This window comes from Pectobacterium artocarpous, assembly GCF_046159765.1.
GTDB lineage: Bacteria > Pseudomonadota > Gammaproteobacteria > Enterobacterales > Enterobacteriaceae > Pectobacterium.
This window is the reverse complement of record NZ_JBJXVK010000033.1, coordinates 1-40,442: the sequence shown is the minus strand read 5'-3', so window position 1 is coordinate 40,442 and position 40,442 is coordinate 1. Positions and strand designations below refer to the sequence as shown.

The window sequence follows — 40,442 nt, the reverse complement described above, 5'->3', positions numbered from 1 at the left end:
CATAAAACTCTATGCCTGTCTTGTTTTCTGGGGATTCCTCAGCCTTACGGGCCGTCGCTGGAGCAACGTCAAAAATTTTTTCCCGGAAATTTTTTGATGCCGGGTTATCCCTTCCCGTCACTTTCTGGCAGTTAGCGCCCGCGCTGTGAGGAAAGGTGTTGTGCCAGAGTAGGTAGTAAACCATTGTTGAGCACTTCGGCCACGTTAAAGCGCATGTACGACAGGTCTGTTAGGGAAAACATGTTGCCTGGGGCCACGAGATGCCCTTGTTGTAGCATCTTCTGGGCTATATCGAACGCATTGACACCTTTCCCCAGATTGGCCCATAAATAGAAGCCCGCGTCGGGCTCATAGTCAAGATGCAAATCCAGCGCCTGTAATGCCTCGGCGGCAAGGGGGCGCAGACCGGTGAGGCGCGTGCGAATCTGTTCGCAGTGGTGACGATAGTTGCCCTGGGTCAGCAAGCGATATACCGTGCGTTCCACTAGGCTGTTGCTAGCGATACAGTGCAGCGAGCGGTTCATCGTCAGCCATTCGATATGCGCCGTATTGGCGGCCAAGTAGCCGACGCGCAGGCCGGGTGCGAGCGTTTTGGAAAAACTGCCGACATAGATGACGCGACGCAATTGATCCAGAGGCGAGAGGCGTGTGGGCACGGTAGTCAGCCCCTGTGGCAGCAGATCGCCATAGGTGTCGTCCTCGACGATCGTCAGGTCGAACTCTTCCGCTAGTTGCAGCAGTTGAAAGGCGATGGGCGGGGCCAGGTGGTTACTGGTTGGGTTATGTAGCACGGAGCTACAGAAGAAAAAACGCGGGTGATACGTCTCGCACAGGGAGCGCAGTTCCTCCAGATCCGGCCCGTCGGCGCGACGCGGCACACAGCGTGTCTCCAGACCGTTCGCCATCAAGCGCTGAATCAGCAAAGGTTGACAAGGCTGCTCTACCAGTACGCATTCGCCGGGCGCGTTCAGGTAGACCTGGATAATAAGGTTCAGAGCATCGGCGGCACCGCTGGTCAGCATAATGTTCGCCGGTTCGACGTAGATTCCCATGTCATGCAACTTCAACTGTAGCTGGTTGCGCAACGGCAGGTAGCCTTGAGGATCGCCAGTCTGGCCCAGTGCGCGCTGATTGCCGCGCGCCACGGTGCGCAGTTCCCCGGCGATGCTGGTTTCGTCCATCCACATTTCCGGCAGATAGCCGATGCCGCTGTAGCTTTTTAGTGCCGGTGCTGGCCTTAACAACGCCAGGCGAAAACGCATACAGGCCAGTTTCTCATCCGTGTTGAGCCTTCCGGGATGTACATCGATCTTTTCCGGTGGCTGACGTGCCGTGCGGGAGCGGACGTAAAAGCCGGAGCCGCGCCGCGATTCCAGCAAACCGTGGGCCACCAACTTGTCATAGGCGCGGGCTGCGGTATCGCGGCTGATACCGCAATCTTCCGCCAATTGGCGCACCGAGGGCATGCGCATCCCTTTGGCGATATGCTGGTATTTGATGGCGTTGGCTACCAGCGTAAAGATCTGATCCACCAGGGAAAGCGAACCATCTGACGCCGCGATGGCAGAGAGTTCCGCTTTATCGATAGTGAAAGGGCGGGTGCCGCGTACAAGCGGATTTTTCATACCTCAGACGCTCCTCATAAGCCGGTATCTCAAGCCATAATAATCGCTTAACTGTCATGATCAAGTGGTCGTGACAAAAAAAATATATGATAAAACTGTATTGATACCTCATGCCATAATGAAACTTCATGATGGCTTTTTTTATCCATGGATATAAGAATAACTTATTCAATAAACTCATTTTAAATTCACCAAAACAGATAAACTGTCATGAAGTAACGATCATGCCAGAAGCTGCTTTTTGTGCTAATTGTACCGATGACTGTCGAATGGGATTTGGTAACCTGCTTGTCATGTTTCCCCATAAGTCAAGGTGCTAATTATGTTACTCCATCAACATTTCCGTCTGAGCGCCGTGCTGCTCGCCGTTTCCGCCGCGTTGTCGGCAACCGACGCATCCGCGCAAACCTCTGCGGCGCAACAGCAGACTATGACAGCCCGTTCATATCATCTCAACTCGGCATCGCTGGCCGATACCTTGCAGGCTATTAGCCGGATCAGCGGCTATCGCATTGAGTTCGTTCCGGAAGCGGTGACAGGTCTCAGGGCCGGCGAGGTGAATGGTGAACTGACCGTGTCCCAGGCTGTCACCCGAGCGCTGGCGGGTACCGGTATGTCTGTCAGTGACGTGGGGAACGGCATCTTGCTGGTATCTCAGACGACAACGTTGGACAGCATTACCGTGGTGGCGCAGCGCGATCAGGCGGAAGAGAGTTTCAAGGCAGATCGCTCCGATACGGCGACGCGCAGCGGAACAAGCCTGATGGAAACGCCGGGATCGGTGACTGTCGTCACCAGTAAGGTTCTGGAATCGCAGCAGGTTCAGTCGATACAGGATGCGCTGGCCAACGTGAGTGGGGTCTCTTTCGATGAATCCCCGCAGGGCAAACCTTCACTGTCCATCCGTGGTTTTTCTGATACGTCGTCTATGGTGAATGGCGTCAGCGATTCATCCGCCTCATTGACCAATGTGTTCAACGTCGAACGTATCGAGGTACTGAAGGGGCCGCAGGCAATCCTATCAGGAGCTAACTCTCTGGGTGGCAGCGTCAACGTTGTTACTAAAAAGCCGCAGGCCGACGCTCTGCGTTCGGTGCAAGTGCAATATGGCACTCATAACGATGTGAGCGTGGCCGGCGATGTCACTGGTGCCCTGACTGAAGACCAACGGCTCAGCTATCGTCTGATCGCCTCCAAAGCGGACGCTCAGAAAAGTGATGCGGGCTACAACGGTCGCGAGGATGTCTCTCTGATGCCGCAGTTGCGCTGGAAGGACGAGAACACCGACCTGATTGTCGGCTATTCCTATGGCAAACAGCACGATCCGCTGCAAAAATATACCTATGCTCGTAACGGCGTCATTCAGCCGGTGCCTGAGATGCGACTGGGAAACAAAAAGGATGGTTTCGATAGCGAGCAGCGACGCGCCTTTTATCAGTTAGAACAGTATATTACACCTAACGTGACTTTGATCAGTCGATTACAATACGCGCGCACGGACTTCGATCTACATGTATACAACTCCAGTGGTCTGAGCCATACCACCGACAGCGGTGAAAGCTGGTTCTTCCCCAACCGTTCGCAGTATGAGACGACGGAAACCAGCGGCGACCATTACCTGCGTTTCGAAGGGGATACTGGACCGGTATCGCACAAGCTCTCGGTTGGTATCAACCATACTAAATACAGTTCGAAGACCCAGGAATTTCAAAACCTGGACGGTAGCGCTACCCAGCAGATTTCGATATATCCTCCTAACTATTTCCCGTTCCCGGAAGTCAATGCGGTCACGCAGGATGTGTTCGGAACAACGGACACCACATCGGAACAACTGGGCACATTTGCACAGAATCTGCTGACCTATGGCGACTGGAACCTGCTCCTCAACCTGCGCCGCAGCCGCTATACCACGACCAGCAGTTCCACCTATGATTTTGGCGGCATGATTGAAACATTCGCGGAAGGGAAGAAAAAAGAGTGGGTCACGACGCCGGGGATCGGCCTGATTTATAACGTCACCCCTGAGACATCGGTGTATGCCAGCTATGCCGAGGGGTTCACCCCGCAGTTCGATCGTCGTTGCGGCGGTGGTTCGTTGGAACCGCAAAGTTCGCGCAACCGCGAACTTGGTGCCAAGTTCGATTTGCTGGACAGCCGTCTGTCACTGACGACCGCCGCGTTTGAACTGCAGCAATCCAATGTCCTGGAGTATGACAATCTCGGAGACTGCTACAATACGCTTGCTGGTCAGATGACGCGTGGTCTGGAGTTTGATCTGCAAGGAGAACTGACACTCGGCTGGAGAGCGGTCATTAACTATACCTACAGCCGACTCAAAGACGAAAGCAACCCAGATCGCATCTTCACCGGGACCCCCAAGCACAAGCTAAGCCTCTGGACCACCTATGAGATACAGCGCGAGGCGCTGCGCGGGTTGGGATTTGGTTTGGGCATCTCCGCCTTTAGCCATGCCAATGGCGACAGAAGGTCGGCCTATGCATTTACCACTCCCGGCGCAGCGCAGGTAGATATGAGCGTCTTCTATAATAGGAATGCGTGGAGCACCACGCTGGGCGTGAAGAACGTCTTTGATAAAGATATCTACGAGGCAGCAACCAGTAACTTTGTTCGCGTCAGGGACGGTCGCACACTCTTGCTGACAACCAAATACAGCTTCTAAGGGATACTGGGATCTTTCATGTCGTTAATATCAAGCAAAGCGCGCAATCGTAGCGCACATTCGGGTGACCCTGATCAGGGCCGCCCTACTATTTTACAGCTAGCCGCGCCGTTCTGGGTATCGGAAGAGCGTTATAAGGCGCTGTTCAAGCTGGTGATCATTCTTTGCATTATGTTCAGCATGACGTATTGCATGATTTGGGCCAACCGGCTGGCTGGCGAAGTTATCGATGCGTTGGTGAACCGTCAGTGGGAACTGGTGTTGAAAACGCTACTGATCAGCACTGTCGTAGGGTTGAGCGTCAGTATTCTCACTATTTTGAACGCGGTGTTCAACAATCTGCTGGATTTGCAGTGGCGTACCTGGCTGACGCATCGTTTCATGCAACGCTGGACCGACAATCATGCCTACTACGATATTGAACGCGAGGGGACGTTAAGTAACGCGGATCAACGCATTGCCGAAGATGTGAAACTGTTCACCAATCAGACACTGAGTCTGACTCTGGGCTTCATCTCTGCCGGTGTGATGGCGATTGGTTACGGTCATCTGCTGTGGTCGCTGTCGGGCAGTCTGGAATTCGAAGTGGCGGGCTGGCAGATTGTGATACCAGGCTACATGTTCTTTCTTGCTTTTATTTATATCGGTGTGCAATTTCTGCTGATGCACTGGGTAGGCAAGAAAATGGTGTCGCTCAACAACGAGAGACAAACCGTAGAAGCCGACTATCGCTACGCAGCTATGCAACTGCGCGAAAACGCGGAGCAGATTGCCCTTTATGGTGGTGGTCAGCGTGAACGTCGGCGGTTGGCCGATCGTTTTCAACAGGTCTACGTTAATACTGTGGCAATCGTTAAACGCACGGCGAAGGTGATGCTAATGCAGGATGGTTACGGGCGTATATTCGAACCGGTGCCGACCATCGCCGCGTTACCGCGTTATTTTTCCGGCGAACTGACCATGGGCGGACTCACTCAGGTGACGGGCGCCTTCAACATGTTCAGTGGGGCGCTGTCTATTGCGACTCAATCTTATCTCGGCATCACCAGTTGGCTAGCCATCGCCAACCGACTGCGCGATCTTTCCGCGTCGTTGGAACAATCCCGACACCGCGTCAGTGGAATTAGCATTAGCCAAAATGAACGCTCTGAACTGACTGTTTCCGCGCTACGGCTCTATACGCCCCGGCATGAGCCATTGACCGATATCCCGCCGCAACGTTTTTCACTGGGTGAACGCTGGCTGATTACCGGACCATCGGGAACGGGAAAAAGTACGTTTCTGCGTGCGCTGGCCGGGTTATGGCCCTATGGCGACGGCGCTATTCGGCGTCCGGCCGATCGCTCCGTGCTGTTCCTTCCGCAACGCAGCTACATTCCCGATGGCGATCTCAAGTCAGCCTTGACCTACCCTGGCGAAGCGGAGCAGTTCAATGACGCAGACTGCCGAGAGGTGTTGCGGAAGGTGGGGCTGGAGCAACTGTCTCTAAGCGATTGTGAGCACTGGCGGCAAAAATTATCCGGAGGTGAACAACAGCGTCTGGCGATAGCGCGCGCCCTGCTACACCAACCGCACTTCCTGTTCCTGGACGAAGCGACAAGTGCCCTTGACGAGGCGTTCGAACGCCAGCTTTACGCCATTCTGCTGGATTCTCTGCCGCACAGCGCGGTGATCAGCGTAGCCCATCGCAGCCAACTGCGACAGTATCACGATCATGTGCTGGAGTTATGTCCGTGCTCTCCTGCCGCGACGTTGAACATTTCGCCAGCTATTCCGGCCGAACGTCACGATGAGCCAATGGGAAACGCTGCTATGCCCGTAGCCGATAGCTAATCAAGGTATAAGGTGCGTTGTAATCTAGACTCTGTAGGGGTATCAGATCTTTTTCAGGACTTTTGTTGTTTTAACAGGCCAGTAACCAGCCGATGTTATTCGTACCTGGAAGTCTCAGCGTGCTCTGATTTTAACGTGCTGGTCTTCCAGACTTAGGTTATCGGGATACTTTCGCTGTAGTGGGATCCATTTGGACAAAAGTGTGGTTTGCCACATGTCGTATCCGTAGGTTATCCGCCCGACATGCTTCTCTCGATGTTTTGTTTTTATCGCTTCATGCTTTCCCCTCTTTCCCTTCTCTATCATGCACGGGAGGGCAGTATTACCTGAAATAATATCCTGCCGAATAGCTGTTATTTTTTAACCTGAAAATGACGATTAAAAGACCATTTCACTACCTTTTTCGACAGTTTTTGTTATGAAATAGCGCATTAAATATATGCTTGGTTAATCATGCTTTTACTGTATTTTTTTATAGTATAAAAATCTAAAAATTTTAATTAAAAAGTAAATAATTGCTAAATTATCTAGTATTTATTTCTTAGATAGAAAATAATTACCTGAGTTATGTAGATATTTATTCTGTAAAAAGTAAAAATGTAGTGTAAATGGTTTTACTAAATTAAAATTAATGGGGTATTTACATTAATTATTTTTATTAGCTAATTAATCATTTCGTTTTTAACGAAATTAAAAGGCATAAAATATATTCCTTTTCCGTTAATTGAAGATCGAAGTAATATCGTTTTTTCCTATATCTATTCTTACTTAATTCTTTTAATTTATTGTTTTTATTGGTTTTCTTCTTTAGTGGTTCGCTTTAGTTGCTCTGCTATATAAGCGTTGACCATACGTTTAAGTTGTGTGTATGATCCAAACTCAAAATATAAATGTATTTCATTCCTTCTTGGTGTGACTCTTTTACACTGATATAAATCGTAAATTTACGGTTTTATTACGATTTTATTATGGTTTTTTAATTCGTTTTTAATTTATTTCATCTCGCTGGTCGAAAAACAAATGCGTTATTTGTTTGCCGAATCACTGCCGTTCTTATGGACTACGGCGGGCTTTTGGTAGGAATCGACTTTACTTCTCCGGGCCCGAGTGCCCTTACGTTGGTATAGACACATGGCAAAAGGAACTGATGGTGCATCTGTCGCACCAAAGGAACGTATTAATATCAAATATGTTCCGGCCACTGGTGGTCAGCAGGCGGAAATAGAATTGCCCTTGACGCTGATGATCGTGGGAAATATGAAAGGGCGCACAGAGGAAACACCGATCGAAGAGCGTCAGACTGTCTCGATCGATAAGAACAACTTTACCTCGGTGATGAAAGAAGCAAATCTGGAATTGAATTTCAGTGTGCCAAACCGCCTTGAAGAAGAAAGTCAGGACGACCTGCCAGTGAAACTGAGCATCGGCGGTCTGAATGATTTCTCCCCTGACCGCATTGCTCAACAGGTGCCTGAATTACTTAAGTTGCTTGATTTACGTGAAGCGCTGGTCGCGCTGAAAGGCCCCCTTGGCAATATTCCCTCATTCCGTAATCGTTTGCAGGATCTGTTGTCCAGCGATGAAGCCAGAGAGCAGCTTTTGAAAGAGCTTGATCTGGTAAAACCCGCCGAATAATTGACGAAATAGGGAAATAAATATGTCAATAATTGAAGAACAGGTTCAGGCAGGCGCTGCCAGCGCTTCTGGATCCCTGCTTGATGACATCATGGCTCAAGCGCGTATCAGCCCGGTTGATGAAGGCTACAGCGTGGCTAAACAGGGTATTGCCGCGCTGGTCGCGAACATTCTTGATAGCGGTAATGCAGCAGAACCCGTGAACAAAGCGCTGGTCGATAGCATGATCGTCGAACTGGACAAAAAACTCAGCAAGCAGATTGACGTTATTCTGCATGCGAAAGAATTGCAGGAACTGGAATCTTCCTGGCGTTCGATGAAACTGCTGGTTGATCGCACCGATTTCCGTGAAAACATCAAACTGTTGGTGTTGCATGCGACGAAAGAAGAGCTATTGGACGATTTCGAATTCGCGCCTGAAATCTCACAGTCTGGCTTCTATAAGCACGTCTATTCCAGCGGTTACGGTCAGTTTGGCGGCCAGCCTATTGGTGGCGTGATTGGTGACTATGCGCTGACGCAAAGCTCACCAGACATCAAATTGATGCAGTATGTCAGCGCCGTTGGCGCGATGGCGCACGCGCCGTTCATTTCTTCCGTTGCGCCGACCTTCTTTGGCGTAGATAGTTTCACCGATTTACCTTCCATCAAAGATCTGAAATCCGTTTTCGAAGGCCCGGCCTACACGAAATGGCGTTCGCTGCGTGAATCTGAAGATGGTCGCTATCTGGGGCTGACGGCACCGCGCTTCCTGGCTCGCCTGCCTTATGACCCGGTAGAAAACCCGATTAAAGGCTTCAACTACAAGGAAGATATCAGCACCGATCACGAACACTATCTGTGGGGCAATACCGCCTACCTGATGGGAACGGCGCTGACGGACAGCTTCGCGAAATACCGCTGGTGTCCGAACATCATCGGTCCGCAGAGCGGCGGTGCGATTACCGACCTGCCGGTGCATGTGTATGAAGCCATGGGCCAACTTCAGGCCAAGATTCCGACGGAAGTGCTGATCACCGATCGTCGCGAATATGAAATGGCGGAAGAAGGCTTTATCACGCTGACGATGCGTAAAGACAGCGACAATGCGGCTTTCTTCTCGGCTAACTCAGTGCAGAAGCCGAAGGTGTTCCCGAATACCAAAGAAGGCAAAGAAGCGGAAACCAACTACAAGCTGGGTACGCAACTGCCGTACATGTTCATCATCAACCGTCTGGCGCACTACATCAAAGTGCTACAGCGTGAACAGATTGGCTCATGGAAAGAGCGTCAGGATCTTGAGCGTGAGTTGAATACCTGGATTAAACAGTACATCGCCGATCAGGAAAACCCGCCGGCAGATGTTCGTAGCCGTCGTCCTCTGCGTGCTGCACAAATCAAAGTGCTGGATGTAGAAGGAGAACCAGGTTGGTATCAGGTCACTATGTCTGTTCGTCCGCACTTCAAGTACATGGGGGCGAACTTTGAGCTGTCGCTGGTAGGGCGTTTGGATAAGGAATAAGACTGATGCCGTCTCTTTCTGCCTGGGAAAGGGGAAGCGCGGCAAGTCTGTTTGATCGTATCCGTGGGGAGGAGCGTCGCTCCTCCCCTGAAACGGAAGTTGAAGCACTGATCGAGTCCGTTAAGCGTCAACTGGACAATGTGCTCAACACCCGGCCCGGAAATTGTCGCAGCGCACCTGAGCTTGGCGTAATTGATTTTAATGACGCAACGCAGGGTGGGGCGGACATTCGGGGGAAAATCCGGGAGGCGATCCGACAGTGTATCTGTCGCTTTGAACCTCGAATTGTTCATGTGGATGTCAACACATCGGATTATTTATCGAATCCGATGGAGATGTCGTTTCAGGTTACCGCCCGGGTCAGATTGGAAGATCTGGAGCAGGTTGCCTCTTTCAATATCCATATGGATAGCCACCGCCATTACAGAATGATCTGATTATGTCACTGGAACATTTTTTCAGGGATGAGCTGACCTACTTGCGTCTGCAAGGGCGTGAATTCGCCAAGGCGCACCCTGAGCTTACCCGATTTTTGTCAGAACAAACCACGGATCCAGACGTCGAGCGTCTGCTGGAAGGGTTCGCCTTTTTGACAGGGAGCCTGCGGGCGAAGATCGAGGATGAATTTCCGGAACTGACACACGGTCTGCTGGGCATGCTGTGGCCTAATTACCTACGCCCTGTACCGAGCATGACGATTATGCAGTTTTCGGTACTTCCCGGCGCGATTGCCCAACCCGCGTTTGTTGAGCGCGGCTGTGAACTTGATAGTCTGCCGATTGATGATGTGGTTTGCCATTTTCAGACCTGTCACGATGCCTGGATTTATCCGGCGGATATCCGCGAGATCAAGGTACAGAGCGGCAACGATCTTTCCACCATTACGCTGGACGTTGGGCTGCATGGCCCGCTATCGCTAAGCGACCTGCAACTCGACAAACTGCGCTTTTATCTGGGCGGTGATACTTATACGGCCTACGAGCTCTATTTCTGGATTGCCAGTCAGCTGTCGCACATCGAGCTGGAAATCGATGGTCAGCGCTTCCGTCAGGAAGCCAGCGTGCTGAAGACGGTCGGCTTCGAGCGGGAAGATGCGCTATTGCCGTATCCCGGTAATGTCTATTCGGGCTACCGCATCTTGCAGGAATACTTCTGTTTTCCCGAAAGTTTTCTCTTTTTCCAGCTCGCGGGGGCGGTATGGCCGGATCTCCCGCTGACGGTAACGGAATTCCGTCTGCATTTTTGCTTTGACCGCCCACTGCCGGCGGAGCTGAAGATCCGCCCTGATTCGTTCATGCTCAACTGCGTGCCGGCAATCAATCTCTTCCAGCATGATAGCGAACCGATCAACCTCAGCGGGCGCCAGACGGATTACCCGCTGAAAGCCAGCTACCGTAACGCGGATAGCTTTGAAATTTTCTCCGTGGATAAGGTTGAAGGCTGGGTTGAAGGGAATTCAGGCCGTGCTCGGGGGATTCCACGCACCTATCAGCCTTTTGAGAGCTTTCAGCACCAAATAGAGCGCGCCAAAGGACGGCTGGCGCTCTATTACCGCATTCGGGTAAGAGAGGCGGTGAATGGCAACGGCTTTGACCACATGCTCTCTTTTGTCCGTGGCGATGAGCAGGAAGTGATTGATTTGGATGAGTCGATCTCGGTGACCCTGACCTGTACCAACCGATCGCGTGCGGCACAGCTACCCGTTGGATCGATCTGCGTGCCGACGGGGAATTCGCCGTCTTTCGCGACGTTTCGCAATCTGGTGCGGCCGACGCGACCCCTGCGGCCTGCAATGGATGGCAGCCTGCACTGGACGCTGATCTCCAACTTGTCCCTGAACTATGTGTCGCTGCTGCGGCGTGATGCGCTGGTACAGATTCTACGTACCTACGATTTCCCTGCGCTGCACGATAAGCAGGCAGAGCAAGCCTCGCGTAAGCGTCTGGCGGGTATCGAATCCATCGAAACTACCCCTATCGACCGTCTGGTTCAAGGGATGCCGGTGCGCGGCTTGAAATCCATCCTGTCAGTACGGCAATCCGCGTTTTCCAGTGAAGGAGAACTCTATCTGTTTAGTACGGTGCTGGCGCACTTCTTCTCGCTATACGCCAGCGTCAACGCCTTCCATCTGTTGGAAGTCGTCAACATCGATAACAAGGAGCGCTACCGATGGCCGGTACAGATAGGTCAACACTCCATGATGTGACGTTCCGTCAGGATGTCTCACGCTTTAATTTTTTCCAACTGGTGGAATTGCTTAACCAACTGGAAGGCGTGGATCTGGAACAAGAGCTGGATTTTCGCCCTGAACAGGAGCGCCTGCGCTTTCGCTCTACGGCCTCCATCGGGTTTCACCCCGGCGATATCTTACAGGTGGAATGTGATGACGAGGGCCGGCAGGAGCTGGAGGTCGCGTTTCTGGGCCTGCACGGCAGCCAGTCCCCGATGCCCGGTTATTACCTTGAAGAGCTGGCTTGGGAATACGCGCAGGGTGAGCAGAAGCTGGGCGTGTTTCTCGACTTCTTTCATCACCGCTTACTGACGCTGCTGCACCGCGCATGGCGCAAATACCGCTATCACGTCCGCTTCCAGAACGAGGGGGAGGATGGATTCTCTCGCCTGATGTTTGCGCTCGTGGGGTTAGGGAATGACGCCGTACGCGACAGCCTGCCGGTTAACCGCGCCAAGATGCTGTCCTACGCCGGGGTGCTTGCGAGCCCTAGTCGTTCGCCGGAAGTCGTTGCTGGGTTAGTCATTCACTGTTTTGACCTGGACGACGTGGCCGTTCTGGCCTGGCAGCACCGCCGCGTTCCTATTCATGAAGGGCAGCAGAACCGGTTGGGAAAAGCCAACATGATGTTGGGCGGTGATTTTGTTATCGGCGACAAAGTGAATGACTGTGCTGGCAAGTTTTTGCTCAAGGTCGGCAACCTCAGCTTTAGCTGCTTCCTCAGTTTTCTGCCCAACGGCGAACATTTTCAGCCGCTGGTGCGTTTTGTCTCTTTCATTCTTCGCGATCAGTTGGCCTGGGATCTGCGTCTTGGCTTCGCGGAAGGCGAAGCCAAGGGGTTAAGTCTGGGCAGTGAGCAAAGCAGCCGGTTGGGATGGAGCAGCTTTCTCGGGCAGCCGCCCGCGGATCCCTATGTGACGATTTGTGTGCAGGAGTAAATGTGAACGTAATCCACCCACTCACGTTGGTTGTGCTCAACAGTGAACAGCTCGATATCAATTCCCAGGTGCAGCACCAGTTTGATCACCGTGGCGGCACGCTGGGGGCGTCGGAAAAAGATCAGTGGCAACTGCGGGATCGGCTGGGCTCCGTGGTGCCGGAGCATGCACGGATCGACATGATCGATGGTTATTTCAGCCTGTGCGATCTGAGCGGTCAGTCTTTTATTAACGGATCGCTGTCGCCGATTGGGCGCGATCGCAAAGTCATTTTGTCGCACGGCGACGAACTGGTCATTGGGCCTTTTCGGCTGGGCGTGTACATCGGCGATCCCGCCACGGAACAGGACATCGATCAGGTCTTAGGACAGCGCACGGACGATGTACTAGGCGGCTGGCTAAGTGAAGATAAAAAAAGGCGCGCCACGGATCTCGCCGATCCGTCAGTCGCGTTGAACGACCCGCTGTGGGCGCTACAGAAAGAACAGAACCAGCCTTTATTGCCATCAGACAGTGAGACGGTCGGAGAATCGCTCACGACCTCTCTTTCTTCCTTTTCTTCTGCTGAGGACACCATGGATCAGAAATTTGTGGAATTACCGACCATCAACACACCGTATGCGGGTGACGGGCTGGAGGGCTACAGTGATGGCACCTCACTGGCACCATTGATGCGCGGGCTGGGGATGTCGCTTCAGCCGGGTGATGATGCGCGGCTGCGTGAAATGCTGGAAGAGATGGGGAAAAGCCTGCGCGCGATGGTGGAAGGTTTGCTGGCATTGCAGACGGAACAGGCTGCACTGGCGGATACCCATTTACGCCCGATTGAAGATAACCCATTGCGCTTGGGGCTGGGCTATGCGGATACGCTGTCGGTGCTGTTTGCCGAAGGCAAAAGCCCGGTGCACCTGTCTGCGCCTGCCGCGGTGGAAGAAGTGCTGAACAATGTTCGGGTACACCACATCGCGAATCAGCAGGCGATTGCTGTGGCGCTGGAAAATATTCTTCAGGCTTTCTCGCCTGCCGCGCTGCTCAACCGCTTTGAGCACTATCGTCGCAGTGGCGAACAACTGGCGGCGGATGATGGCTGGGCATGGCAGATGTATCAGCACTACTACCGTGAATTAACCTCACCGCGCCAACAGGGCTTCCAGAAACTGTTCCATCAGGTGTATGCGCAGGCGTATGACCGCGCCGTGCGTCAGCAGCAGGAGCAAAAATAATGCTGCGAGCACTGTGTTTATGTTCCCTGATGTTCCTGCTGTCGGGGTGTACCACGCTGGGCAAGATGGCGCAGGTGGCGGCGAACCCAGACATTCAGGTCGGCAGCAACAGCCATCAGCCTTCTACCGTGGGATTCAGCCTGCTGGCGGAACCGGACGTTAACCCGAACGACAGCGGTGAAGCGGCACCTATCGAGTTCCAACTGGTTTTGCTGGCGGAGGATTCGCGTCTGCTCGCCACCGATTATGACCAAGTTACGACAGACATCGAAAAGGCGCTCGCCAAGAACTACATCGACCATCAGGACTACACACTGCTGCCGGGACAATTCAAATACTTGCCGCCCGAAGCGTTGGACGAAAAGGTGCATTACCTCGGCGTGATAGCACGCTATGCGGACCCAGAAAGCTCGGAATGGCGCAAAGTCATCAAGCTAAAAAATACCGGACAAACGTATCAGATCCTCGTGCACCTGCGCCGGGATGAAGTCGAAATCAAAAAAGACCAAGAAGAAGAATAATTATGTCGAGTCGCAATCGCATTATCTGGCGGGAAGGTCTGTTCATTAAACCGCAGCATTTTCAACAGCAGCAAAGACACACCGATTACGCACTGCATGCGCGTCTCAGCGCCCTCAGTGATTATTTCTATGGTTTGCAGTCGCTGGCGATTAATGAGGAATATCTCAATTTTGGCCGCATTGCGTTGGTGAACGCCAGCGGTGTGATGCCTGATGGCACCGTTTTTAACATTCCGGGTGATGACGCGTTGCCACTTCCGCTGGAGATCACCGATGTGGCGCTGGCAAACCAGAAAGTGTATTTGGCCTTGCCGCTGGCGGTGAACGGCGTTAGCGAAGTGGGGCAGCCGGGGCAGGGGATCGCCAGCCGTCTACAATCACACCGGCATGATGTGCGCGATCTGCACAGCGACGGCGGCGATATCGTTTCTCTGGAAGTTGGTAAGGTCAGCCTGCGCCTGATGCTCGATCGCGACGATCGCAGCGCCTATGCCTCGCTGGCGATTGCCAACATTCTGGATAAACGTCCTGATGGCGGGCTGATTCTGGATCCTAGCTTCATGCCATGCAGTATCAGCGTCACCGCGATTCCTGCCTTAAAACGCTTTTTGGGCGAATCTGCTGGGCTGGTGGCGGAACGTGCGCGCAGTCTGGCACAGCGTATTGCCGCACCGGGACAGCAGGGGGTAGCGGACGTAGCCGAATTCATGATGCTGCAACTGCTTAACCGCGCTCAGCCCAAATTGTCGCATTTGGCGCGCCTGGGCACGCTACACCCTGAACGTCTGCACGAAACCTTGGTTGAACTGTGCGGTGAGCTGATGACGTTTACCGATGAATCACGGTTGCCGCCGGAATTTCCCGCCTATCGCCACGAACATCAGCAGGCCAGTTTTGAGCCGCTGATGATGGCGCTGCGTCAGGCTCTGAGCACCGTACTGTCGCCGCGTGCCGTCTCCATCCAACTGAAGAAACAGCCGTATGGCGTGATGGTGGCGATGGTTGGCGATGCGGAATTGATGACCAGCGCCGAGTTTGTGCTGGCGGTGCGGGCGCGCATGCCGCAGGAACATCTGCGCAAGCAACTGCTGCAACAAACGAAGATCGCCTCCAGCGAGAAAATTCGTGAGCTGATCAGCCTGCAACTGCCGGGTATCCCGCTGCTGCCGCTGCCGGTGGCGCCGCGCCAACTGCCTTATCACGCGGGTTACAGCTATTTCCAACTGGATCGACAAAGCCCCGCCTGGCAAATGCTGGTGTCGGGCAATACGTTGGCATTCCACATCGCTGGCGAATTCCCGGAACTGGATATGCAGCTTTGGGCCATCCGTGGCCAGTAGTAAGGAGAGGAAGAGATGAGCATCGAGGTTATTAAAAACGATCAACTGGGCGATCTGCTTTTTGACCATGCCCGGCAACTGGATATGGACTCCGACTACTGGTTCCGCCTGCGTGGGCAAAGTATTAATCCGATGATTGATGCGGTCACGCCGCTGTTGGGCATGGTGGAGCGGGTACGCCAGCTCTCTGCCTATGAGGGCGTAGAAGATCTCTATCAGCGTGTGGTGTCTGAGATTCAGGCTATCGAGCAGGAACTGCATTCTCATGGCTATGAAAACGGCGTGATTTTGTCGTTCCGCTACATCCTTTGCACTTTCATTGATGAAGCCGTCATGGGACGAGAATGGGGCGGCCAAAGTATGTGGTCGGCACATTCTCTACTGACCCGCTTTCACAATGAAACGTGGGGCGGCGAAAAGGTGTTTGTCCTGCTGGAGAAGCTACTGGACGATCCCACCCGCTATCGCGACATTCTGGAATTTATCTATCTCTGTCTCTGTCTCGGTTTTGAAGGACGCTATCGGGTGATGACGCAGGGACGTGAGGAACTCAACCGCGTCGTGAGTAAGCTACACGACACCCTGCGCCCTGAGCCAGCAAACTCGCCAACAGTCTTCCACCTGAATCTGGGGCAGCAAGCCTCGCGCTACCACCTGCGCAGACAGGTGTCGCTGCGCACGTTGTTTATCGGCGTGTGTGTGGTCTTGGTGGCCGCCTTCGGCCTGTACCGTTACCAGCTAACTCATCAAACCCAGGACGTACTGCGTCAGCTGGGAGAATTATTACAATAACAGGAGCTACACCGTGATTCGAATTGAACTGCCGACACTGGTTGAACGACTCAACCCCGTGTGCCGTCATATGCTGGAAGAAGCGGCGGCACTCTGTATTCAGCATCAGGGGGCGGAAATCCGCATTGAGCACCTGTTGATGAAAATGTTGGAAACGCCGCTGTGTGATGTCCGTCAGATCCTCAAGCGTGCGGGCGTGGATGCGGATGAGCTGTCTTCGCTGCTGCTACCGTCTTCCATGGATAAAGAATTTGATGCGGGCTACCCGTCATTCTCCCCTCTGCTGGTTGAGTGGCTACAGGATAGCTGGCTGCTGGCGTCGGCGGAGTTTCAACATACGCGTTTGCGCAGCGGTATCCTGCTGCTGGTTTTGCTGCTGACGCCAAATCGCTATGTGGCAGGCGCGATATCCCGTCCGTTGGCGCAAATTAACCGTGAACTGTTACGCCAGCAGTTTGAGGAATGGGTGAAGGATTCGGTTGAAACGGAAGTCGCGGTGCAATCCGCCACGGCTGAACAGGCTGCTGCGGCGAACACGCAACTCTCTCGCTATACCCAAAACGTGACGGAATCTGCCCGCCAGGGGCAACTGGACCCGGTGCTGTGCCGCGATCATGAAATCGACCTGATGATCGACATTCTGTCCCGCCGTCGTAAAAACAACCCGATTGTGGTCGGGGAAGCGGGCGTCGGTAAAAGTGCGCTGATCGAAGGGCTGGCACTGCGCATCGTGGCGGGCGCGGTACCGGAAAGATTACGGGATGTGGAACTGCTCACGCTCGATCTGGGAGCGATGCAGGCCGGTGCCTCGGTGAAAGGGGAATTTGAGAAACGCTTCAAAGGCGTGATGCAGGAAGTGAAAGATTCCCCGCGCCCGATCATTCTGTTTATTGATGAAGCGCATACGCTCATCGGGGCGGGCAATCAGGCGGGTGGGTTGGACGTTTCCAACCTGCTCAAGCCTGCACTGGCGCGCGGTGAGCTGCGTACCATCGCGGCCACGACCTGGAGCGAATACAAAAAATACGTCGAGAAAGATGCGGCGCTCTCTCGCCGTTTCCAACTCGTTAAAGTCGGGGAGCCGAACGCGGAAGAAGCCACGGTTATCCTGCGCGGGTTGCGTGGTATCTATGAAAAAGCGCATGGCGTGCTGATCGATGAAGAGGCGCTTCAGGCGGCGGCACAACTGTCGGCGCGTTACATCTCCGGTCGTCAACTCCCTGATAAGGCGATCGATGTGCTGGATACGGCCAGCGCGCGCGTCGCGATTAACCTGACGACGCCTCCACGCGCGGTCAGCCAGTTACAAACCCGTCTGCACCAGCAAGAAATGGAAATCACCCAGCTTGAGCGTCAGGCGCGTATCGGTCTGGGGAATACGGAAGAACGCTTAGCCGAACTGCGTGATGCCCGCGAAACTGGCGCAACGCAATTGGCGCAGTTGGAAGCCGATTGGCAGCAGCAGAAAACCCAGGTTCAGCGTGTGATTGAACTGCGTACGGCGCTGCTGGATGACGAGCAGGTTGTCGACTTTGATGCGGAATCGGCGGCGGCGGAACTGGCCGCCTGTGAACAGGCGCTGGAAGCGCTGCAACAGTCCTCGGTGCTGGTCTCCCCTCACGTGGATAAAACGCAGATTGCCGCAGTCATTGCCGAGTGGACAGGCGTGCCGTTGAACCGCATCTCGCAGGGTGAGATGGATGTTGTCACGCGTCTGCCTGAATATTTGAGCGAGACGATTAAAGGGCAGCAGTTAGCGATTTCTCATCTGCATAAACACCTGCTGACTGCTCGTGCGGATCTACGTCGTCCGGGGCGTCCGCTGGGGGCGTTCCTGCTGGTAGGGCCGAGTGGCGTGGGTAAAACGGAAACTGTGGTCCAGATTGCCGACCTGATGTTTGGCGGGCGTAACTATCTGACCACCATCAATATGTCCGAGTATCAGGAAAAACATACGGTTTCACGCCTGATCGGTTCTCCGCCGGGCTACGTCGGGTTTGGTGAAGGCGGCGTATTGACCGAAGCCATCCGTCAGAAACCGTATTCCGTGGTGCTGCTGGATGAAGTGGAGAAGGCGCATCCGGACGTCCTGAATCTGTTCTATCAGGCGTTTGATAAAGGCGAACTCGCCGATGGCGAAGGTCGGGTGATTGACTGTCGTAATGTGGTGTTCTTCCTGACCTCCAACCTCGGGTTCCAGACGATCGTGAATTACGCTGAGCAGCAGGATGTGCTGCTGGACGCGCTCTATCCCGAACTGGCGGCTTTCTTCAAACCTGCGCTGTTAGCGCGTATGGAAGTCATTCCTTACCTGCCGCTGGCGCATGACACCCTGGTGGAGATCGTACAGGGCAAACTGTCGCGTCTGGTGTCTTTGCTGCAACAGCGCTTTGGTGCTGATGTCATCATTGAGGATGAAGTACCGGAAGAAATCCTTCGTTTGGCCAACCGCAGCGAAAACGGGGCACGTATGCTCGAATCGGTGATTGATGGCGCCTTGCTGCCACTGGTTTCGCTCCAGCTTCTGCAACGCTTGTCTGCGGGGGAACCCGTCAGTCGTATTCATTTCCGCGTCGACGCCGGTCAGTTCCAAACTGAGGTGGAGGGCTGAGTATGCAACATGCCCTCGAACTGGCGCTTGCACTCACCCGACAGCATGACGAGGTCGGTCTGTGCGATTGGCTGCTGGAGACCATACAGACAGCCTGGCAGCCTCAAGGGATGCTGCTGGGGATGGTCGATGTCAGCGGCAGGCAACTGACCTGTCAGGGGCAAGTGCATGACACACCGGTGGCGCTGAGTCTGGGGGTGGATGACTTTAGCCACCCACTGGCTTATGCGCTGCATAAGAATCAGGCGCGCACCTGGGATTCCCTCTATGGCGGCGCACGCATTGAGCACCGTGAGTTTCAGCAAATGCTGATCTCCGTCGGGACGACGTGCGGGCTGCACGCACTGCCGCTGCTGTCGGACAGCGGCAAGCCGCTGGCGGTACTGGCGGTGCTGGATACGCCGACGCGCCTGCAAACGCTGCATCAGCAGGGGGAATGCGCACAGCTGGCTCGGGTGTTCTGTCGCCAGCTTATCCTGCTGCGTGAACTGGCGCATACCCGGCGGGAACAGGTCGCGCTGCGAAATTCACTTCGTCAGATTAAAGACGAAGGGCTGAGCCGTCGTGAACAGGAAAAGCAAGTGGAAGCCACGCTGGTGGGGCAGGCTGCCGTGATTAAAGCGTTGCACCAGCAGATTTATCAGGCGGCAAAACACCGGCTTTCGGTACTGATTCAAGGGGAAACGGGCTCAGGAAAAGAGGTGGTGGCGCGTCTGCTGCATCAATGCTCTGAACGTGCCGACAAACCTTTTATCGCTATCAACTGTGCGGCGATCCCGGAAAATCTGATTGAAAGCGAACTGTTTGGTTATCAGAAAGGGGCGTTCTCTGGCGCACAGAGCAACAAGATTGGGCTGGTAGAGCAGGCTAACGGCGGAACCCTGTTTTTGGATGAGGTTGGTGATATGCCGCAGTCCATGCAGGCCAAGCTGTTAAGGGTACTGGAGACGCACAGCTTTCGTCCTCTGGGCGCAGAGAAAGAAGTGCATTCCGATTTTCGTCTGATTGCTGCGACGCATCAGCCGCTGGAACAGCAGGTGTCTGACGGCGTGTTTCGGCAGGATCTCTATCATCGTCTTTGCCAGTGTTTGTTGCAGGTCGCACCACTGCGCGAGCGGCCGGACGATATTCGCTTGCTGTGCGAGCACTTCATTCGTCAATTCGCCGACAAACAGCAAAAACACGTGGGGCCGTTGAACCGGGATTTCCTGCGCCAACTGGTGGCATATGACTTTCCCGGTAATGTGCGGGAACTGCGTAACCTGCTGGAAGTTGCCTGTGCGCATACGCCAGACGGCGACGCGCTATCTCTGGCATCGCTACCGCCCGAACTGCGCGAGCGGCTGACGAGCAGTATAGCTGAGGAACAGGATCGCTATCAGGACATCCACGATTTGCGTATTGCCACACAGCGGTATGAAGCGGCGGTCATTGAGGCACGCCTGCGCCAGTTTCAGGGTAACCGCCTGCTGGTGGCTGATAGCCTCAATATCCCTAAACGCACTCTCGACCATAAATGCCAGAAGCTGGAGGTAAATTGATGTTTCTGACGATGGCTCCCCTACTGTTGGCGACTGCCACGGCCCCTGATCCTGCCTGGCAATCGCTATGGGAACAGTGCCGCAATGAAACGGCTTCAGAGCTCCGGCTCGCCTGCTATGACGCGCTGGGACGGGAGGCTGAACGCAGCGGCACGCTGTCCCCGCAGGGGGATAACGCGGCGACAGACGGAACCTTCCAACTGGGCCGCGAAGCGGACAGCGGTGATATGACGCTCACCCGTGTGCTGGCTGATGGCAATACGCTGGTGATTAGCTGCGCCAGCAATATTACCCACTTACGTTTAACCCTCAGCAAGGCCTGGGCCGGAGACTCCGTCACGTCGCAGCTTGATGGTGTCACGGTGTCTGATAGTTGGTTTATTCGAAACCGCGGGCTGCTGCTGGAGTCAGGACGCGGCCTGCCAGCGATTGATGCATTAAAACGCTGGATTGGACACCGCGAACTGGTGCTGAACGGCGCAGACGGTCATGCGCTGCGTATCGAACTCGCCGGGTTGGGTGAAGCACTCGCGCCACTGCGTCAGCTGTGTCATTGGTAAAGGAGGCGTTCATGCATGCACATCCGTGGTGTAAACGCCTGCAAACCTCATTGCCGGATGAAATGCTGCGCGCGGCGGTCTTAGCTGACGATCCACTTTGGGAAAAAGTTGAAACGGAGTTAGTCAAGCTGGGCTCACTGGCGCATAACCAAGTCGATCTCACGGTGGTAGCGGGTTATTGCCTGACCTTGCTGGAAAGCAAAACCAAAGACATGCGGGTTCTGGTACAGCTATTGCGCTGCTTACAGCACCCGGCTAAAGCGACGCCGTTTTCCACGGCGCTGATGCTGCTGGACAGTTGGCTGGAGAGCTACTGGGTTATCGCCTGGCCTGCCAGTCCGGTTCAGAAACAGAAGCTGATGGTTCAGATTGTTCGGCGTTTTGAGAGTGTGCTTCCCCGTATTGCGGAGGGCGCATCCAGCGCGGAGCTGGAGCAATTGCAGCCGTTAACGGAACAGGTGGCGACCCGCTGGCGCGAACTGGCCAGCGACAAAGCCGCGCTGATGGATGAACTGGTGCAGGGCGTTAAGCGTGCCAGACAGCGGCAGCAGGCGCAGGAACAGGCAAACCAGACGGCAAAACCGACCTCGACGGCCAGCGGCGGTGGAGCAGCAGGCGGGAGTGAAACCAGCGCCAGCGTTGCCCCGACGCCCGTCAGTTCGGTGGAGATTAATTCATCCGACGAGCGCGGCTGGCGGCAAACCCAACTGAACGTTGCGGCGCTGCTGGTTGAGCGACATCCCGACTCACCTATTGGCTATCGCCTGCGCCGCCACGCTATTTGGTCCGGTATTGCTACTCCGCCGATGTCATCCAAGGGGAATAAAACTCAGTTATCCCCTGTTTCATCCGATCGCGTGGATGAATATCAAAGTGCGCTGACGCAGGCTGATTTAGCACTGTGGGAGCGCATTGAACAAAGCCTTGTTCTGGCACCTTACTGGTTTGATGGTCACATGTTGTCCGCCTCGGTGGCTTCACGATTGGGGCATTCCGCTGTCGCGACGGCGATTGCCGAAGAACTTTCTGCGTTTATTCAGCGTTTGCCGGAATTGCGTGAACTGGCATTCAGCGATGGTGCGCCCTTTTTGACCGGGAAGTGTAGCCAATGGTTGCAGTCCAGCCAACCCGTACGCGGCGGAGGCGGTGTGCGGCAGGACGATCTGGCGACGGAGGCAGCGGCTTGTCGGGATGAGAAAGGCATCGGGGAGGCGATGCAGTTATTGGATGAACGCATGCGTCGCCTGAAAGAACCACGCGACCGTTTTTATGCCGAGTTGGTACTGGCGGATTTACTCGCCGAAGAAGGGATGAAGTCACTGGCAGCACAGCACTATCAGCACATGTGGCAGGAAAGCCAACAATTGGGTCTGATGCAATGGGAACCGGGACTGGTTAGCCGCGTCGAGCGGTTGGCGGCATCCCGCAAAAAATAAGACATTCGGAGTGAATGGTCGCTTATGTTTAAAACAATCATAACCTTTCTGCGCAAGCAGTTGCCTAAACTGAAACCCTCCTGGCTGCTTTTGGGGGCGCTACTGTGGGTCGTAGTGTTGGTTCTGGCCTGGTGGCTGGGGCCGCGTTTGACGGTGGGCGACTCACGCCCATTGCAGGGAATCTGGGGGAGAGTGGTGTTCACGCTGGTCTGGCTGTGGCTGGCGTTTTCCTATAGCGCCTGGCTGGTCTGGCGTCGCGTGCAACTGATGCGTGCAGAACGTCATGAACAGCAGGTGATTGAACAGGATCCCTTGCAGGTGTATGTCGACAGCCAGCAGACGTTTCTCGATCGCTGGCTGGAAGCCTTTCAGACTCAACTGGGTAAACGCGCGCTGTATGCGATGCCCTGGTATCTGACAATTGGCTTGGCGGGGAGCGGGAAAAGCAGCCTGATCCATCGCGCCAACCCGGCAAACAAAATGAACCCGAAGCTGGATGCGGAACTGCGAGACGTGGCGTCAGGCCAGCAGGTGAGCAGTTGGGTTGGGGAATCTGCGGTGATTTGGGACCCCAGCGGACAGCTACTCGCACAGCCAGTGCTGGAGGGCGATTCGCTCGGACTGCGCCATGCCCGACTGTGGCAGCATCTGCTACAGTGGCTCAGTGAAAACCGCCGCCGCCAGCCGCTCAACGGTTTGGTGCTCACGCTGGATATTTCGTGGTTAGCGCAGGCTGGCGTTGCGGATCGCAAAGCCTACGCGCAAGTGATGCGTGCCCGGTTGCAGGAAATTTCCATCAACATCAACACACGTTTGCCGGTGTATATCACGCTGACTCGGCTGGATATGTTGAGCGGATTCGATAAGGTCTATCGCCAGTTGAACCGCGATGCTCGTCAGGCGGTATTAGGGGTGACCTTTACCCCGCAGGCGAGCAACAGCAAAGACTGGTTAGAAGAGCTGGAGCGTTTCTGGGATGAGTGGGTCACGCACCTGAATGACAACCTGCCAGACATGCTGCTGACGCAGTCCGACAGAAGCGTGCGCAATTCGTTGTTCTCGTTTGTTCGCCAACTGGCCGGCGTGAAAGACTACGTGGTGGAAGTGCTGACAGAAACGTTAGCGACAGGCGAGGATCGCGCGTTCCTGATCCGCGGTGTCTACGTCAGTTCTGTTTATCAGCAAGGCGTGCCGTTCGATGCCTTTGCGCAGTCGGCTTCCCGACGTTATCAACTGCCAGAGCCGATTAACCCTGCGCTGCGCGGTGAATCCAATACGTTTTTTGTGCAGCGTCTGTTCCCTGACGTCATTTTCCCTGAGGCGAGTCTGGCGGGGGAAAACCGGCTGCATAGCCTGTATCGTCGGCGTCGATTGAGTATCGGCGTGGGCTGTATGCTCCTTGCCAGTCTGGTGCTGATTGGCAGTTGGCACCATTTCTATCGGGTCAATAAAGAGGCCGGGCAAAACGTACTAACGAAAGCGCAGGCATTTATCGGCACCAATGAGCTGGAAGGACAGCCGGGCTACGGCTATCAGCAGCTGCCGCGTTTGAATCTAATTCGCGATGCGACCTTATCCTTTGGTAATTACCACGAACGTACACCGCTGCTGGCGGATCTTGGCCTGTATCAGGGCGGTAAGATTGGGCCGTATGTTGAAGGCACCTATCTGCAAATGCTGAACCAGCGCTTTTTACCGGCGGTGATGCAAGGGCTGCTGGAAGATTTGAATCAGGCACCTGCCAATAGCGAGCAAAAGCTGACAATTCTGCGCGTGATGCGGATGCTGGATGATGCGTCAGGACGCAATAAAACACTGGTCGAACAGTTTATGGCGCAGCGTTGGCAGAAGGCATTTCCTGGACAAGGCAATGTGCAGGAACAGCTGATGCAGCATCTGGATTACGCCCTTGAGCACACCGATTGGCACAAGGCGCGTGAGCAGAAAGATGCGGTCGCGATCAGTACGTTTGAACCCTTTAATCAGCCGATCACGCTGGCTCAGCAGGAATTGAGCAAGCTGCCGATGTATCAGCGCGTTTACCAGAGTCTGGTGATGAAAGCGACACAGGTGTTGCCGCCGGATTTAGCGATCCGTGATGAAGTCGGGCCGACCTTTGATCCGGTGTTTTCTCTGCGTAATGACAAGGCGGGAAGCGTGCCACGGCTGCTGACGTATCCCGGCTTTAGCGATTATTACCTCAAGCAAGACAAAGCGTTGCTTGAACTGACGGCACTGGATGCTTGGGTGCTGGGGCAGCGTGAGCGTGCGCAGTTTAGCGAGGCCGATCGGCGGGAAATTCTGCGTCAGGTGAATGACCGTTACATTACAGATTACATCAACCAATGGCAGAAAGTGCTGGCGAACATTGATGTCCAGACACTCGATACGCCAGAGCAGGCGCTCGATATTCTCACGGATATTACCGGCAACGATCAGCCGTTCCAACGCGTGCTGACGACAGTCAGTGATAATACCCGTATCCGCAAGCTGGCTGATGATGATAACGACACGGCGCAGAACATTAACACGCGGACTGGCCGTCCGTTTATGACCATCAACGCCGCGCTGAGCGGGCGCGGTGAGCAGGGGCCGCTGGTGCAGGAAGTCAATCAGAAGCTGACTGACCTTTACCACTACCTCGATCAGATCGTTAACGCCACCGATCCGGGGCAGGCAGCGTTGAAGGCCGTGCAGGCGCGACAGGGAAACAAATTTGCCGATCCGGTGTTCGCCTTACAGCAATACGCTCGCAGCCTTCCTGCACCGCTGGATCGCTGGGTGGGGCAATTGGCGGGTGAAAGTGCCAGTCTGGTGACCGGGCTGGCGATGTCGTCGCTGAATCAGGAGTGGTTGGATAAAGTCGTCACACCATTCAATGAGAAGCTGGCGGATCGTTACCCCTTCGATCCTTCATCGAACAAAGATGTCCCGCTGTCGGAAATGGAACGGTTCTTCATGGCTGGCGGGACGCTGGACAGTTTCTATCAAACCAACCTCAAGGCGATGATGGAAAGCGGCATGTTGGAAGAAGGCATGGCGTCGCCTTTGCAGGCTGAACTGGTGAAACAGCTTGAACGTGCCAACCGTATCCGCCAGACCCTGTTTAATGCGCAGGGCAGTCTGGAAGTGCACTTTGTTCTGGAGCCGCTAGAGCTGACCGCGAATAAGCGCCGCAGCGTGCTGAATCTGGATGGACAACTGCTGGAGTATAGCCACGGTCGTCGTCAGAAAACGCCGCTGGTGTGGCCAAACAGTATGCGTGACGGTGCTGAGAGCAAACTCACATTGGTGCCGGACGATCGTGAACGTTCACCGCGCAGCCTGAACTTTAGCGGGCCGTGGGCGATGTTCCGGTTAATCAATAGCGATCAACTGACTCAGGTTAATGAGAACACGTTTGACGTGCGTTTCTCACTGGAAAACGGGGCGATGACGTACCGCGTCTATACCGATGCCAGCCACAACCCGTTTGCCGGTGGTCTGTTCAGCCAGTTCACGCTGCCTGATTCGCTTTATTAATTAACACTTGGGAGTCCGTTCAGGCTAATGCGGGTCACTTAAGCATGGATTGAGGGGGAAACACGGTGATGAGGTTCTCGTAGGGATGCCTCACAACGTGGTCGCCCCGGTATCTCTGCCTTAAACGATCAACATTACCCGCTCTGGCTCCCTATTGCTGGATGATGTGATATGCAAGATGCACAACAGGCCCTGAAAGTGGGACGTGATCCACGGATGCTGCCGGAGTTTGACGCACTTCGGGCGGAAATTAACAAGTTGAGTCACGCGTCTCGCCCTGATGTGGACTGGATGTTGGTGCACGATATGGCCACCACCATCTTTGAAAAGCAGGGCGTGGATCTCCAGACCGCGATCTACTTTACGCTGGCACGTTCACGGCTGGCGGGGTTGACGGGGTTCACGGAAAGTTGCGAATTTCTGGCGAACCTGATCGTAACGCAGTGGGATAACTTCTGGCCGCCGGTGCATCAGGAGCGAGCGCGTATCGAGATGCTGGACTGGTTTATTGCCCGCATTAGCGAAGTGGTGCGACAGTACGCCATCAGTCATGAACACAAGCGGTTGGTTTATCGTTGTGAACGTGCGTTGCAGTTAATGAGTGAAAAGCTGCATAACTCAGGGTTGAGCCGCATTCCTCGCGTCGAGAATCTACTGCATTTTGTTGAAGGCTACACCCATCTGTTTGATGAAACCGAGATTGTCATTGTGTCGGACGATCAGGAACTCAAAAAGCAGGATATGCAGATTCCACCCATGGTGTTCTTTCATTCAGACATGGAGCCCGGCGCGACGGTGCAAAGCAGTGGTTCATCAGGCTCGGGCCAGGCTCCATTGCCCGCGGGCAGTATTCTCATCGGACGGGAGAAAGGGCAAATGAAACCCACGGTATTGAAGATTGAGGCGCATAAAAAGCAGAAGCCAGCCTGGTTCTGGTTTGTCTCCGGGTTGCTGACCTGCGCGTTGCCTGTTGCAGCCATTACAGGCTGGCAGTATTGGCAGGAACAGAAGGCCGATGCGCTGGCGTTACTGCAAAAGCCAGCCTACGCGTTGCCCGCCGCTCCCGATCATAATGACATTCGCCGGGTGCGTATTGCGCTGGGCGAGCAGAAATTGCAGGGGATGGAAGGGGAGCTGATCAATCGTTATCAGGCACAGTTGGAACAGGTGAAAAATGCCTCACCTTTCTACCTGTATCAATACGGTAATGGGCTGAAAAACGTAATGCAGCAGCTCTATCCCGATTCACTGGCGGTGAAGGAGATGGAGCGCCAATGGCAGATTACGCTTGAACGCCAGCAGGGCGATGAACCGAAAACGCTGGGTTACGAACAGGCGCGTGCCCGCGTCAACGAGACCTTGCAGCAGTTGCTGGAACTGGAACGGCAGCGCCGGACAGTGACGATCTCCTACCTGAAATCAAAGCTCTATGACATGCAGAAAGACCTGATGTCGGATGTTCCCTTCGGGATACGGCTGCGGGAGCTTGAGGCGCGAAAAATCAAGAGCCAGCCGCTGACGCCAGCGGAGTTGCGTGCGATGGAAGACGAACTGCGCGCCTTCAATATCCGTTTGTACCGTTTGCAGCAGGGTAATTCCGCCAGCTGATTATCGTGAAGGGAAAAGTGCTGAGCACATGATGAAATACAAAAAATTATTGATAGCGCTGTCGTTCTGCTGGCTGGCGTCATGTCAGACGCCGGTTACGTCGCTGTCTGAAACAGAATTAGCGGCGTCAGCGAACCGAGGAAACGGGGAAGCGCAATATCACTTGGCAAAGACGCTAGCCGCACGTTCGCAGTACACCGACGCGATGCAGTGGATGCAAAAGGCGGCTGTGCGGTCTGAATTCTCGGGCAATCAGGCAATGCGCGCTGCCGCCGCGCTTCAGGTGGGGGACTGGTATCAGGCTGGGCTGGGGGCGCCAAAGAACAGCCCATTTGCCCGTCAGTGGTGGACAACGTCTTCACGTTTGGGAAATGGTGAAGCAGGGCATCGCCTCGGCATGGACTGTCAGGTTCAGCATCAGGGGAAATTAGTGGCGGCCTGCCTGAGTGCATTTGAATCCGCAGCGGAAAATGGTTATCCCCCTGCGCAATTGATCGTCGCCCAGTGGCACGCGACGCATGCGGGTGGTGAAAAAGAGGCTGTGTCATGGTTGTTACAGGCCTCCGAACTTGGCAATCGGGATGCGCAATACCAGTTGGCGCAGCGCTATGAACAAGGCAACGGCGTAGTGATTCGTCGCGATCTGGCTGAACGCTGGTATTTCCGTGCGGCGACGCTGGGACAGGCACAGGCGCAGTTATGGATGGCGCGGCATGAAGACGGCGAAGATGCGCTGAACTGGTATCAAAAATCTGCGTCATCAGGCGATGCTGAAGCCCAGCTTTGGCTGGGGAAAGCATACCGTGAAGGTAAGCGCTTACCCTGGGATGAGCAAAAAGCGCGTTACTGGCTAGAGCGCGCTGCCGCTGGCGGATCGGGCGAGGCCGATTATTTGCTCAGCCAGAGCCAGACAACCCATGAAAAGCGCGAACAGTATCTGGTTCAGGCTTCCTCAGCGGGCTATTTCCGGGCGCAACGCGAGTTGGGTGAACGGTTATTTAACGCGAACGAATTGGCGCGTGCGCGTGAAGAATATGCCAAAGCGGCCTCAGCGGGAGACACCGAATCCCGATTGGCTTATGGTGAGATGCTGCGGCTGGGGCAAGGCGGAAAAGAGGATTATGTTGAGGCGATGAAACAGTACCGTCTGGCGGCCAATGACGGTAACCGTATGGCGCAGTATCGTATGGGTATGATGCGTCAGGATGGGCTGGGCGCATCCCGCAACCGTATTCATGCTTACGCCTGGTATGCCATGGCGGCGACGGAGGGAATGCCCGAAGCCATTCATGCGCGTAACGATCTGGAGGCGACAATGCAGCCGGATGAAATCAAAGCCGGACAGCGGCTGGCGATGCACTGGTCATCGGGGAAAACAGAGTAATTCGGGGTGGTCGCTCGTCGGTGTTCACTTGCGGATAGGCAACCGCTGGTCGTCAGTCGTTAAAGCTGAACCCACAGTGTGGTCTGTTCAGCTCTTCGTAGCATACATAGCGGCAATAAACAGGCGGGTGTTGCGTGATAGCAGCACCCGTTTTTTGTTTTTATGGCTGTTTTTATTACGGGTTGGCCTGATTTTTCATGCCTGTTTTTCATAAGAACGTAAGTAACTGCTTACTCTTATCGTTATGAAAATGAACGATTTATCGTCAAATATAATTTTTTACTATTAATAAGCGCTATTTCTATTGGCCATTCATTGCGTTAATTCACCGCTAACACAAATTTTCAGAATAACTGCGCATTCTGCGCAATTTCTTGCTCACTTTCTGGTGTAAATCACTTTTTGCGCAATGTCTGCAAACGATTCGCGAAGTCTGCGCAACTTTTTGCTCAAATTTTACTTAGATGAAATTTTTGTTAGATAAATTTCTTTATAAAACAAAGTGATAAATTTTGGCATACGAATTGCTATACAGACCGTGAAGTTATTCATTCTGTTCAACAGCTAAATCTATTCAACAACAAGGAGCAACACTATGCCAACTCCATGCTATATCAGCATCGAAGGTAAAACTCAGGGCAACATCACCGCGGGCGCTTTCACGTCTGATTCTGTCGGCAACATCTATGTGGAAGGCCACGAAGACGAAATGCTGGTGCAGGAATTCAAACACATTGTGACCGTACCGACTGACCCACAGTCTGGTCAACCGTCCGGCCAGCGTGTACACAAGCCGTTCAAATTTACCGTCGCGCTGAACAAAGCGGTTCCGCTGATGTACAACGCCCTGGCGTCTGGCGAAATGCTGCCGACCGTGACTCTGAAATGGTATCGTACTTCCGTTGAAGGTAAACAAGAGCACTTCTTCTCTACCATTCTGACCGATGCCACCATCGTGGACATCGACTGCCAGATGCCACACTGTCAGGACCCGTCCAAACTGGATTATACCCAGTTAATCGAAGTGTCGCTGGCTTACCGCAAAATCGACTGGGAACACACGGTTGCTGGTACATCTGGTTCTGATGACTGGCGTGCCCCGATCGAGGCGTAATCTCTCTGTATTTAACCCGGCCACCGTGCCGGGTTTTTGCGTTTTTCTCTGTACTGGCGGGGTGTTTTTATCAACCTGAATTGTGGTGTGGGCAGACTCAAACCACAACCCAGGTATTTCATTTCAATCAGGATAGTGACGTGCCGCGCCGGGGCAATTCGGGGCGTGCGGTAGCCATGGCAACGGCGAAGAAGGAGAAAGCAGGTGGCAAACAGTACAGGATTACAGTTCACCGTAAAGGTCGGTGCCCTGGCGGCAGGTACTTTCGCGGTGGTGGATTTCAGGCTGGATGAGGGGCTAAACCGACCTTTCAGCCTGTCGCTGAGTCTGGCTAGCGCGCTGCCGGATGTCGATTTCGGTGCGGTGCTGGACCAGCCGTGCGAGCTGATGATTTGGTATGAAGGCGAGCTGAAACGTCGGGTCAGTGGGATGGTCAGCGGCTTCACGCAGGGTGACACCGGATTTCGTCGCACGCGCTATCAGGCAGAAGTCCGTCCGGCGCTGTGGCGACTGGGGTTGCGCACTAACGCCCGCATTTTTCAGGCACAAAAGCCGGAAGCGATTATCGGTGCGCTGTTGGAAGAAGCGGGTATCACTGATTATGCCTTTGCGCTACGTAATGAGCACGCGGTGCGGGAATACTGTGTGCAGTATCGGGAAAGCGATTTGGCGTTTATCACCCGTCTGGCCGCTGAGGAGGGGATGTATTTCTTCCACGAATACGAAGAAGGTAAGCACCGGGTGGTGTTTGCTGACGATGCCGGGGCGCTGACCAAAGGCCCCGAGCTGTTCTTCAATCTGGCGACACAGGGGCTGAGCGAAGGCGACTATGTCCGGCGCTTCCACTACGCGGAGCGGGTGAGCACATCGGACGTGGAACTGAAAGACTACAGCTTCAAGACGCCGGCTTACGGGCTGTCGCACAAGAAGATGAGCGGCGAGCTAGAACACCAGCGTGAAAGCTATCAGCATTACGACTATCCGGGGCGCTATAAACAAGACCCGAGCGGCAAGGCATTCAGCGGTTACCGGCTGGATGCGCTGCGGGCAGGGGCGGTAACGAGCGAAGGGGAATCGAACTGCGCGGGGCTGATGCCGGGCAGCACGTTCACCCTGACGGAGCACCCGAATACGATGCTGAATGCGGTATGGCAGACGGTGAGCGTGACGCATGTCGGGCAGCAGCCGCAGGCGCTGGAAGAGGAAAGCGGCGGCGAACCGACCACCATGAGCAACAGCTTTGCGGTGGTGAAAGGGACGACAACGTGGCGCGCCGCGATGCCGTACAAACCGATGGTGGACGGCCCGCAAATTGCGACGGTGGTTGGCCCGGCGGGGGAAGAGATTTATTGCGATCAGTTTGGCAGGGTAAAACTGCAATTTCCGTGGGATCGCTACGGCGCGAGCAACGACCAAAGCTCCTGCTGGGTGCGCGTCAGTCAGGGGTGGGCGGGGGGGCAATACGGTATGATCGCCATCCCGCGTATCGGCCATGAAGTGATTGTGAGTTTCCTTGAAGGTGACCCGGATCAGCCGATTGTCACCGGGCGAACCTTCCATGCCACCAATCCGACGCCGTATGTTTTACCAGCACATAAAACGCGCACCACACTCCGTACCGATACCCACAAAGGTAGCGGCTTTAACGAACTGCGCTTTGAAGATGAGGCGACGCGTGAACAAATTTACTATCACGCGCAGAAAGATATGGATGGTGTGATCAACAATATCCATCGACAAAGCGTGGGGCGCGATCAGCATCTTAGTGTCGCTCAGGATCAGTTCCAACGGGTCACTCGTCACCGCCACCGAACGATAGGCAAGGATGATTTTGAAAACATCGGTCAGGATCATCATCAGGAAATTGGCCGGAGTTTTATTCAGAAGATTGGTGCGTCGTTCAAGCGGTTCATCGGCGGGGGAGAAATTACCCGTATCGAAGGGAGCCGTCAGACCACGATGTCCGGTTCTGAAGAGACGCTGATCGGTGCGCACCAGCGTGTTCTGGTAAATACGGACAGCTATCTGAAAGCCGCGGATATCGTGCTGGAAGCGGGGCAGGCTCTGACCATCAAAGCCCCTGGCGGTTTTATCAAGATTGATAGCGCGGGCGTCACGATTTCTGGGACGATTGTGAAAATCAACGATGGCGGAGCGGCTGGCGTAGGGACTGCGCCTGTGTCGATAACGCCAGAAGAGCCGACGAAGCCCACGTTGCCGGATGCGCCAGACAGACGTTAAGGAGGAACCATGCCAGGTGCTGCACGTTTAGGGGACAGCTGTGCGGGTCACGGCTGTTTCCCTGCTACCCCGATTATTGAAGGCAGCGGTGATGTCATTATCAATGGCAAACCGGCGGCCCGTAAAAGCGATGCGGTCTTACTCCACGCTTGTCCCTGCCCAAATATGCCTCATGGCGTACATAATCGCGCCATATCTGCGGGATCCGGTACGGTTATCATCAATGGCAAGCTGGCGGCGCGTATCGGTGATGCGATCGGCTGCGGTGGTTCGGTTGCCGCAGGCAGTGGGAACGTCATCATTGGCGACTCGCCTTACCAGTCCCCGGTGAAACCCTGCGCCGAGCAGTCGGCCAAAAGCCGAGCGCCTCTGTTGGCATTGACGCCAATGCTGTTGCCGACGTTAATGGAATGGGCGTCGGTCGCCGAGCTGCCTATTCTTGATGACTTGCTCTCTGTCGCCCAGCGCAAAGAGCGCTATCTGGCGCGTGCCAAGTTGGCGACCGAAGCCGCATCGCTGCCGGGATTAGCCGATGCGGCAAAGCGGCTGGCGTTTAATAACGACAGCATCTTGCGCGCCGAGGCCGCCCAGTATGTGTATTCGGTCGATGAATTTCGGCGAGGCGTGCTGGATAAGCTGCCTAAAGCGCCGGTTGGGCTGGATATTCTGGATACGAGCACTATCCCTGGGCTAAAAAATGCCAACATGACGGATATGAAAACGGGCTTCGGTGCATCATTATTCAAGTCTGCGATTAATGGTGAGACGATGTTGACCTATCGGGGAACCAATAATGCAGTGACGGGCGTGAAAGACTGGTTGACGAATGCCGGGCAGGCAATGGGGTTTGAGACAGATCAATACAAGCAAGCGATGTATTTAGCGAAGCAAGTAAAGGAAGTCATCAATCCACCGCCAGTTATTGTCGGGCATTCATTAGGTGGCGGTTTGGCGTCGGCTGGCGTTGGTGTCACGGGATTACCCGGCTATACCTTTAATGCTGCGGGTTTGCATAACAATACTGTGTCACGTGCAGGTGGTGCAGACCTGGCGAAAACAGCCTCGCTGATCACGACGCAGGCGGTGGATGGTGAGGTATTAACGATGGCACAAACCTATGGCAAGGCTTTGATTCCTGGTTTGCTATCCGGTGCGGGTGCATTGATTGGCGGAGCCGCCGGTGCGGCGCTTGGGGGAGTCATTGGTGTAGCAAAACTGTTGGAAGGGGGCCTGCCGAAAGCAAGCGGTGATATGATGGCACTTCCCGCAGTCGGTGGCTCGCCGATTGCTCGCCACGGTATGGATCAGGTGATTGCGGGTATTGAAAGCCAGAAAAAGGAAGATATCGGGAAGATAACCAATACATTTAGGGGAATATAATGCAATGGCTGGCACGGATAAAATGGTTGGGCGTCGTTATTCTGGGATTATTAACCGCTTGTCAGGCGGGAGGACACAGTATGCGGGCGAGTGAACTTTTTGAGCCGCCAGTGGTGGCCGTACTGGAAAGTATTCAAAAAGGTGACGAATCAGCAGCGCGTCATCAGCTGTCACAGGGCGTTAACCTGAATATTCATGGAAAAGAAGGTGTCACTCCGCTGCTGTGGCTGATTTATGAGACCAAGGATAAAAACGCGGTCACGCTGGCACTAAAACTGGGTGTCGATCCGAATTATAAAGACGGCTTTGGTGATAGTGCGGTCAATTCCGTGGCGGGGGCGAAAGATCCTGACTGGCTTCGTATTATTCTGGATGCGGGGGGCGATCCGAATGCGATTGGACGTCTTGGTCAGCCAGCAATATTTGGTGCTATTGGTGAGGAGCGCTGGGCCGATATCAAATTGCTCGTAGAGCGGGGCGCTGACGTCAATTTAACGGATGAGCAAAAAACCAATAGCGCTCACTATGCGGCCTATCTCAACCAGTATGAAATTGCCTATTGGCTGATTGAACAGGGAGCGAATATTAATACTTATTCAGCAACGGGAGCTAGCCTGGCCTGGAGCGTCGAAGACAGCTTATCCATTATGTCTCCTAAATCGCCTCATTATCCTTGGGCATTAAAGGTAAAACAGCTGTTACTGGATCGCGGCGTTAAATTTCCACCGCTTCCGCCTGCTGAAGTGAGAGCGCGTTGGGAAAAAGGATTACCTCTGTAATTGCTTTTCGATTTATCAATTTTATTATTCATGTCGTGTCATAAAAACAAGCTGTATTTCCCGCCCTGATAATCTGCATGATTATCAGGGTGCTGTTGTGATTTTTAATAAAAACCATCGTATTAAAATTATCTCATTTATTTACAGGCAAATAGTGATGATGGAAAACGGTTATACCCTGTTTGAAATCAGCCAGTCTGATATGCCTTTATACGCAATTATTTCACCGCTGAGTTATCCCGAATTACCTGAATATTGGCAAGCTTTTCAACCTGCGGCGGCGGACATATGGCAACAGCTGAATTTGGGGAAGGAGGCTGAAAGCTGGCAGGTTTGGGCGCCGATAGTGGTGAAGATAGAAGAAGGCAAGCCAGGAGAAACACTGCTGCATTGGCTGACGGAAACACAACCGGAGCGGCATGCTGGCGTGATCCTCACGCAGGGCGCATTGACATTGCAGCAGGTAACGAATTTTTGGCAGCAGCGTATTTACTGTCTCTGGCCTGATGGTACACGGGCGCTGTTTCGTAGCTATGCGCCCGACGTTTTATCGGCCTGGTGGCCTACTCTGGATCATGCTGCTCAAACTGATTTCCTCGGCCCGCTGGATAACCTGTATTTACCCATCGTCACGAGTGAACGTGGGGAATATAAGCTATTCGCACAGAGGGAAATTAAGTATGAAAATAATGACGGCATTAATAACACCTACCAAATTACGTTAACGCACGACCAATATTATCTTCTTTCCAATGACAATCGCTTACATCGACTAGCGAATGAATTGTTTCTGTTTGTCAGTGCGCAGTGTGTTTTTCCGCTGGATATTGAAATAGTCAAAGCGCGTTTTATTAGCGGTATTGCCTTAGCGAAGCACTATTACCCCAAAGCCAGCGAAGCGGAATGTGAAGCCTGGTCCGCTCATCGCTGGGTTCTCGGGAGTGAATTCTATTGGCACCCGATCTTTATTCATCTGACTGAACGTTATTCGATAGCGGATAGTATTCGGATTTTTAAATCTGAGCCTGAACGTGTTGAGAGTGTACAGCTTAATTACCATCGCCCCGGTTGGATGCGGGGAGAGTTACCCGACATAACGGAGGTCACGCTGTGAGTGTATCGCAACCTTTTCTTGAACTGATGCCGGAAGATGACGCAGTCTGGCAAACGCGTATCGCTCAGGGGGGCTGTTTTGTTATCGCAGAGGCATCGATGAACGATGCTGTACCGTGGCTGGCCGAACGCTGGGGAGGCAGCCTGGAACAGACGCGTTTGTACTGGGGGGAAACAGGACGCGTTCATGCCTCGGTATCGCCCTATTGCATCCCGCTTCACGCTGCTAACTGGTCGCTGGTGAAAGAACACATCATCACCCACCCCGGCTGGGGTATGGGGCTACAGCTGGCGTGGTTTATGCAAGCTTATTCTCCGCTCGATCAACTGCTTGAGGTGACGAAGCACCTGCGGCAGTGGAGCCTGGTGACCTCACCTTCCGGGGAAAACGCCATCCTGCGCGTGGGCGACTGGCAGGTGGTGAATCAGTTGTTATCTGCCAGTTCCGCACAAGAAGCCTGTGCACTCTATGGCCCGATAGCCAGCTTCTGCGACATTTCTCCTGATGGCGCGGTTCGCGCTTTAAACCTCATCGCCCGCGAACCCCATTCCATTCCAGACATCCTGCCGCGCCAACTGAGTGCTGAACAATGGCACGCCATTATGGTGCCGTACGGGCATCAAAATCTGGCGCGCTATATGGCGCATCTGCGTACTTACCATGCTGACTGGAAGAATGCGTCTGACGATGAACTACAGGTGTTTACCCATCAGCAGACGGAGCAGGCGAAAAACAACGGCTTTAATAACGACCGCGATATCGTGCGCTGGCTGGCATTAGCGACAGAACTCTCGCCGGAATTCGTGCATCAGACCTGGGCAAAAAACATTCTGGTACAGCCTGAATACATTGGCACGCAAAGCCGTATGGATCGCCTGTATCAGGCAGCGATTGACCACCTGGACGAAGCATAAAATAAAAAGGACGTCATTTCATGAGTCAGAACAAGCAGGCAACGTTGCTTTCCAGCGAGGATGCAGCGAGTCGGGGTTTTAGCACGGATAAAAAAATATCAGGAGGCTGTGCCAAGTGTGGTTATGAAGTCCTGATTTATTACCATTATGACTCTGGGGAGCCGGTTCCCAATGCGCCATTTGTCCTCATCGACAGCAATAAAACAGAAATCCACGGTCAGACGGATGCCAACGGCCTCTGTTTCATTTATGACATGGGGGGAGGTACGTTCGAACTGCTACTGGAAGAAGGTGAAGATGAGTTCACGCCGCAGGAAACCATTCAGAATAACCCCGTATTGCAGGCTACTCCAGGTTATGCCGCACTAGCAGGTGAGTATTTCACGCTGTTCCTTCTCCTGCGTAAACAAGGGCTAGTGACCTATGACGCCGATGACAGCAGTGACCGACATATTGATGTTGATGGTGCAGGTATACTCACATCAATCCCGGATGAATACACAAAAGCCTATCGTCGTTTTTGGGAACTGGACAAAAAGATTAACCGTGGTAATCGCCAACTGAAGCAGGCCATCAACAAGATCCACCATAGCCTCGCGGCAGAAACGGCGGATGCGGGTGGTGATGACAACGCTGCGCTCATGATGTTCTGCGAGATTATTCTGGGTTGTATTCCCGTGGTGGGACAAGCGTTAGACGTGTACTCCATTGGTGAATGGTGCTGGCAAACCTATGAAGACCCTAAATTAATGGACGATCCACTGCATGTGGCCGGTGGTGTTCTGTGTGTGATTGGGGTGATTCCCGGAATGGGGGACGCGATTAAGGTGAGCGGGAGGGCGATTATTAAAGCCCTGAGAAATGCCTCATCACCTGCGGCTGTGCAGTTTGCTATCAAAACGATCCGTAGCCTGTCCAACGGTAATCTGGTGAAAGGTGTCACCAAACTGCGTGGTTTGCTGAAAGAGTATGGACAGGAAGGCAAAGCGATGCTGGCGACGATGCAGCAGGCTTTGGTGACGGCAATGAAGGCTTCAGAGAAGGACGGCTGGATTGTTGCGCTGATGAAAGATCGGTTCAGCAAGATGCTCGACTATCTGGATCAGTTAGTTAAACGTTACGACGAGGCCATTGCGACCCTCGAGAAAGAATTTGATAAGTTTATTCCTCTGATTGTGACACGGGTTTCCGGTAGCCCGCGTCCTAAAGGCTCCTTTGCGAAAAAGGCCGATGCCTCGCCAAGCCATACGACGGCGGAAAGCAGGGCGGCCAGTCCATCTTCGGGTTCAAAATCTGAGCCTGCCGATTCGCCAACCGCCACTAAACAAAGTGATGCCAAGTCTGATGGTGACAAAGGAAAAGACCATCGGCCTAAAAAACAAACTCCAGAAGAAAATGTGCCACACAAGGCTGAACCGTCAAAACCCACTGATGCCGTTGCAGAAAAACCCAAACCGCAAGAGCCCGTAAAGAAAAAAAGTGAATCCCCTCCGGAAGAGGCGAACAGCATTAATGCGGGTAGAAATACTGAAAAGCCATCGGGTAAAAAGGGGGCTGAGCAGGATGCGAATAATCAGAATGGTACTAACAAGGCAGATAGCAAAGATAGCAAGCAAAATGGCGACCCGGTCGATATGGCAACGGGTGCGGTGGTGGAGAAACGTACTGATATTCAGCTAACGGGGATATTGCCGTTGCCACTGCAACGCTACTATCGCTCCACGGGAAAACGCCATCCCGGCTTACTGGGAACGCTATGGCGCACTAACTGGGATATCAGCCTAACGCTCAACAACGGGGTGGCAACGCTAACGGATGGTGAATTCAATCAGGCATTCTTCACCCTCCCTGGTGAAGGAGAGGTCAGCCGCTCATCGTCAAATCCTCAATGGCGGCTGACCCGCCAGCAGGGGGAACTCGTCCTCCATCATGTTGATGGCCTGCGCTACCGGTTTGAGCATGCGCTCGGTCTCCAGCTTTGCCTGACGTCGATTGACGATGCAGCGGGTCATCGAGTGACTTTCGAGTGGATGCTGGGTGAACTGTGCTGGGTGGTACTACCGGACAGGCGTTTGATTCACGTCACCACTGAACACCGCAGGATCACGACACTGATGCTGTGTACCCCGCAGCGCCAGCCTTTAAAAACGCTGGTCAGCTATACCTACGATCGTCGCGGACATTTACTGAGCGTGCGGGCGGATGAGGGGCGTAACTTTGACTATTGCTATTCACCGGAAGGCTGGCTGCTGCGCTGGTCGGATTTAGGTTCGACCTGGGTTGAGCATGACTACGATCAAAAAGGCCGTGCCATCCGTGACAGAACGTCGGAAGGCTACTGGCCAGGTCACTTTGAATACGACGATGACACCCTGTCTAGCCATTATCACAGCGGATTTGGCGGGGTATTCAGCTACGTACGAGATGAACGCAATAATATCCTGCTCCAGCGCACGCCTGACGGTGGCGAGACCCGGTTCGAATGGGTGGATAACCAACTGGTGGCGGAGACCGACCCCTTGGGTGGTCGCACGGTCTATCAGCGCAACGACTGGGGGCAGGTGACAGAAGTGACGCTGCCTGATGGCGCGACGCATCACTATGTGTATGACGATAACGGACAGTTGCTGGCCTATCTCGATCCTCTGGGCAGTGAATGGCGCTATCAGCGCAATGCTGCCGGCCAGGTTGTTGAGGTGAACGACCCGGAAGGGCGCGAGTGGCTGTACGGTTATGGTGAAACGGGGCAATTGTCGACGGTAATAGGCCCGGACGGCGTGTTACAGCGTTACCACTATAACCGCCGTGGGCTGCTGAGCCGTCTTGAACGGGATAATGCACCAGCGGTGATGTTCCGCTATGACGACCTTGACCGCCTGACGGAGCGACATATCGGGCATGAGGCAGGCGTGCAGGTGCGGCGCTGGGAGTATGACGGCGTGCGTGAGTCGCCGTCAAAAGTGGTGTACGAAGACGGCAGCGAGACGCGGTTTGGTTACGATGTGGAAGGTAACCTGACGGCGGTGACGGATGCGCTGGGTCAGCGCTACCAGTTCCGCTATGGCGCGTTCGATAACCTGCTGGAAGCGACCGACCCGCTGGGGGCGACGGTGCGCTACCATTATAACGCGGAAGCGGAGTTCGCCGGGGTGACGAACAGTCAGGGACGGGACTGGACGTACGGCTTTGACTCCAGCGGGCGACTGAGCGAGGAGCGGCATTACGACGGCCGGGTGTACCGGTATCAGTACGATGTGGCAGACCGCCTGGTGCGGCGCAGCGCGCCGGATGGCAGCGCACTGCACTATGAGCATGATGCGGCAGGGCGGATAACGCGCATCACGGCACGGAAGGCGGACGGGGAAACGGACGGTATCACGGAACTGGTGTATGACGTAGCCGGCCGGCTGACCAAAGCCGCCAGCCCGGATGCGGTAGTGGAATACGCCTATAACCGTGCAGGCCAGGTGACGTCGGAAACGGTGAACGGCGAGGCGGTGCAGAGCGGTTATAACGCGGGTGGTCAGCGTGCGGTGGTGGAGGGGATACTGGCGCCGCTGCAACTGGTGTGGCAGTCGGGTCGGTTGTCGTCGCTGAGCATTGGCTCACACCAGCCGTTGCAGTTCAGCCACACGTCAGCGGGAGAAGAGCGGCGGCGCAGTAACGGCAGCGGGTTTTCACTGTGCCATGAATGGAGCCCGACGGGGCTGTTGCAGCGTCAGGCGCTGGAAGGGGCGGACGGCCGGGTGAATGACGTGCTGGAGCGCCGCTACCAGTACGATGTGCTGGACCGTCTGACGGGTATCAGCGACAGTCACTGGGGGGAGCAGGCATTCCGGCTGAACGGAGCCGGTCAGGTGACGGCGGAGCGCCGCGATGCGGGACGGCGGCGTCAGGCTCGGCTGTTTGGTTACGACAGC

Annotated in this window: 26 protein-coding genes; 25 read left to right on the top strand and 1 reads right to left on the bottom strand. The window is 54.3% G+C overall.

The window, feature by feature from the left end:
- Window positions 1-131: 131 nt before the first annotated feature.
- Window positions 132-1,625: an aminotransferase-like domain-containing protein gene (locus tag ACKQAD_RS18620; RefSeq protein WP_409161486.1), complete on the bottom strand. Its 1,494-nt coding sequence runs from the start codon at window positions 1,623-1,625 to the stop codon at window positions 132-134.
- Between the two features lie 322 nt (window positions 1,626-1,947).
- Between ACKQAD_RS18620 and ACKQAD_RS18615 the strand changes: the two genes are divergently transcribed.
- The 25 genes from ACKQAD_RS18615 to ACKQAD_RS18495 form a co-directional block, all read left to right on the top strand.
- Window positions 1,948-4,305, top strand: coding sequence for a TonB-dependent siderophore receptor (locus ACKQAD_RS18615; RefSeq protein ID WP_409161485.1), 2,358 nt, complete (start codon window positions 1,948-1,950; stop codon window positions 4,303-4,305).
- A gap of 18 nt (window positions 4,306-4,323) precedes the next feature.
- On the top strand, window positions 4,324-6,138 hold the full coding sequence (locus ACKQAD_RS18610) for an ABC transporter ATP-binding protein/permease (protein WP_409161483.1): 1,815 nt from the start codon (window positions 4,324-4,326) through the stop codon (window positions 6,136-6,138).
- Between the two features lie 1,131 nt (window positions 6,139-7,269).
- Window positions 7,270-7,773 carry a type VI secretion system contractile sheath small subunit gene (tssB, locus tag ACKQAD_RS18605; RefSeq protein ID WP_409161481.1) on the top strand — a complete coding sequence of 168 codons (504 nt, stop codon included), beginning with the start codon at window positions 7,270-7,272 and terminating at the stop codon, window positions 7,771-7,773.
- A 22-nt stretch (window positions 7,774-7,795) separates the two neighbouring features.
- Window positions 7,796-9,274: a type VI secretion system contractile sheath large subunit gene (gene tssC, locus ACKQAD_RS18600; RefSeq protein WP_409161479.1), complete on the top strand. Its 1,479-nt coding sequence runs from the start codon at window positions 7,796-7,798 to the stop codon at window positions 9,272-9,274.
- Window positions 9,275-9,279: 5 nt separating this feature from the next.
- Complete coding sequence (gene tssE / locus ACKQAD_RS18595) at window positions 9,280-9,711, top strand: type VI secretion system baseplate subunit TssE (RefSeq protein ID WP_011094951.1); 432 nt, start codon at window positions 9,280-9,282, stop codon at window positions 9,709-9,711.
- Between the two features lie 2 nt (window positions 9,712-9,713).
- The gene (gene tssF, locus ACKQAD_RS18590) at window positions 9,714-11,480 is read left to right on the top strand and encodes a type VI secretion system baseplate subunit TssF (protein WP_039361058.1); all 1,767 of its coding nucleotides are present in this window, start codon (window positions 9,714-9,716) and stop codon (window positions 11,478-11,480) included.
- Window positions 11,444-12,442 (top strand): type VI secretion system baseplate subunit TssG, encoded by a 999-nt coding sequence (gene tssG, locus ACKQAD_RS18585; RefSeq protein ID WP_409161477.1) that lies wholly within the window; start codon window positions 11,444-11,446, stop codon window positions 12,440-12,442. Before tssF ends, tssG begins: the two co-directional genes overlap by 37 nt.
- A gap of 2 nt (window positions 12,443-12,444) precedes the next feature.
- Window positions 12,445-13,665, top strand: coding sequence for a type VI secretion system-associated FHA domain protein TagH (gene tagH, locus ACKQAD_RS18580; RefSeq protein WP_409161475.1), 1,221 nt, complete (start codon window positions 12,445-12,447; stop codon window positions 13,663-13,665).
- Window positions 13,665-14,186: a type VI secretion system lipoprotein TssJ gene (gene tssJ / locus ACKQAD_RS18575; RefSeq protein ID WP_409161473.1), complete on the top strand. Its 522-nt coding sequence runs from the start codon at window positions 13,665-13,667 to the stop codon at window positions 14,184-14,186. Before tagH ends, tssJ begins: the two co-directional genes overlap by 1 nt.
- A 2-nt stretch (window positions 14,187-14,188) precedes the next feature.
- Complete coding sequence (gene tssK / locus ACKQAD_RS18570; protein ID WP_409161471.1) at window positions 14,189-15,526, top strand: type VI secretion system baseplate subunit TssK; 1,338 nt, start codon at window positions 14,189-14,191, stop codon at window positions 15,524-15,526.
- A 15-nt stretch (window positions 15,527-15,541) separates the two neighbouring features.
- On the top strand, window positions 15,542-16,318 hold the full coding sequence (gene icmH / locus ACKQAD_RS18565; RefSeq protein ID WP_409161470.1) for a type IVB secretion system protein IcmH/DotU: 777 nt from the start codon (window positions 15,542-15,544) through the stop codon (window positions 16,316-16,318).
- 13 nt (window positions 16,319-16,331) lie between these two features.
- The gene (tssH, locus tag ACKQAD_RS18560; protein ID WP_409161468.1) at window positions 16,332-18,929 is read left to right on the top strand and encodes a type VI secretion system ATPase TssH; all 2,598 of its coding nucleotides are present in this window, start codon (window positions 16,332-16,334) and stop codon (window positions 18,927-18,929) included.
- Between the two features lie 2 nt (window positions 18,930-18,931).
- Window positions 18,932-20,470, top strand: a complete 1,539-nt coding sequence (locus ACKQAD_RS18555) for a sigma-54 interaction domain-containing protein (RefSeq protein ID WP_409161467.1) — start codon at window positions 18,932-18,934, stop codon at window positions 20,468-20,470.
- The gene (vasI, locus tag ACKQAD_RS18550) at window positions 20,470-21,030 is read left to right on the top strand and encodes a type VI secretion system-associated protein VasI (protein WP_409161465.1); all 561 of its coding nucleotides are present in this window, start codon (window positions 20,470-20,472) and stop codon (window positions 21,028-21,030) included. Before ACKQAD_RS18555 ends, vasI begins: the two co-directional genes overlap by 1 nt.
- A gap of 11 nt (window positions 21,031-21,041) precedes the next feature.
- On the top strand, window positions 21,042-22,466 hold the full coding sequence (gene tssA / locus ACKQAD_RS18545) for a type VI secretion system protein TssA (RefSeq protein ID WP_409161464.1): 1,425 nt from the start codon (window positions 21,042-21,044) through the stop codon (window positions 22,464-22,466).
- Between the two features lie 24 nt (window positions 22,467-22,490).
- Window positions 22,491-25,988 carry a type VI secretion system membrane subunit TssM gene (tssM, locus tag ACKQAD_RS18540; protein WP_409161462.1) on the top strand — a complete coding sequence of 1,166 codons (3,498 nt, stop codon included), beginning with the start codon at window positions 22,491-22,493 and terminating at the stop codon, window positions 25,986-25,988.
- Between the two features lie 171 nt (window positions 25,989-26,159).
- The gene (locus ACKQAD_RS18535) at window positions 26,160-27,596 is read left to right on the top strand and encodes a VasL domain-containing protein (RefSeq protein WP_409161461.1); all 1,437 of its coding nucleotides are present in this window, start codon (window positions 26,160-26,162) and stop codon (window positions 27,594-27,596) included.
- A 28-nt stretch (window positions 27,597-27,624) separates the two neighbouring features.
- Window positions 27,625-28,980 (top strand): tetratricopeptide repeat protein, encoded by a 1,356-nt coding sequence (locus ACKQAD_RS18530; protein WP_409161460.1) that lies wholly within the window; start codon window positions 27,625-27,627, stop codon window positions 28,978-28,980.
- A gap of 595 nt (window positions 28,981-29,575) precedes the next feature.
- Complete coding sequence (locus ACKQAD_RS18525) at window positions 29,576-30,094, top strand: Hcp family type VI secretion system effector (protein ID WP_409161459.1); 519 nt, start codon at window positions 29,576-29,578, stop codon at window positions 30,092-30,094.
- A 204-nt stretch (window positions 30,095-30,298) separates the two neighbouring features.
- Window positions 30,299-32,335, top strand: a complete 2,037-nt coding sequence (locus ACKQAD_RS18520) for a type VI secretion system Vgr family protein (protein ID WP_409161457.1) — start codon at window positions 30,299-30,301, stop codon at window positions 32,333-32,335.
- A gap of 9 nt (window positions 32,336-32,344) precedes the next feature.
- Window positions 32,345-33,715 carry a Tle-like phospholipase domain-containing protein gene (locus ACKQAD_RS18515; protein ID WP_409161456.1) on the top strand — a complete coding sequence of 457 codons (1,371 nt, stop codon included), beginning with the start codon at window positions 32,345-32,347 and terminating at the stop codon, window positions 33,713-33,715.
- An 80-nt stretch (window positions 33,716-33,795) separates the two neighbouring features.
- A complete protein-coding gene (locus ACKQAD_RS18510; RefSeq protein WP_409161487.1) occupies window positions 33,796-34,494 on the top strand; it encodes an ankyrin repeat domain-containing protein in 699 nt (232 codons plus the stop codon).
- 157 nt (window positions 34,495-34,651) lie between these two features.
- A complete protein-coding gene (locus ACKQAD_RS18505) occupies window positions 34,652-35,608 on the top strand; it encodes a DUF4123 domain-containing protein (protein WP_409161455.1) in 957 nt (318 codons plus the stop codon).
- Window positions 35,605-36,522: a DUF4123 domain-containing protein gene (locus tag ACKQAD_RS18500; RefSeq protein ID WP_409161453.1), complete on the top strand. Its 918-nt coding sequence runs from the start codon at window positions 35,605-35,607 to the stop codon at window positions 36,520-36,522. The genes ACKQAD_RS18505 and ACKQAD_RS18500 overlap by 4 nt, the downstream gene beginning before the upstream one ends.
- 20 nt (window positions 36,523-36,542) lie before the next feature.
- Window positions 36,543-40,442, top strand: a 3,900-nt coding sequence (locus ACKQAD_RS18495) for a DUF6531 domain-containing protein (RefSeq protein WP_409161451.1), incomplete at its 3' end; no start/stop codon positions are given.

Excerpts from the sequence above, each read along its gene's own strand:
- ACKQAD_RS18505 (WP_409161455.1), top strand. The coding sequence starts at position 34,652 with ATGATGGAAAACGGTTATACCCTGTTTGAAATCAGCCAGTCTGATATG.
- tssG (WP_409161477.1), top strand. The coding sequence starts at position 11,444 with ATGGCCGGTACAGATAGGTCAACACTCCATGATGTGACGTTCCGTCAG.
- ACKQAD_RS18530 (WP_409161460.1), top strand. The coding sequence starts at position 27,625 with ATGATGAAATACAAAAAATTATTGATAGCGCTGTCGTTCTGCTGGCTG.
- ACKQAD_RS18525 (WP_409161459.1), top strand. The coding sequence starts at position 29,576 with ATGCCAACTCCATGCTATATCAGCATCGAAGGTAAAACTCAGGGCAAC.
- icmH (WP_409161470.1), top strand. The coding sequence starts at position 15,542 with ATGAGCATCGAGGTTATTAAAAACGATCAACTGGGCGATCTGCTTTTT.
- ACKQAD_RS18555 (WP_409161467.1), top strand. The coding sequence starts at position 18,932 with ATGCAACATGCCCTCGAACTGGCGCTTGCACTCACCCGACAGCATGAC.
- tssF (WP_039361058.1), top strand. The coding sequence starts at position 9,714 with ATGTCACTGGAACATTTTTTCAGGGATGAGCTGACCTACTTGCGTCTG.
- tssC (WP_409161479.1), top strand. The coding sequence starts at position 7,796 with ATGTCAATAATTGAAGAACAGGTTCAGGCAGGCGCTGCCAGCGCTTCT.
- tssM (WP_409161462.1), top strand. The coding sequence starts at position 22,491 with ATGTTTAAAACAATCATAACCTTTCTGCGCAAGCAGTTGCCTAAACTG.
- ACKQAD_RS18510 (WP_409161487.1), top strand. The coding sequence starts at position 33,796 with ATGCGGGCGAGTGAACTTTTTGAGCCGCCAGTGGTGGCCGTACTGGAA.
- vasI (WP_409161465.1), top strand. The coding sequence starts at position 20,470 with ATGTTTCTGACGATGGCTCCCCTACTGTTGGCGACTGCCACGGCCCCT.
- ACKQAD_RS18610 (WP_409161483.1), top strand. The coding sequence starts at position 4,324 with ATGTCGTTAATATCAAGCAAAGCGCGCAATCGTAGCGCACATTCGGGT.
- tssE (WP_011094951.1), top strand. The coding sequence starts at position 9,280 with ATGCCGTCTCTTTCTGCCTGGGAAAGGGGAAGCGCGGCAAGTCTGTTT.
- tssA (WP_409161464.1), top strand. The coding sequence starts at position 21,042 with ATGCATGCACATCCGTGGTGTAAACGCCTGCAAACCTCATTGCCGGAT.
- tssB (WP_409161481.1), top strand. The coding sequence starts at position 7,270 with ATGGCAAAAGGAACTGATGGTGCATCTGTCGCACCAAAGGAACGTATT.
- ACKQAD_RS18615 (WP_409161485.1), top strand. The coding sequence starts at position 1,948 with ATGTTACTCCATCAACATTTCCGTCTGAGCGCCGTGCTGCTCGCCGTT.
- tssK (WP_409161471.1), top strand. The coding sequence starts at position 14,189 with ATGTCGAGTCGCAATCGCATTATCTGGCGGGAAGGTCTGTTCATTAAA.
- tssJ (WP_409161473.1), top strand. The coding sequence starts at position 13,665 with ATGCTGCGAGCACTGTGTTTATGTTCCCTGATGTTCCTGCTGTCGGGG.
- ACKQAD_RS18620 (WP_409161486.1), bottom strand. The coding sequence starts at position 1,625 with ATGAAAAATCCGCTTGTACGCGGCACCCGCCCTTTCACTATCGATAAA.
- ACKQAD_RS18535 (WP_409161461.1), top strand. The coding sequence starts at position 26,160 with ATGCAAGATGCACAACAGGCCCTGAAAGTGGGACGTGATCCACGGATG.
- ACKQAD_RS18515 (WP_409161456.1), top strand. The coding sequence starts at position 32,345 with ATGCCAGGTGCTGCACGTTTAGGGGACAGCTGTGCGGGTCACGGCTGT.